We start from the raw sequence: 57,671 nt of genomic DNA, 5'->3' as shown, positions 1-57,671 counted from the left end.
GCGGCGGATCGCGGTGATGCGGCTGTACCGGGAGGACGCGGCCGGCCGGGCGGGCACCGTCCAGCGCGTCCAGGTCCGCTCGCGCACCACCAATGTGCCGCCGCCCGCATGGAGCGACGAGAAGGTCTCCGGCACGCCGGTCCACCGGGTGCTGCCGTGGTGGACGGTCACCGCCGACGAGGCCGCGGGAGGCGTGCGGTGAACCGTCTCGCCCTGTCGGTCTCGCGCGGTATCGCCCGCGTCACGGAATCCCCGCTCGGCCCCTATCAGTCCGCCGTCATCCGCATCGGCTTCTCCGCGACCTGGCTGCTGTTCCTGCTGCGCGAGTTCCCGCACCGCCAGGAGCTGTACGGGCCCGACGGCCCCTGGAGCTGGGATCTCGCCCAGCAGCTGACCTCGGTCAACGAGGCGTTCACGGCGCTGCTGTGGTCGGACGGGCGGATCTGGTTCGAGGTCTGCTACCTGCTCGCCGTCCTCTCCTGCGTCCTGCTGCTGCTGGGCTGGCGCTCGCGCACGTCGTCGGTGCTGTTCATGGTCGGCGTGCTCTCGCTGCAGAACCGCAGCGTCTTCATGGGCGACGGCGGCGACAACGTGCTGCACCTGATGTCGATATACCTGGTGTTCACGCGCTGCGGCCGGGTGTGGTCCCTGGACGCGCGGCGGGCGGCGCGCGGTGAGGCGGCACGCGCGCGTGGGGAGCGGGTCCACGACCGTACGGGGCCGGTCCTGTGGGCGGGGTTCGGCCTGGTGCTCGGCGCGGTGACCCTGGCCGGCCGGCTCGGCAGCGGCTGGCTGGTGCCCGCCCTCCTGTGGACGGTGTGGGCGGCGCTGGCACTGTGGTGGCTGGTCGGGCGGTTCGCGGCGGGCGGCGAGCCGCGGATCCTGCTGGACGTGATCGCCAACGTCGTGCACAACGGCGCGCTCTTCGTGATCATGGCGGAGGCGTGTCTGATCTACGCCACGGCCGGCTGGTACAAGATCCAGGGCTCGCGCTGGCAGGACGGCACCGCCGTCTACTACCCGCTGCACCTCGACTCCTTCTCGCCCTGGCCCGCGCTCGCCGACCTGCTGTCCGCCAACGGCACCGTGGTGATGCTGGTGACGTACGGGACGGTCATCGTGCAGGTCGCCTTCCCGTTCACGCTGTTCAACCGGCGGGTCAAGAACGTCCTGCTGGCCGCGATGATGACGGAGCACGCGGTGATCGCGGTGGTGCTGGGGCTGCCGTTCTTCTCGCTGGCGATGATCGCGACGGACGCCGTCTTCCTGCCCACGTCGTTCCTGCGCCGGCTCGGCGGCCGGGTGGCACGTGTGCGGCCGGTCCGGCTCCGGGACGGTGGCGCTGCCGCCGCGCGGGCGACCGGAACGGAACGGGAACCCGAGCCGGAGCCGGCCGCCGGGGCGCCGCAGCCCTGAGCCCTCGGCGGCATTGCGCAGCCGCAAGCCCGGCGGTCCCGCGCGTGGGAGGTCGTCTCGTGGCGGTCCCAGGTGCGGGGCCTGCCCTCCGCGGGCCCGTGCGCCCACCGAAGGGCTTCCGCCGGCGTTCCGCGCCGCGGCAGGCGTCGCACCGTGCCACGTAGGCTTCCGGCATGACCGACCCCGTGACCCTGTGGCGCGCGCACGCCGGCTCCGCCGTGCTGCTCGACGGCTTCCACGCCCTCAAGCACGCCCTCCGCTTCGGGGCCGAGGTCCCGGTGGCCGTCACCACCGACCGAGCGGCGGCGCTGGGTCTGGCGCAGGAGCTGGCCCCGGACGTGCGGGACGCCCTGGACGCGCTGCTGGCCGAGGTGCCGGAGCCGGCGTACGCGTCCCTGGTGGCCCGGCCGCATCCGACCGCGGTCGCTGCCCTGGCCGTACGGCCGTCCCGGCAGGCCGGTCTGCGGGCGCTCGCCCGCACGCCACGGCGGGCTCCCGTCGTGGTGCTCGACAACCCGCGCAACCTGGGCAACGCGGGGGCCGTGATCCGGCTCGCCGCCGGTTTCGGGGCCACCGGGGTCGTCACCACCGGCACGCTCGACCCCTGGCATCCCACGGTCGTGCGCGGCGGGGCGGGCCTGCACTTCGCGACCGTGGTGGAGCGGCTGGCCGTCGAGGAGCTGCCACTGGGACCGCTGTTCGCCCTCGACCCCGAGGGCGAGGACATCCGGGGCACGAAGCTGCCGGACGACGCCGTACTGGCCTTCGGGTCGGAGCGCAGCGGGCTGTCCGCCGCGGTGCGCGCGCGTGCCGACCATCTGCTGGCCCTGCCGATGCGCTCCCAGGTCTCCAGCTACAACCTCGCCACCAGTGTGGCGATGACGCTGTACCACTGGAGCGCCACCGGGGGCGCGCCCCGCTCCGCCTAGCGGTCCCGGGCCTCCCGGCGCACCTCCACCATCCGGAAGCGGTTCGCGACGAACGCGCCGTCGCACAGGGCGGCGTTGGCCGCCGGGTTGCCGCCCGAGCCGTGGAAGTCGGAGAAGGCGGCGGTCTGGTTGACGTACACCCCGCCGGTGAGGTTGAAGGACAGCTGGGCCGCCTCCTCCAGACAGACCTCCTGGACGGCCTCCTCGACCTGCGGGTCGGTCGTGTACGCGCCGACGGTCATCGCGCCCTTCTCGCGGATCGTGCGGCGCAGCAGTTCGACCGCGCCGGCCGGCGAGTCGACGGCGACGGCGAAGGAGACCGGCCCGAAGCACTCGCTCATGTAGGCGGCCTCGTCGTCCGGCTTGGCGCCGTCCAGTTTGACGATCACCGGTGTGCGTACGACCGCGTTCGGAAAGTCCGGGTTGGTGATCTCGCGTGCGGCCAGGGCCACCTCGCCGAGGCCGGCGGCGGCCTCCAGACGGGCCTTGACGTCCGGGTTGACGATGGCGCCGAGCAGGCCGTTCGCGCGCGCGTCGTCCCCGAGCAGGCCGTCGACCGCGCGGGCGAGGTCGGCGACCACCTCGTCGAAGGTCTTGGGGCCCTCGTCGGTGCGGATGCCGTCCCGGGGGATGAGCAGGTTCTGCGGGGTGGTGCACATCTGGCCGCTGTACAGGGACAGCGAGAAGGCCAGGTTGGACAGCATCCCCTTGTAGGCGTCGGTCGACTCCACGATGACCGTGTTGACGCCCGCCTTCTCCGTGTAGACCTGCGCCTGGCGGGCGTTGGCCTCCAGCCAGTCGCCGAAGGAGGTGGAGCCCGTGTAGTCGATGATCCTGATCTCCGGGCGGGTGGCCAGGGTCTTCGCGATGCCCTCGCCGGGCCGCTCGGCGGCCAGTGCCACCAGGTTCGGGTCGAAGCCCGCCTCCGCCAGCGCGTCACGGGCGATCCGCACGGTGAGCGCGAGCGGCAGCACCGCGCGCGGGTGCGGCTTCACCAGGACCGCGTTGCCGGTGGCGAGGGAGGCGAACAGACCCGGGTAGCCGTTCCAGGTGGGGAAGGTGTTGCAGCCGATGACCAGTGCGATGCCGCGCGGGACCGCGGTGAACCGCTTGGTCAGCTCCAGCGGGTCGCGCTTGCCCTGGGGCTTGGTCCACTGTGCCGTGCCGGGCGTGCGGACCTGTTCCGCGTACGCGTACGCCACCGCCTCCAGGCCGCGGTCCTGGGCGTGCGGGCCGCCCGCCTGGAACGCCATCATGAACGCCTGGCCGCTGGTGTGCATCACCGCGTGCGCGAACTCGTGTGTCCGGTCGCTGATGCGCTGAAGGATCTCCAGGCAGACCGCGGCCCGCGTCTCGGGGCCCGCGTCCCGCCAGGCGCGCTGGCCGGCCTTCATCGCGGGCAGCAGCGTGTCGAGGTCGGGGTGCGGGTAGGTCACGCCCAACTCGATGCCGTACGGGGAGACTTCGCCGCCGACCCAGTCGTCGGTGCCGGGCTGGCCGAGGTCGAGGCGGGTGCCGCGGACGGCGTCGAAGGCGGCCTTGCCCGCGGCGGCGTCGAGGCTGCCGCCTTCCCCGTACGCCTTGGGGTGCTCGGGGTGCGGGGACCAGTACGCGCGCGTGCGGATCGCCTCCAGCGCCTGGTCGAGGGTGGGCCGGTGCTTGGCGATCAGTGCGTGCTCGGTGGGTGGGGCGGCCATGCGGGACCAACTCCTCGTCTCAAGAACTCGTCGTCGAGCTCATGACCTGTGCGGAAACGTGGGCAGGGACGCTCGGTCAGAGTTAGAGTAACCGAACGATCGGTCGGGACAAGGGGGTCCGCCGCATCTGTGGAAAACGTCGTGCGGGAGGATCGCGCACATGACAGCACTCGACCTCAGCAGCCCCGTGGCCGTCGTCGGCACCGGCACCATGGGCCAGGGCATCGCCCAGGTCGCGCTGGTCGCGGGCCACCCCGTGCGGCTGTACGACGCCGTACCCGGGCGGGCCGCGGAAGCCGCCGCGGCGATCGGCGCCCGCCTCGACCGGCTCGTGGCGAAGGACCGGCTGACCGGGGCCGACCGGGACGCGGCCCGCGCCCGCCTCCTGCCCGCCGACGACCTCGCCGCACTCGCCGACTGCGCGCTGGTCGTGGAGGCCGTGCTGGAGCGGCTGGACGTCAAGCAGGACCTGTTCCGCGAACTGGAGGGCATCGTCGCCGACGACTGCCTGCTCGCCACCAACACCTCGTCCCTGTCGGTGACGGCCGTCGCCGGCGCCCTGCGCAGCCCGGGGCGCCTCGTCGGTCTGCACTTCTTCAACCCGGCGCCGCTGCTGCCGCTGGTCGAGGTCGTCTCCGGGTTCGCCACCGACGTCACCTCGGCCACGCGCGCGTACGAGACCGCCCGCGCCTGGGGCAAGACGCCGGTGGCCTGCGCGGACACCCCGGGTTTCATCGTGAACCGGATAGCCAGGCCCTTCTACGCCGAGGCCTTCGCGGTCCACGAGGCACAGGCCGCCGACCCCGCCACCATCGACGCCGTCCTGCGCGAGTGCGGCGGCTTCCGGATGGGTGCCTTCGAACTGACCGACCTCATCGGACAGGACGTCAACGAGTCGGTCACGCACTCCGTGTGGCAGTCGTTCTTCCAGGACGTGCGCTTCACGCCCTCGCTGGCCCAGCGCCGGCTCGTGGAGTCCGGCCGGCTCGGCCGCAAGTCGGGGCAGGGCTGGTACGACTACGCCGAGGACGCCGAGCGTCCCGAGCCGCACACCGCCGAGCCGCGGCAGGCGCCCGCGTACGTCGTCGCCGAGGGCGACCTGGGACCGGCGGCCGACCTGCTCGCCCTGATCCGCGAGGCGGGCATCCAGGTCAGCCAGGAGGAAGAGGACCACGGCAGCCGCCTGGTGCTGCCCGGCGGTGGTCAGCTGGTCCTCGCCGACGGGCAGACCTCGGTGGAGTTCCGGGACGTCGTCTACTTCGACTTCGCGCTCGACTACCGCAGGGCCACCCGCGTCGCGCTGTCCGCCTCCCAGGACACCTCCCCGCAGACCCTCGCCGAGGCCATCGGCCTCTTCCAGGCGCTCGGCAAGGACGTCAGCGTCATCGGTGACGTACCGGGCATGATCGTCGCCCGCGCCGTGGCGCGCATCATCGACCTGGCGCACGACGCCGTGGCCAAGGGAGTCGCCACCGAGGAGGACATCGACACCGCGATGCGCCTGGGCGTCAACTACCCCCTCGGACCCTTCGAATGGAGCCGCAGGCTCGGCCGCAGCTGGGCCTACGACCTGCTGGACGACCTGCACCTGCGCGACCCCTCCGGCCGCTACGCGCCCTCTCTCGCGCTCTACCGCCATGCGTACGCCACCGACAAGCGGGAGGGCAGCACCTCATGACCACCGCAAGACGCGACACGTACACCCCCGAGACGCTGCTCTCGGTGGCCGTCCAGGTGTTCAACGAGCGCGGCTACGACGGCACGTCGATGGAGCACCTGTCCAAGGCGGCCGGCATCTCCAAGTCGTCCATCTACCACCATGTCGCCGGCAAGGAGGAGCTGCTGCGCCGCGCGGTCAGCCGGGCGCTGGACGGGCTCTTCGGCATCCTGGACGAGGAGCACGCGCGCGTGGGGCGGGCCGCGGACCGCCTGGAGTACGTCGTGCGGCGCATGGTCGAGGTCCTCATATCCGAGCTGCCCTATGTGACGCTGCTGCTGCGGGTGCGCGGCAACACCGCCACCGAGCGCTGGGCCCTGGAGCGGCGCCGCGACTTCGACCACCGGGTGGCCGAACTGCTGAAGGCCGCCGCCGCCGACGGGGACGTGCGCGAGGACGTGGAGGTGCGGCTCGCGACCCGGCTGGTCTTCGGGATGATCAACTCGATCGCCGAGTGGTACCGGCCCGACGGGCGCGGCACCACGGAGCGTGATGTGGCCGACGCGGTGGTGCGCCTGGTGTTCTCCGGGCTGCGCCGGGGCTGACGTCAGCCGATCGGCTCCAGGTCCTCCTCCTCGAACACCAGCAGCGTGCGCGTGCTGAGCACTTCCGGGATCGCCTGGAGCCGGGTGAGCACCAGCTCGCGCAGGGCCCTGTTGTCCGGCGTGTGCACCAGGAGCAGCACATCGAAGTCGCCGCCCACCAGCGCGATGTGGGAGGCGCCGGGCAGCTCCCGCAACTGCTCGCGCACGGTGCGCCACGAGTTCTGCACGATCTTCAGGGTGATGTAGGCCGATGTGCCCTGGCCGGCGCGTTCGTGGTCGACGCGGGCCCCGAAGCCGCGGATGACGCCGTCCTCGACGAGACGGTTGATGCGGGCGTAGGCGTTGGCGCGTGAGACGTGGACGCGCTCGGCGACGGACCGTATGGACGCGCGGCCGTCCGACTGGAGGATCTGGAGGATGTCCTGATCAATGGCGTCCAGCGGGCGCGGGGGCGGCAGTACGGCACCGGCCTCGGGGCCCTCGGCCATTTGTTCAGGTGCCATGTCCTCCTGCCTTCCCAGCATGGACGTAGTGCGTTCATTTGAAGCTGTGGAGAACCGTTTGTCCACAGCCTGGAGGTGCCTGTAGCCAAAATGTGCCGACGACCGAACAATCGGTAGGTGAGGCGGGTCACAGCCGACACGCCTCCCGTAGCCGCTTCCCACCAGGAGGTGCCGTCATGACGGTCATGGAGCAGCGGGGCGCGTACCGGCCATCGCCGCCGCCCGCCTGGCAGCCCCGTACGGACCCCGCGCCGCTGCTGCCCGACGCCGAGCCCTACCGCGTCCTCGGCACCGACGCGGCCACGCAGGCCGACCCCGAACTGCTCCTGCGGCTGTACGCCCAGCTGGTGCGCGGCCGTCGCTACAACATCCAGGCCACCGCCCTCACCAAGCAGGGCCGGCTCGCGGTCTACCCCTCCAGCACCGGCCAGGAGGCCTGCGAGGTCGCCGCCGCGCTGGTCCTGAAGGACCGTGACTGGCTCTTCCCCAGCTACCGCGACACCCTCGCCGTCGTCGCCCGCGGTGTCGACCCCGTCGAAGCACTCACCCTGCTGCGCGGCGACTGGCACACCGGCTACGACCCCTACGAGCACCGCGTGGCCCCGCTGAGCACCCCGCTCGCCACCCAGCTCCCGCACGCCGTCGGCCTCGCCCACGCCGCCCGCCTCAAGGGCGACGACGTCGTCGCGCTCGCCATGGTCGGCGACGGCGGCACCAGCGAGGGCGACTTCCACGAGGCCCTGAACTTCGCCGCCGTCTGGCAGGCACCGGTCGTCTTCCTGGTGCAGAACAACGGCTTCGCCATCTCCGTACCGCTCGCCAAGCAGACCGCCGCGCCCTCCCTGGCCCACAAGGCCGTCGGCTACGGCATGCCGGGCCGGCTGGTCGACGGCAACGACGCCGCCGCCCTGCACGAGGTCCTTGCCGACGCCGTACGGCACGCGCGCGAGGGCGGCGGTCCGACGCTCGTCGAGGCGGTCACCTACCGCATGGACGCCCACACCAACGCCGACGACGCGACCCGCTACCGCACCGACGCCGATGTCGCGGCCTGGCGCGACCACGACCCCGTGCTGCTGCTGGAACGGGAGCTGACCGCCCGCGGACTGCTCGGTGAGGACGGGGTCGCGGCCGCCCGCGAGGACGCCGAGGCGATGGCGGCGCACCTGCGCGACCGCATGAACCAGGACGCCGCACTCGACCCCATGGACCTGTTCGCCCACGTCTACGCCGAACCCACCCCGCAACTGCGGGAGCAGCAGGCCATGTTGGCGGCGGAGCTGGCGGCCGGGCAGGAAGGCGGTGACCGATGACCACCGTCGCCGTCAAGCCCGCCACCATGGCGCAGGCACTCACGCGCGCGTTGCGCGACGCGCTGGCCGCCGACCCGTCGGTGCACGTCATGGGCGAGGACGTCGGCACGCTCGGCGGCGTCTTCCGGGTCACGGACGGGCTCGCCCGGGAGTTCGGCGAGGACCGCTGCACCGACACCCCGCTGGCCGAGGCCGGCATCCTCGGCACGGCCGTCGGCATGGCGATGTACGGGCTGCGCCCGGTCGTGGAGATGCAGTTCGACGCGTTCGCCTACCCGGCGTTCGAGCAACTGGTCAGCCATGTGGCCCGGATGCGCAACCGCACCCGCGGTGCGATGCCCCTGCCGATCACCGTCCGCATCCCCTACGGCGGCGGCATCGGCGGAGTCGAGCACCACAGCGACTCCTCCGAGGCGTACTACATGGCGACTCCGGGGCTTCATGTCGTCACGCCCGCGACCGTCGCCGACGCCTACGGTCTGCTGCGCGCCGCCATCGCCTGCGACGATCCGGTCGTCTTCCTCGAACCCAAGCGGCTGTACTGGGCCAAGGACACCTGGGACCCCGAGCACCCGGCGGCCGTCGAACCGATCGGCCGCGCGGTGGTGCGCCGCCCGGGCCGGAGCGCCACGCTCATCACCTACGGGCCGTCCGTGCCGGTCTGCCTGGAGGCCGCCGAGGCGGCACGGGCGGAGGGCTGGGACCTCGAAGTCGTCGACCTGCGCTCCCTGGTGCCGTTCGACGACGAGACGGTCAGTGCGTCGGTCCGGCGGACCGGGCGCGCGGTGGTGGTGCACGAGTCGGGCGGGTACGGCGGACCGGGCGGGGAGATCGCGGCGCGCGTCACGGAGCGGTGCTTCCACCATCTGGAGGCGCCGGTGCTGCGCGTGGCCGGGTTCGACATCCCCTATCCGCCGCCGATGCTGGAGCGGCACCATCTGCCCGGTGTCGACCGGATCCTGGACGCGGTGGCGCGGCTGCAGTGGGAGGCCGAGGGCTGATGGCTCAGGTGCTGGAGTTCAAGCTCCCCGACCTCGGGGAGGGGCTGACCGAGGCGGAGATCGTCCGCTGGCTGGTCGAGGTGGGCGACGTGGTCGTCGTCGACCAGCCGGTCGTGGAGGTGGAGACGGCCAAGGCGATGGTCGAGGTGCCGTGCCCCTACGGCGGTGTGGTCACGGCCCGCTTCGGCGAGGAGGGCAGCGAACTGCCCGTAGGGGCGCCGCTGTTGACGGTCGCGGTGGGCCCCGACTCCTCGGACGGCGAGCCCGAGGGCTCGGGCAACGTGCTGGTCGGCTACGGCACGGGGGCGCCCGCGGCGCGCCGGCGCCGGGTGCGGCCGACGCCCGGCGGGGCCACGGCGGGCGGCGCGGTGGCGCGCGACGAGGCGGCGCGCGGTTCGGCGGGCGCCCGGACGGGCCTCCCCGCGGCGAACGGCTCTCCCGCGCAGGGGCAGGCGCAAGGACCGGCCCAGGTGCAGGCTCCGGCCCCGGTCGCGGCCCCGGCGCAGGGTCCGGCGCCGGCCGCGCCTGGATCTCAAGGCCAGGCCCGGCCTCAGGACTCGGCACGCGCACAGGACCCGGCCAGGGATCAGGATGCGGCCCGGGAGCGGAGTGGGGTCACGGGAGTCGGTCCGGTGGCGCCCGGTGCCGATTCCGGGGGCGGCGGTCCGGCCGAGGCTCGGCTGCGCGGAACCGCGCGGGCCGCCGAGGGTCCGGTGCCCGTGATCTCCCCTCTGGTCCGCCGGCTCGCCCGGGAGGGCGGCGTGGATCTGCGGCAGCTGACCGGCTCCGGACCCGACGGGCTGATCCTGCGCGCGGACGTCGAGCGGGCGCTCCGGGCCGCCGCGACGGCCGGCGGACGCACCACAGCCGTGCCCACCGCCGGACCCGCCGCACCTGCAGCGCCCACCGGACCCGCCGCGCCTGCAGCGCCCACCGGACCCGCCGCGCCTGCAGCGCCCACCGGACCCGCCGCGCCTGCAGCGCCCGCCGGGGCGCCCGTCGCGTCGGCCACCCCGTTCGCCCCGGTGGCCGAACCGACTCGCGCATCGGCCGGCACGGCCGTCCGCATCCCGCTCAAGGGGGTCCGCGGCGCCGTCGCCGACAAGCTCTCCCGCAGCCGCCGGGAGATCCCGGACGCCACTTGCTGGGTGGACGCCGACGCGACCGAACTCCTGACCGCGCGGGCGGCGATCAACGCGGCGGGCGGCCCGAAGGTCTCCCTGCTCGCGCTCCTCGCCCGGATCTGCACCGCTGCCCTGGCCCGGTTCCCCGAGCTGAACTCCACCGTCGACACCGAGGCCCGGGAGATCGTCCGCCTCGACCGCGTCCACCTCGGGTTCGCCGCACAGACCGAGCGCGGACTGGTCGTACCCGTCGTACGCGACGCACATGAACGCGACGCCGAGGGGCTGACCGCGGAGTTCGCCCGGCTGACCGAGGCCGCCCGGTCCGGCACGCTGACCCCCGGGGAACTCACCGGCGGCACCTTCACGTTGAACAACTACGGAGTGTTCGGCGTCGACGGCTCCACACCGATCATCAACCACCCCGAGGCGGCCATGCTCGGCGTCGGCCGCATCGCCGCCAAGCCCTGGGTGCACCAGGGCGAGCTGGCGGTGCGGCAGGTCGTCCAGCTCTCGCTCACCTTCGACCACCGGGTCTGCGACGGCGGCACCGCGGGCGGCTTCCTGCGCCAGGTGGCGGACTGCGTCGAGCAGCCGGTGGTGCTGCTGCGGACGCTGTGACCGGGCGGGCGGCCACCGGGGCCCACGCGGCCCACGCGGGCGCCCCCCGGAGATCACGAGCGCTCTCCCCGGAGACGACGACCACCCCCGTCGGTTCCCTGTGATCAGCTCGGCACGCATACTCGGGGGGTGACCGAGAACGCCCCCGCCGCCGGGACGACCGAGCCGTACGACGCCGTCGTCCTGGCCGGCGGCGCAGCCCGGCGGCTCGGCGGGGCCGACAAACCCGGCCTGCGGATCGGCGGGCGGCCCCTGCTCGACCGGGTGCTCGCCGCCTGCGCCACGGCCCGTACGACCGTCGTCGTCGCCGACCCCCGCCCCACCGGGCGCCCGGTGCGCTGGGCGCGCGAGGAGCCCGCCGGAGCCGGACCGGTCGCCGCGCTCGACGCCGGGCTGCGGCACACCGACACGGAATGCGCGGTCGTCCTCTCCGCCGACCTGCCGTTCCTGGAAGCCACCACGGTGAGCGGGCTGTTGACGGCTCTGCGCACCACCGGCGCCGAGGGCGCGCTGCTCACCGACGCGGACGGCCGCGACCAGCCGCTCGTGGCCGCGTACCGCACGGCCGCGCTGCGCCGCGAACTGACGACGCTCGGCGCTGCCCACGGGGGTCTCGCCGGGCTGCCGCTGCGCCGGCTCACCGGCGCGCTCGACCTCACCCGCGTCCCGGACCCGCTCGCGTCCTTCGACTGCGACACCTGGGACGACATCGCCACGGCCAGGGCACGGATCAGGGAGCATGGGCACGTGTTGGATGAATGGATCTCCGCAGTCAAGGACGAGCTGGGCATCGACCTGGACGTCGACACCGGCGTCCTGCTCGATCTCGCCCGCGACGCCGCCCACGGGGTGGCACGCCCCGCCGCACCGCTGACCACCTTCCTCGTCGGCTATGCCGCCGCGCAGGGCAAGGGCGGACCCGAGGCGGTCGCCGAAGCCGCCCGCAAGGCCGCCGCGCTGGCGCTGCGCTGGGAGGAAGAGAACGACGCCGCCCGGACCGGGGACGCGGGCCCCGGCGACCGGCCCGATCCGGGCCCCGACGCCTGATGACCGCCCATGGCATCCGGGCCGGCAGACCCGCAGCGGACACCGACGACCTCGACGTCGAGGAGGCGCTTGCCCTCGTGAGGGAGCACAGGCCACTCGGAGAGCCCGGCGGCGACCGCGGCTCCACCCCCGCGGGCCGGACGCCCGCGCCCGCACCCACGGACGGGCACCGGGCCACCCCCTGGCCCCGCGCCCGGGAGATCGCCGCCCGCGCCGCCCGGTCCGGTGCCCGCGGCGCCCCGGTCTCCGTGCCGCTCGCCGACGCCCTCGGCCTGGTCCTCGCCGCCCCTCTCGACGCGCTCACCGACCTGCCCTCCTTCGACACCTCCGCGATGGACGGCTGGGCGGTCGCCGGTCCCGGCCCCTGGTCGGTCCGGGACGAGGGCGTCCTGGCGGGCCAGGCACAGCCCGAGCCGTTGACGGACGGCGAGGCCGTGCGCATCGCGACCGGCGCCCGTATCCCGGCCGACACCACCGCGGTCCTGCGCTCCGAGCACGGTCGCACGGACCCCAAGGGGCGGCTGCACGCCGCACGCGAGGTCGGCCACGGCCAGGACATCCGGCCGCGCGGCCAGGAGTGCCGCACCGGCGACCAGTTGCTGCCTGTCGGCACCCTGGTCACCCCCGCGGTCCTGGGCCTGGCGGCCGCCGCCGGATACGACGCGGTCACCGTCGTCCCCCGCCCCCGCGCCGAAGTGTTCGTCCTCGGTGACGAGTTGCTGACCAAGGGACTGCCGCACGAGGGCCTGATCCGTGACGCGCTCGGCCCGATGCTGCCGCCCTGGCTGCGCGCGCTCGGCGCCGAGGTCATCGCCCTGCGGCGGCTCGGGGACGACGCCGACGCCCTGCGCAAGGCCCTCACCCTGTCCGACGCGGACCTCGTCGTCACCACCGGCGGCACCGCGGCCGGCCCGGTCGACCATCTCCACCCCACCCTGGACCGGATCGGCGCCGAACTCCTCGTCGACGGGGTCCAGGTGCGCCCCGGCCATCCCATGCTGCTGGCCCGCACCAAGGAGAACCAGCACGTCGTCGGTCTCCCCGGAAACCCGCTCGCGGCCGTCTCCGGGCTGCTCACGCTGGCCGAGCCCCTGGTGCGCACCCTGGCCGTCCACCCCGCCCCCGAGCCCTATGCGATGCCCCTGTGGGAGGCGGTGCAGGGGCATCCGCACGACACCCGGCTGGTTCCCGTCGCGGTGCGCGGTGACCGTGCCATGCCGCTGCACTACAACGGTCCGGCGATGCTGCGCGGTGTCGCCGCCGCCGACGCGCTGGCGGTCGTGCCGCCGGGCGGGGCGCAGCAGGGCCAGGAGACGGAGCTGCTAGACCTGCCGTGGGCGTCCGCCGGGATCGGGGCGTGTTTCACGTGAAACTTCCCGGCCACGACGCCATAGCCCGCCAGGCGGACGAGCACCTGGTCACCCATCGGGTGAAACTCCCGAGGAAGGTGGTCGAGCGCCCGATCCGCCAGGTCGTCAAGCGGCTGGTCATGGCCCTGGTGGTCCTGGTCGTGACCGCGTTGATCGTCTATGCCGACCGTGACGGCTACACCGACAACTCGGACGGTTCCGTCGACCTCCTCGACGCCTTCTACTACGCCACGGTCACCCTCTCCACCACCGGTTACGGTGACATCACCCCGGTCAGCGACGGCGCCCGGCTGACCAATATCTTCCTCATCACACCGTTGCGCGTCCTGTTCCTGATCATCCTGGTGGGCACCACGCTGGAGGTCCTGACCGAACGCACACGGGAAGAATGGCGTCTGAACCGCTGGAGGGCCACCTTGCGTGACCACACCGTCGTCATCGGCTTCGGTACGAAGGGGCGGTCGGCGATCCAGACCGTCTGTGCGACCGGCCTGAAGAAGGAACAGGTCGTCGTGGTCGACCCCAGTTCCAAGGTGGTCGACGCGGCAACCGCCGAGGGGTACGCGGGGATCGTCGGCGACGCCACACGCAGCGATGTGCTCAAGCGGGCCGAGGTGCACAAGGCCCGGCAGATCATCATCGCCCCGCAGCGCGACGACACGTCCGTCCTCGTCACACTGACGGCCCGGCAGCTCAACCGCGGGGCGAAGATCGTGGCCGCGGTGCGTGAGGAGGAGAACGCGCCGCTGCTCAAGCAGTCCGGCGCCGACGCCGTCATCACCAGCGCCAGCGCGGCCGGCCGGCTGCTCGGTCTGTCCGTGCTCAGCCCGGCCGCGGGCATGGTCATGGAGGACCTGATCCAGCAGGGCAGCGGGCTGGACCTCATCGAGCGCCCGGTGGTCAAGGCCGAGGTCGGCAAGACCCCACGGCAGACGGACGACCTGGTGGTGAGCGTCGTACGCGGGCACCGGGTGCTCGGCTACGACGATCCGTCCGTCGGCACGCTCCAGTTGACCGACCGTCTGATCACGATCGTGCGGGCGACGCCGGCGCCGCAGATCGCTCCCGACATCCGCCCGATGCCCCGCGCCTGAGCCCGCGGCCGGGCGGCCGGTCTCTAACGCCGGTTGTACAGCCGCATTGTGATCGGGCCGAAGACCAGCAGGAACAGGCCCGACCAGCCCAGCGTCCAGGCGATCTCGGCGGCCGGCCAGTCACCGGCCATCAACTCCCGCACCCCGGAGGACAGATGGGTGACCGGGCTGTTGTTGACGAACGCCTGCAGCCAGCCCGGCATGGTCTTCGGGTCGACGAAGACGTTGGACAGGAAGGTGAGCGGGAAGATCACCATCATGCTGACGCCCATCACCGACTTCTCGGTGCGCAGCATCAGCCCGAACATCGTCCAGATCCACGAGAACGCGAACGAGAAGACCAGCAGCAGTGCGATCCCGGCGATCACGCCCGGTGCGCCGCCGTCCGGGCGGTAACCGAGGATCAGACCGACCGTGAGCATCACCAGCGAGGCGATCGTGTAGCGCAGGGCGTCGCCGAGCAGATAGCCGACCATGGTCGCCGGCCGCCACACGGGCAGGGTGCGGAACCGGTCGAACACGCCCTTCTCGATGTCCGTGTTCACCGAGACACCGGTGTACATCGTGATCATCACGACCGACATCACCATGATGCCCGGCAGCAGGAACTGCACGTACTCCCGCGTCGAACCGGCCAGCGCACCGCCGAAGAGGTAGGTGAACATCAGCAGGTTCATGATCGGGAAGGCGGTCACGTCGAAAAGCTGCTCCGGCACATGCTTGATCTTGAGGATCGCGCGCCAGCCGAAGGTCATCGACGCCGACAGCGCGCTGGGCCGGGGCGGGCGGCGCTCGGCGACCAGCAGCGAGGCCAGCGACTCCGCGCTGACCGGGGCGAGTTCCTTGCTGTCGGTGGTCGTCGCGGTGCTCATGCCGTCACCTCGTCCTTCGTCGGCCGGTGGCCCTTGCTCGGCTCGTGCGTGTCGTGCCCGGTCAGGGCGAGGAACACCTCGTCCAGGCTGGGCTGCCCCAGCGCGAAGGTGTCGACGGTGACGCCGGTGCGGGCGAGTTCGCCCAGGGCCCGGGCGGCCTGCTCGGCCGCCGTACCGCTCGTCTCCGTGTTCAGCCGGGCGGTCAGCGCCACCGGGTCGGGCTCCGGCTGCACCTGGGCGTCCAGGGTGCGCCGCAGCACCTCCGCGGCCGTGGACCGCTGTCCCGGATCGCGCAGCCGCACATGGACGGAGCCGGCCCCGACGGACGCCTTCAGCTCGCCCTTCGTGCCCTCGGCGATCACCCGGCCCCGGTCGATGACGGCGATACGGGACGCCAACTGGTCGGCCTCGTCCAGATACTGCGTGGTCAGCAGCACCGTCGTGCCCTGCGCGACCACGGCCCGCACGATCTCCCACACCTGATTGCGGCTGCGCGGGTCGAGACCCGTCGTGGGCTCGTCGAGGAAGAGCAGATCGGGGGTGCTGAGGATGGACGCGGCGATGTCGATGCGGCGCCGCATGCCGCCCGAGTAGTGCTTGACCTGCTTGCCGGCCGCGTCCGTCAGGCCGAAGGCCGCCAGCAGCCGCTCGGCGCGCTGCCGCGCGGCCTTCTTGCCGTGCCCGAGGAGGCGGCCGAGCAGCACCAGGTTCTCGGTGCCGGTGAGGTCTTCGTCCACGGAGGCGTACTGCCCGGTCAGGCTCACCCGGGCCCGCACCTCGTCGGCCTCGCGCACCACGTCACGGCCGAAGACGTGCGCCTCGCCGGCGTCGGGGCGCAGCAGCGTGGCGAGCATCTTCACGGTGGTCGTCTTGCCCGCGCCGTTCGGGCCGAGGACGCCGTAGACCGTGCCGGCCGGCACGGCGAGGTCGACTCCGTCGACGGCCCGCGTCTCGCCGAACCTCTTCACCAGGCCGGCCGTCTCGATCGCGAGCCCGGACGTCTGCGTGCTCATACGTCGGTCCTTCCGCTTCTGCGGTCTTGGGATACGTATGGGAAGACCTTTACCTTCGCGAGAACTCATCGCCCGGCGCACCGAATTCTTCCCGGACCCCCGCACCCCGCGTCCGGGACCGCGGCCGAGGAGTAGCGTCCGGGGCATGCATGCGATCACGATTCCCGAACCTGGTGGGCCCGAGGCGCTGGTGTGGCACGAGGTGCCGGATCCGGCGCCGCCCGGCGAGGGCGAGGTGCTGGTCGAGGTGGTGGCCAGCGCCGTCAACCGCGCCGACGTCCTGCAACGGCAGGGTTTCTACAACCCGCCGCCTGGCGCCTCCCCCTACCCCGGCCTGGAGTGCTCCGGCAGGATCGCCGCGCTCGGACCCGGGGTCTCCGGCTGGGCCGTCGGCGACGAGGTGTGCGCGCTGCTGGCGGGCGGCGGCTATGCGCAGCGGGTCGTCGTCCCCGCGGGACAGCTGCTGCCGGTCCCCGAGGGCATCGACCTCAAGCGGGCCGCCGCGCTGCCCGAGGTGGTGTGCACGGTCTGGTCCAACGTCTTCATGATCGCCCACCTGCGCCCGGGCGAGACGCTGCTCGTGCACGGCGGGTCCAGCGGCATCGGCACGATGGCGATCCAGCTGGCCAAGGCGGCCGGCGTGAAGGTCGCGGTCACCGCGGGCAGCAAGGAGAAGCTGGACCGCTGCGCCGAGCTGGGCGCGGACATCCTCATCAACTACCGCGAGCAGGACTTCGTCGCCGAACTCGACCAGGCCACGGGCGGCGCGGGCGCGGACGTCATCCTTGACAACATGGGCGCCAAGTACCTGGACCGCAACGTCCGGGCGCTCGCCGTCAACGGGCGGCTCGCGGTGATCGGCCTGCAGGGCGGCGCCAAGGGTGAACTGAACCTCGGCGCGCTGCTGAACAAGCGGGCCGCGATCACCGCGACCTCGCTGCGCGCCCGGCCGCTCGCCGAGAAGGCGGCCGTCGTGGCGGCCGTACGCGAGCACGTGTGGCCGCTGGTCGCCTCCGGCCGGGTACGCCCGGTCGTCGACCGCGAACTGCCGATGCCGGAGGCAGCCGAGGCCCACCGCCTGCTGGAAACGAGCACCCACATCGGAAAACTCCTCCTGACCACCCCCTAACAACCGCCCACCCCGCCGCTGCCTGTTTGGGGGCGCGGGGAACTGCGCGATCAGCCACGACGCTGCCGCGCTGGGAGGACGGTCCAAGCCCCCCGCAGGGGCTCGCGGGGAACTGCGCGATCAGCCACGACGCTGCTGCACTGGGAGGACGGGCCAAGCCCCCCGCAGGGGCTCAGCCTCGTCGGAGGCGTAGGCCCACGAAGGCGAGGGCGAGGCCCAGGCCGATGAGGACGAGCCCGCTGCCCAGCGGTAGCAGCCGCAGCGCGGGCTCGGAGGCGTTCGCCCGGCCGTGGGCGGCGTCCGCGGAGGGGGCGAGGCCGGCCTGCTGGGTGGATTCGGACGCGGTGGGAGTCGCGCCGCCGTAGGCGTCGTCGTCGCCGTCGCGGTCGTCGTGGCCGTCATGGCCGCCGTGGTGGTGCCACCGCCGGCCGGAGTCCGGCGAGGTACCGCCGTCGTCACCCTCGCCCTCCGCGTCGTCCCCTTGGTCCCTGTCTTCCCTGTCGTCCACCCCTTCGGTGTGCGCAGCGGGATCGTCCTGCCGCCCCGGCCGGTTGCCGCCCCGGGACGGTTCGACGGAGGCCGACGGGCCCGGGGTGTCCGGGGGCGTGGCCTCGGGGGCGTACGCGCCGGCCGTGCCGCACGGCACGAGGACCGCCGCCAGCACGAGGAGCAGCCGTACGAGACGGAATGTGGAACGCAGCCATGGAGTCACGTCGGTGACCTCCCGGAGCCCGGTCGCCAAGATCGACGCAACCCAGCCTCACATGTGTGGATACGTCCGGCATTCCGGACTGCGCCATCGGGTCTAAACCCCGGATCGGACGCACCGGGGGGCGCACCGTGGTGAGGCGCGGGTGTGCGCGACAATGGCGGCATGGAGATGCCGAGGAACGAAAGGTCGCCGGAGAACCCCCAGATCCTGGTCGTGGGCCAGGACGGGATGGCGCTCGGCGGCGGAGGAGACGACGACTCCCGCGAGATCCCGGTGACGGAGCAGGTGGAGCAGCCCGCCAAGGTCATGCGGATCGGAAGCATGATCAAGCAGCTTCTGGAGGAGGTGCGCGCCGCTCCGCTGGACGAGGCGAGCCGCGCCCGGCTCAAGGAGATCCACCGCAGCTCGGTGAAGGAGCTGGAGGACGGTCTCGCCCCGGAGCTGGTCGAGGAGCTGGAGCGGCTCTCCCTGCCCTTCACCGACGGCGCCACGCCCAGCGACGCGGAGTTGCGCATCGCGCAGGCCCAGCTGGTGGGCTGGCTGGAGGGTCTCTTCCACGGGATCCAGACGACGCTGTTCGCCCAGCAGATGGCCGCCCGTGCCCAGCTGGAGCAGATGCGCCGTGCGCTGCCGCCGGGCGTGGGTCACGAGGGCGACGAAAAGCACCCGGGTGGCCGCGCGGGCGGGCCGTACCTGTAGATCACCCGACCACGAAGGGCCCGGCGGTGTGCTTGAGCACACCGCCGGGCCCTCGATGTCATGTGGCGTGGCTCAGCCGGTGGCCGGGTTGCCCGTGGAGACCTTGAGCTGGATCGTGGGCATGTCCTTCGGGTCGACGTCCGTGTCGGCGGCGGGGAACTGCTCCATGATCGTGCCGTCGCCGTAGGTGTTCTCGTCGACGTCGATCACCTTCATCTCCCAGCCCGCGGCCTGGAAGCATGCCTTGACCGACTTGATGTACTTGAACCTGAAGCTGGGCACGCGGATCTTGTCCGGGTCGTCGTACGACTCCTTCGGCTCCGTGCACTCGGACGTCTCGATCGTCTTCGAGGGGTCCGGGCCGCGGTAGCCCTCCGCGTGGGACGCCGAGACCGAGGCGCCGGCGCTGCCGCCGCCCTTGGCGTCGTCGTCGCTGGTGCCGCCGTTGTTCAGGGTGAGCGCCACGACCAGCGCGACGACCGCGACGAGGGACACCGCGATCGAGCCGATGATCACCGGCCTGTTCCCCTTGCCGCGGCCCGGGCCCGGCGACTGCGTGGAGGACGGGGGCGTCAGGTTGTACGGCGGCGGGGTCGACGGGGTCTGCTGGGCGTACCCGGCCGGGGCCGGCGTCTGGTAGCCGCCCTGCTGCGGGTAGCCGTACGCAGGGGCGGGCGTCGGTGTGCCGTACGGGTTCGGGCCCGTGGCCGGCTGGTACGGCGTCTGCACCGGGCCGGTGGGCGCCGGGGTGGCCCGGTCGACCGGCGGGAACACCGCGGAGCCGACGCCCGCGCCGCTCTGCGCCGGGGCGCCGGGGACGATGCTCGGCGGTGCCGCCTGGAAGGACCCGGCGACACGCAGGCACTCGTCGCGCATCGACTCGGCGGTCGGAAAACGCTCGTTCGGGTTCTTCTTCAGCGCGCGGGAGACCAGCGCGTCCACCGCGGGCGGCAGCGCCCGGTTGGTCGCGGAGGGTATCGGCGGCTCCTCCTGCACATGCGCGTACGCGATCGCCAGCGGCGAGTCCGCGTCGAACGGCAGTCGCCCGGTGACCAGTTGGAACAGCATGATGCCGACGGAGTACAGGTCCGAGCGGGCGTCCACGCCCCGGCCCAGCGCCTGCTCGGGCGAGAGGTACTGCGGGGTGCCGACCACCATGCCGGTCTGCGTCATGGAGGTGACGCCGGACTGCATGGCGCGGGCGATGCCGAAGTCCATCACCTTGACGACGCCGCGCTTGGTCATCATCACGTTGCCCGGCTTGATGTCGCGGTGGACCAGCCCCATCTCGTGGCTGATCTCCAGGGCCGCCAGCACGTCCGCGGTGATCTTCAGCGCCTTGTCGGCGGGCATCGCGCCCTGCTGCCGGATGTCCTCCTCCAGCACCGAGCCCAGCGGGCGCCCTTCGATGTACTCCATGACGATGTACGGCGTGGTCATGCCGTCCAGCTCGTCCTCGCCGGTGTCGAAGACCGAGACGATGTTGGTGTGCGTGAGCTTCGCCACGGCCTGCGCCTCGCGGCGGAAACGCTCGCGGAACGCCTGTTCCCGGCCCAGCTCGGTGTGCAGTGTCTTGATCGCGACCTGGCGGTCCAGCACGGCGTCGTACGCCAGGTGCACCGAGGCCATGCCGCCCTCGCCGAGCAAGTCGCGCAGCTGGTAGCGGCCGCCCGCGAGAGCCCTCCCCGCGTACCGGCCCTGTGCGCCGTCCTGGCTCATGTTTCCGCGTCCCCCAGTAGGCCTTCAGGCGCCCCGTTGATCGAATGTGTCATTCCCGGCCAAGTCTGCCCGAGGGCACTGACACGTCAAGCTCGGTGCCCGTTCCGTGACCGTACGCGAAAGAAGCGTCGCGGAAGCGTTACAGCCGCTGTACGACCGGTGCACAGAATTTGCACGACGGCGCGGGTAGCGGGTTTCATGGCCGGTCCGTCTCGGACCGGCCACGGTACCGGTACCGGACAAGGGGCTTGCGCGGAGGCTGTAGCGTGGCCGACGGAGACCGTGACAACACCGCGCGCACCGCGGGCAGAAACGACGGCGAGGACCGATGGCACAGACGCACAGCGCCCAGGGCCCGTCCGACCCCGAGGCGACTGGCGGTGGCATGTCAGACACGCCGGAGATGTGGGGCAACGGAGGGCTCGTCGGCGATGGCCGGTACCGGCTGACCCACAGACTCGGCCGGGGCGGCATGGCCGAGGTCTTCGCCGCCGAGGACGTGCGTCTCGGGCGCACCGTCGCGGTCAAGCTGCTCCGTTCCGACCTGGCCGAGGACCCGGTCTCCAAGGCCCGCTTCACGCGTGAGGCCCAGTCGGTGGCCGGCCTCAACCACCACGCCATCGTCGCCGTGTACGACTCCGGCGAGGACGTCGTGGGCGGCCAGTCCGTGCCGTACATCGTCATGGAGCTGGTCGAGGGCCGCACCATCCGCGACCTGCTGATCAACGCCGAGGCGCCCGGCCCCGAGCAGGCCCTGATCATCGTCTCCGGGGTCCTGGAGGCGCTGGCCTACTCGCACCAGCACGGCATCGTGCACCGCGACATCAAGCCGGCCAACGTCATCATCACCCACAACGGCGCCGTCAAGGTCATGGACTTCGGCATCGCCCGCGCGCTGCACGGCGCGTCGACGACGATGACCCAGACCGGCATGGTCATGGGCACCCCGCAGTACCTGTCCCCGGAACAGGCGCTCGGCAAGGCGGTCGACCACCGCTCCGACCTGTACGCGACCGGCTGCCTGCTGTACGAACTCCTCGCGCTGCGGCCCCCCTTCGTCGGCGAGACCCCGCTCTCCGTGGTCTACCAACATGTCCAGGACATCCCGACGCCCCCGTCCGAGGTGTCCGACGCCTCGCCGCCGGAGCTGGACGGCCTCGTGATGCGTTCGCTGGCCAAGGAGCCGGACGACCGCTTCCAGACGGCCGAGGAGATGCGCGGCCTGGTGCAGTACGGCCTGCAGATGCTGTACGAGCAGGGCAGCCACACGGGCACCTGGAACACCGGCCCGGTGGAGCCGCACGAGGGCCGGCACACCCCGGCGGGCGGCTTCGCGGGCACGACGGCGATGCAGCACCCCGGCGAGTACGGCGCCGGCACCGCGCAGATCCCGCAGCCCATCCTGCCCTCCGGGTACGGAGGCGGCGACGACGGCGGCTTCGAGGGGCACGGCAACAAGGGCAGCGGCCGGGGCAAGCTGTGGATCCTGGCCGTGCTCGCGGTGATCGCGATCGCCGCCGGCGTGGCGCTGGCGCTGAACAACTCCGGCAGCGGCGGCGGAGGCGGTCCGGGCGTCAGCGAGTCGCCGACCACCTCGCAGACCACCAAGGACGAGACGGCCAGCGAGAGCCCGACCGACGAGGCGACCGGCACGACGACCGACACGGCCACGGGCGACTCCTCGGACTCCGGCGACAACTCCGACTACGTGCCGCCGCCGCAGCCCTCGTTCACCCCGTCCGCGACCGAGAGCAGCGAGCAGAGCCAGCAGCCCTCGAACCCGCAGACCAGCGAGCAGCCGTCGAACCCGGGGACCTCGTCGCAGCCGGAGCCGTCGGAAACGCAGCCCGACCCGGGCGGCACGGACCAGGGCACCACGGGCGGCGACACGGGCGAGGGCCTTTGAAGGACGGCGTCCGAAGCGGCCTCCCCGCGCGCGTGAGACGACAACGACGCCCCACGCGCGCGTGACGGTCCCACTGGTCGTGAAGCCCATGCCGGTCCCGCCGGTCCCGCCGGTCATGCGGGTCCCGGTGGTCATGCCGGTCATTCCATGAAGGCGTCGCACACCGCGTCGTACTCCCGTGTCCACCACACCGCGAGCGCCGAGGCGGCCGGGAACTGGGGGTCCGCACGGGTGTCGCCGCGCTCGTAGTGCCAGCGCAGCATCCAGAAGTCGTTCAGCCGCTCCCACCACACGCGGTGCACCGCGGCGGCGAACTGCGCGGGCGTGGCCCTGGCCGCGCGCCGGTACGCGCGCGCGTAGGCCCGCACCTTCGGCAGGTCGAGGGCGCCCGCAGGCCGGACGAAGAAGATCGCCGCGGCGCGGACCGCCTCCTCGGCGCGGGGCTGCACGCCGAGCCGGTCCCAGTCGACGATCGCGGCGGGCAAATCTCCCTTGTAGAGCAGGTTGAACGGGTGGAAGTCGCCGTGCACCCAGCCCACCGAGCCGCCGCGCGGTGGACGCCGGCCTGCGTGCTGTTCGAGGAGCGCGCGCCGCTCCAGGAGGCGGTGCCTGGCCAGTGCGTCGAAGGCGTCGTTCGGGCGGTGCCGGCGCACATGGGCGAGCATGTCGTCGATGAGGGCGAAGGTGTCGGCGGGGTCGGCGCTCTCCACCGGGTGGGGGCTCGTGGCGGGGCGGGTGCCCGCCTTCGGCGGCATCACCCGCTCCAGGCAGGCGTGCACGGCCCCGAGCAGCGTCCCGAGCCGGCCGCACTGACCCCGCGTGAGCTGGCCGCCGTGCCGGTGTCTGCCGTCGATCCAGGGGTGCAGGGCGTAGGCGTGGCCGCCGACGACGGCGACCGTGCGGCCGTCACGGTGGGCCAGCGGCGGGGCCACCGGCACACCGAGGTCGGCCAGGCGCTGGGTGGCCCGGTGCCGGCGTTCGATCGCGGCCGGGTCGGCGGTGTCGGGGTCGAAGTGGTGCTTGAGGAAGTAGCGGCCCCGGGTGGTGCGCAGGCGGTAGCCGCGGTTGAGCAGGCCCTGGTCGACGGGCTCGCAGGCGACGGCGGAACCGGCGGCGTACAGGCGCAGCAGGGCGCCCAGCGGGGGCACGCGGGGCATGAGAGGTGGTGCAAGAGGTGGTACACAAGAGGGCGGCACGCGCCAGATGCTAGGGCACGAGAAAGGCCGGTGAGCTGGGCCTTGTCACAGACAGTCGCTTTCGATCACGGTAAGTTATCGAAGTGACGGGGTGCGGCCGGGGAACGGTTTCCCGTCGCTTGGCGAGGCGCCCACCATGAGCGCGCCGAACCGCACGCCGTGCCCGGCCGTGGGCTCGGTGCGGCGCTTTCCGCGGGCCCGACGGAGTCTTCCCGTGGCCTGGTCGGCCGGGATAACGTGCCGTTGCTCCGGCCTCCTGCAAGGCTGTGACCAGCGACCTTCCAGTCCGCGCCGATTTACTTGGAAATCCAAGCAAAAACGCAGGTCAGGGGGGGTTTCACAGAAATGTGGTGCACTGGGTAACGTGACCTTGCAGGGCGCTCGCCGGGGCACCTGTCACGCCAGTTCCCGGCCGAGCGGCACCCACCCCGTGCCCGGTGGTCTGGAATCGGTGAGCCGCACTGGTTACCCGGCAACCCCGGGGGCCGGACCGACGGAGGAGCACACGTGACCGTGGACAGCAGTGCCGCGCGCAAGCCGCGACGCAGCGCCGCAGGCAAGGCCGGCACCACCGGCACCGCAAGCAACACCAGCACCGGCGCGACGAAGGGCACCGAACCCGAGCTGGTTCAGTTGCTCACCCCGGAGGGCAAGCGCGTCAGGATCGCGAAGAACGCGAAGAACGCGCAACTCTCCGAGTACGCCCAGTACGTCGCCGACATCACCCCCGAAGAGCTGCGCGGGCTGTACCGCGACATGGTGCTCACCCGCCGCTTCGACGCCGAGGCCACCGCCCTGCAGCGCCAGGGCGAACTGGGCCTGTGGGCCTCGCTGCTGGGCCAGGAGGCCGCCCAGATCGGCTCCGGCCGGGCCACCAGGCCGGACGACTACGTCTTCCCGACCTACCGCGAGCACGGCGTCGCCTGGTGCCGCGGCGTCGACCCGACGAACCTGCTCGGCATGTTCCGCGGCGTCAACCACGGCGGCTGGGACCCCAACAGCAACAACTTCCACCTCTACACGATCGTCATCGGCTCCCAGACCCTGCACGCCACCGGCTACGCGATGGGCGTCGCCAAGGACGGCGCGGACAGCGCGGTGATCGCCTACTTCGGCGACGGCGCCTCCAGCCAGGGCGACGTGGCCGAGTCGTTCACCTTCTCCGCGGTCTACAACGCCCCGGTCGTGTTCTTCTGCCAGAACAACCAGTGGGCGATCTCCGAGCCGACCGAGAAGCAGACCCGCGTCCCGCTCTACCAGCGCGCGCAGGGCTACGGCTTCCCCGGCGTCCGGGTGGACGGCAACGACGTGCTGGCCTGCCTCGCCGTCACCCGCTGGGCGCTGGAACGCGCCCGCAACGGCGAGGGCCCGACGCTGGTCGAGGCGTACACCTACCGGATGGGCGCCCACACCACCTCCGACGACCCCACCCGCTACCGGCACGACGACGAACGCGCCGCCTGGGAGGCGAAGGACCCGATCCTGCGCCTTCGCCGCTATCTGGAGGCCGCAAACCACGCGGACGAGGGATTCTTCGCGGAACTTGAGACGGAGAGCGAAGCGTTGGGCAAACGAGTGCGCGAAGTGGTCCGCGCCATGCCGGACCCGGACACCTTCGCCATCTTCGAGAACGTGTACGCGGACGGGCATGCGCTCGTCGACGAGGAGCGAGCCCAGTTCGCCGCCTACCAGGCGTCGTTCGCGGACGCAGAGGGGGTCTGATCATGGCAGCGGAGACCATGGCCACCAAGAACATGCCTCTGGCCAAGGCGATCAACGAGTCGCTGCGCCGCGCCCTGGAGGCGGACCCCAAGGTCCTCGTCATGGGCGAGGACGTCGGCAAGCTCGGCGGTGTCTTCCGGGTCACCGACGGCCTGCAGAAGGACTTCGGCGAGAGCCGCGTCATCGACACCCCGCTCGCCGAGTCGGGCATCGTCGGCACGGCGATCGGCCTGGCCCTGCGCGGCTACCGCCCGGTGGTGGAGATCCAGTTCGACGGCTTCGTCTTTCCGGCGTACGACCAGATCGTCACCCAGCTCGCGAAGATGCACGCGCGCTCGCTGGGCAAGGTCAAGCTGCCCGTCGTCGTCCGCATCCCCTACGGCGGCGGCATCGGCGCGGTCGAGCACCACTCCGAATCCCCCGAGGCCCTGTTCGCGCACGTGGCGGGGCTGAAGATCGTCTCCCCGTCCAACGCCTCGGACGCCTACTGGATGATGCAGCAGGCCATCCAGAGCGACGACCCGGTGATCTACTTCGAGCCCAAGCGGCGCTACTGGGACAAGGCCGAGGTCAACACCGAGGCGATCCCGGACCCGCTGCACAAGGCGCGCGTGGTGCGCGCGGGCACCGATCTGACCCTCGCCGCGTACGGCCCGATGGTGAAGCTCTGTCAGGAAGTCGCCGCCGCCGCGGCCGAGGAGGGCAGGTCCCTGGAAGTCCTCGACCTGCGCTCGGTTTCCCCGCTGGACTTCGACGCGATCCAGGCGTCGGTCGAGAGGACCCGCCGGCTGGTCGTGGTCCACGAGGCGCCGGTGTTCTTCGGCTCGGGCGCCGAGATCGCCGCCCGGATCACGGAGCGCTGCTTCTACCACCTGGAGGCACCGGTCCTGCGGGTGGGCGGCTACCACGCCCCGTATCCGCCGGCGCGCCTGGAGGAGGAGTACCTGCCGGACCTGGACCGGGTGCTCGACGCCGTCGACCGTGCCCTGGCGTACTGAGGAGAGGGGTCGTGACGACGATGACGGACGCGTCCGTACGCGAGTTCAAGATGCCCGACGTGGGCGAGGGGCTCACCGAGGCCGAGATCCTCAAGTGGCACGTCCAGCCGGGCGACACGGTGACCGACGGCCAGGTGGTGTGCGAGGTCGAGACCGCCAAGGCGGCCGTGGAACTCCCCATCCCCTACGACGGCGTGGTCCGTGAGCTGCGCTTCCCCGAGGGCACCACGGTCGACGTGGGCACCGCGATCATCGCCGTGGACGTGGCCGGCGGCGCCGCCGTGCCCGCTCCCGCCGCGCCCCAGGAGCCCGAGCGGCCCAAGGCGCCCGAGCCGGAGCCCGAGGCACCGGCACGCCAGCCGGTGCTCGTCGGGTACGGGGTCGCGACGTCCGCGACCAGGCGCCGCCCGCGCAAGGCCGCCGAGGCCGCCGCCCCCGAGGCCGCCCGGGCCGCCCAGGCGGTCCAGACCGAACTGAACGGCCGCGCCGGCGCGCCCGCGGCGCCGCGGCCGCTCGCCAAGCCGCCGGTGCGCAAGCTCGCGAAGGACCTCGGTGTCGACCTGGCGACGGTGATCCCGTCGGGCCCGGACGGCGTCATCACCCGCGAGGACGTGCACGCGGCGGTGACCGCCACGGCACCCGCGGCCCAGGCCGCGGCCCCGGTCCCGGCCCCCGCCGCCCCGGCTCCGGTGGTCGCCTACGACGGCGCGCGCGAGACCCGCGTCCCGGTCAAGGGCGTGCGCAAGGCGACCGCGCAGGCCATGGTCGGCTCGGCGTTCACGGCACCGCATGTCACGGAGTTCGTGACGGTCGACGTGACACGCACGATGAAGCTGGTGGAGGAGCTGAAGCAGGACAAGGAGATGCAGGGGCTGCGGGTCTCCCCGCTGCTGCTGATCGCCAAGGCCCTGCTGGTCGCCGTCAAGCGCCACCCGGACATCAACGCCTCCTGGGACGAGGCGGCCCAGGAGATCGTCCTCAAGCACTATGTGAACCTGGGCATCGCGGCGGCGACCCCACGCGGCCTGATCGTCCCGAACATCAAGGACGCGCACCTCAAGACGCTTCCGCAACTTGCGCAGGAGCTGGGCGAGTTGGTGTCGACGGCGCGCGAGGGACGGACCAGCCCGGCGGCGATGCAGGGCGGGACGGTGACGATCACCAACGTCGGTGTCTTCGGCGTCGACACCGGCACGCCGATCCTCAACCCCGGTGAGTCCGCGATCCTCGCGGTCGGCGCGATCAAGCTCCAGCCGTGGGTCCACAAGGGCAAGGTGAAGCCGCGGCAGGTCACCACCCTGGCGCTGAGCTTCGACCACCGCCTGGTGGACGGCGAGTTGGGCTCCAAGGTGCTCGCCGACGTGGCGGCCGTCCTGGAACAGCCGAAGCGCCTGATCACCTGGGCGTGACCGGGCAGCGCCCGACCGGTTCCGCACAAAAAGGGACCCGCCGCTGGGTGCGGCGGGTCCCTCGCGTCGGACGGTGCGGTGTCAGCCCAGCTTGGCGAAGCCGTAGTTGAGGAGCTTGGTGGCGTCCTTGGCGCGCTGGGTGGCGTCCGTGGAGGCGAGGACGGTGCCGATGACCGTCTTGCCGTTCCGGGTGGCCGCGAAGACCAGGCAGTACTTGGCCTCCGGGCCCGATCCGGTCTTCACACCGATCGCGCCGCTGTAGCTGCTGAGCAGCGTGTTCGTGTTGGTCCACGGCTGCATCGTGCGGGTGCTGCCCGTCTTGGTGATCGTCTTCGCCGTGTACTTCTTGGTCTTGACGATCGAACGGAACGTGGAACTCTTCATCGCGCTGCTGGTGAGCTTCGTCAGATCGCGCGGTGTCGAGTAGTTGGAGCCGTTGCCGATGCCGTCGAACGAATCGAAGTGCGTGTTCGTCAGGCCGAGGTTCTTCGCGGTCGAGTTCATCTTGCCGATGAATGACTTCACGCGCGCGGCCCGCGTCGAGCCCGTGCCGAACTTGTCGGCGAGCGCGTACGCGGCATCGCAGCCCGACGGCAGCATGAGGCCGTACAGCAGCTGGCGCACGGTGACCTTGTCGCCGACGATCAGGCGGGCCGACGAGGCGTTCTTCGACACGATGTAGTCGCTGTACGCCTTCTGGATCGTGACCTTGGCGTCCAGGTTCAGGTTCGACTGGGCGAGCACGACCTTGGCGGTCATGATCTTCGTGGTGGAACCCGTCGAACGCCGGGTGTCGGCCGCCTTGGTGTACAGCGACTTGGCGTTCGCGTTGTTCATGACATAGCCGCCCTTGGCCGCGATCGACGGCGTGGTCACGGCCTGAGCGGGCGCCGCGGTGAGGGCTCCGGTGGCGAGCATGGCGCCGGACGTGACGGCGACGGCGACAGCTCTGCGCATGCGGATGCCCTTGGTGCCGTTTATCAAGTTAGGTACCCCGATTGTGTGAATGCGCCTGGTGTGCGGCCGGGTTGAGGTGGCACGGAATAGGGCCGCACGTGTGTGACACGTGAGTAGCACAGATGGTTGTGCTCTCCCGTCCGGGACATCCGGATGTCCCTGTGGTGTGTCTGTCCGGGTGGTCGAGGGCGCACCGGCCCGCCGTGAGCGGTCCGCATCGTGGACGGCTCATGTGCATGAGTACGTGATGTATCTATGATGTGCGCATGCCTTCAGCGCCACCCGCACCGTCCGCTCCCGTGAAGCAGCCACCCGCCGCCGACCGCGTCTACGCCCATGTCAAGCAGGGCGTACTGGACCGCTGCTACGAGGGCGGCACCCTTTTGACCGAGGGCGAACTGGCCGAGGCCGTCGGCGTCTCCCGCACACCGGTGCGCGAGGCGCTGCTGCGGCTCGAAGTGGAAGGGCTGATCAGGCTCTACCCGAAGAAGGGCGCCCTGGTGCTGCCCGTCTCCGCGCAGGAGATCGCCGATGTCGTGGAGACCCGGCTGCTGGTCGAGGAGCACGCGGCGCGCAAGGCCGTGCCCGCGCCGCCCGGCCTTGTCGAGCGGCTGACGGAACTCCTCGCACGGCAGAAGGAGCAGGCGGCCGCCGGCGACCTGGCCGCCGCCGCGGTCACCGACCGCTGCTTCCACGCCGAGATCGTGCGCAGCGGCGGCAACGAGATCCTGTCCCGCCTCTACGACCAGCTCCGCGACCGCCAGTTGCGGATGGGCGTCGCCGTCCTGCACTCCCACCCGGACCGGATCGCCAAGACCCTCGCCGAGCACGGAGAGATCCTTGACGCGCTGCGCTCGGGTGACGCGGAGGCGGCCGTAGGCATCGTGCACCGGCACGTGAGCTGGTTCTCCCACCTGGCACGGGGTGAGGTGCGGTGAGCAACGCCACCCTCCCCGGCGACCCGCCGGGCGGCCGGCGCGCGATCGCCATCTGGTGCATAGGCGTCGCGGTCTACTTCGTCGCCGTGATCTTCCGTACGTCCCTGGGCGTCGCCGGACTGGACGCGGTCGACCGCTTCCATGTGAACGCCTCCGCCCTGTCGACGTTCTCCATCGTCCAACTCCTCGTCTACGCGGGCATGCAGATACCCGTCGGCCTGCTCGTCGACCGGCTCGGCACCAAGAAGGTGCTGGGCCTGGGCGCGGCGCTGTTCACGGTGGGTCAACTGGGCTTCGCCTTCTCCCCGTCGTACGGCACGGCACTCGCCTCGCGCGCCCTGCTCGGCTGCGGCGACGCGATGACGTTCATCAGCGTGCTGCGGCTGGGCACCCGCTGGTTCCCGGCGCGCCGCGGCCCGCTGGTCGCCCAACTCGCCGGCCTGGTCGGGATGGCCGGCAACCTGGTCTCCACGCTGGTCCTCGCCCGGCTGCTGCACGGCATCGGCTGGACCCCGGCGTTCGCCGGCAGCGCCCTGGCCGGCGTGGTGGTCCTCGTGCTCCTGCTGCTCTTCCTGAAGGACCACCCGGAGGGCCATGAACCGGAGCCGTTCCCGCATCGGGGCTCCGCCTATGTGCGCAGGCAGATCGCCGCGGCCTGGCGGGAGCCGGGGACCCGGCTCGGCCTGTGGGTGCACTTCACCACCCAGTTCCCGGCGATGGTGTTCCTGCTGCTGTGGGGGCTGCCCTTCCTGGTCGAGGCCCAGGGCCTCAGCCGCGCCACGGCCGGCGAACTGCTGACCCTCGTCGTGCTGTCCAACATGGTGATCGGCCTGGTCTACGGCCAGGTCGTCGCCCGGCACCACGCGGCCCGGCTGCCGCTGGCCCTCGGCACCGTCGGCGCGACCGCCCTCGTCTGGGCGGCGACCCTCCTCTACCCGGCCGAGCGGGCGCCGATGTGGCTGCTGCTGGTGCTGTGCACGGTGCTGGGGGCGTGCGGGCCCGCCTCGATGCTCGGCTTCGACTTCGCCCGCCCCGCCAATCCGCCGGAGCGGCAGGGCACGGCGTCCGGGATCACCAACATGGGCGGGTTCATCGCCTCGATGACGACGCTGTTCGCCATCGGGGTGCTGCTGGACGCCACCGACGACGACTACACCGTCGCGTTCTCGGTGGTGTTCGTCCTCCAGGCGCTTGGGCTCAGCCAGATACTGCGGCTGCGCAGGCGGGCGGCTCGGCGGGAGCGGGAGCGGTTGGTTGCCAGCCGGGTGGAGACGGTGCACGTCCCGGCCTGAGCCGGCAGGCCCCGGGGTGGGGTGGGTCGGTGGTCGGGTGCGGGGCCGTTGTGGCTGGTCGCGCAGTTCCCCGCGCCTCCCTCCGGGGGCATCGGCCGTGGCTCGGCTGACGCGCCGTCGTGGCTGGGCGCGCAGTTCCCCGCGCCCCTTTGGGGGTGGCTGTCGGTGGTCCGGTGCGGCGGTGTTGTGGCTGGGCGCGCAGTTCCCCGCGCCCCCTTCGGGGGCTAGTGGGTGGGGATCAGGGTTAGGTAGGCGAGGCCCAGGAGGTTGCGGTAGGTCAGCCAGTGGGTGCGGTGGCGGTCCAGGGTGGCGCGGGTTTCGGGTGCCAGGGGATGGTCGGGGTGGTGGGCCAGCCATACCTCGGTGTCCGCCTGGTAGGCCGACTCGAACTCCTCCCACTCGTCGGTGTTCGCGGTCTCGGTCCACTCAGGGCGGAACCCGGCCGCCACCGCGAGGTCGAGGAGCCCCGCCAGGCTGTGGTACTCGTCGGCGGAGGCGCCCGGCCAGATCCCGTACAGCTCCGCGGGTGTCGGGGTCCGCTCCCAGAAGCCCTCACCGAGCAGCACCCGGCCGTCGTCCGTGACCAGCCGCCGCAGCTCGCGCAGCGCCTCCGCCGTGTGCGCGGGCGCATCGGCCGCGCTCAGCGCCTGACTGGCGCCCAGACACAGCACCAGGTCGGCGGGTCCGCGCCGGGTGCCCACGCCCGACTCCTGGACGAACTCCACCCGGTCCGCGAGCCCCCGTGCCTCGGCGTTGCGCCGCCCGCGGGCCAGGTCCTCGCCGTTCAGATCGATCCCGGTGCCGCGGGCCCCCGGTACGGCGGCCAGGAAACGGAGCAGCAACTCGCCCCAGCCGCAGCCGATGTCGAGCACGGTGGCGGGTTCGGTACCGGCGAGCCGCGCCACCATCATGGCGGCGCGCGCCTCGGAGAGCGGGCCGTGGAAGGTGAGCCGGGTCAGCCGGGGCGGACGCCCGTCGGTCTCGGCGGGACCGTCGGAGTGCTGGATGGTGTCAGTCATGCCGCGCACGGTAGTTGGCCGAGGCGCCGCCGCACACCGATTATCGGGGCGCCATCAGCCATCAGCCATCAGCCATCAGCCGGCGGCCGATGCCGCCCGTGGCCCGACGGCTACGGCGTCACCGTGAAGTGACGCAGGATCGCCGTCGTCAGCTCGGGGTCCCCCTCCGTCTTGACCCGGTCCGCGACCGCCTCCGGGGCGACCCGGCCGCAGGCCAGGCGTACGTAGGTCTCCCAGTCCAGGGTGAGGGTGGCCGCGGGACCGAGGGCGGGGGCGGTCTCCAGGGTGCCGCGGCCCTGGATGTCGACGCGGATGGTGCGCAGGAACTCCACGGGCCCGTGCACGTCGAAGACGATCGCCGAGCTGCGCGGCGCGCCCGCGTCCTTGGCCACGATCTTCGGCAGGGCGGCGAGCAGTACGTCCCGGGCGACATGGGCACCCGGCGAGTCCAGGTTGCCGGGTTGGCCCAGGGCGGCGCGCAGATCCTGCTCGTGCACCCACACGTCGAACGCCCGGTTCCGCATGGCCGCTTCGAGCGTGATCTCCGCGCCGAGCGGGCCGCGCACCTTGGTGCCCGGCTCACGGGACTCGTTGCGCAGCTGGCGGTTGCGGCGGATGATCGTGTACTCCAGCTCGGCGGTCATCTCCGGTGCCGTGTGGTGCCGGCGCACGTCGACCTGCATCTCCATGTAGCGCTGGTGTTCGTTGGTGACGTGGAACAGGTCGCGGGGGAGGGTGTGGATGGGCCGTGGATCGCCCAGCATCTCGCAGTCCAGGCCGATCACATGCGACACGACGTCACGGACGGACCAGCCGGGGCAGGGGGTCCGCCGGTTCCACTCGCCCTCCGCAAGCGGCTGCACCAGCTCGGATATCGCTTCGATGGAGTGGGTCCAGGCGTCGGCGTAGGGCTGGAGGGTGGGATGCAGACTCACGGAACGGGACCCCTCGGCGGTCGGTACACGGGCGGTTGGTGGCGGCGTTGCCAGTGGGAGGTGGCTGTCGGCGGGTGTCTCGGAACTCCCCCAAACTATCGGCTTCGCTCGAACAGGGGGGACCCCCAAGTTACGCTGCTGTGAGGCACCCCGGCAGTGCTTTCGTGTGACGATCGTAGGCCCGTATGGACGGCTCGAATGCCAGGGCGGTGGTAGTGTGCGCGCTTCGCTGATTCAGATCGCCGTAGACGAGGACGAATCGGTCCAATCCCGTAGGCGGCGGGTGGCCGCGGCGGTACGGCAGCAGGCAGGGGCCGATCTCGTCGTGCTCCCCGAGCTGTGGACGACCGGCGCCTTCGCGTACGAGGATTTCGGGACCGAGGCCGAACCGCTCGACGGACCGACGTACGAGGCGATGGCGAAGGCCGCGAGCGACGCGGGCGTCTGGCTGCACGCGGGCTCCATCCCGGAACGGGACCCCGAAGGCCCCCTGTACAACACCTCCCTCGTCTTCTCCCCCTCCGGCGACCTGGCCGCCGCCTACCGCAAGATCCACCGCTTCGGCTTCGACCAGGGCGAGGCCGTGCTGATGGGCGCCGGGCGGGAACCGGTGACGGTACGGCTTCCGCAGACCGTCCTCGGCGTGGCCACCTGCTACGACCTGCGCTTCCCCGAACTCTTCCGCGCCCTCGTCGACGCCGGTGCCGAGACGCTGGTGATCCCGGCCGGCTGGCCCGAGCGCCGCCGCGCGCACTGGACGCTGCTGGCCCGGGCGCGGGCGGTCGAGAACCAGGCGTTCGTGCTCGCGTGTGGAACGGCCGGGACGCATGCGGGAGTTCCCCAGGCGGGTCACTCGATCGTGGTGGATCCCTGGGGCGAGGTGCTGGCCGAGGCGGGGCCCGGCGAGCAGGTCCTCACCGTGGACTTCGACCCGGCGGAGGTCGCCGCGACCCGGGACCGGTTCCCGGCGCTTAAGGACCGCGTCCTGGGCCTCGACCCGCCAAGGCACCCCTGACCGTCCCGCACCCAGCGCACCCCGGGAACCCAGTGCACCCCCGGAACCCAATGCACCCCGGGAACCCGACGCGCCCCCTGAACCCATCGCACCCCAGGAACCCGACGCGCCCCCTGAACCCAGCGCACCCCTTGGCATGCCGTCGGCCCTAGCCGTCCGTGCGTTCCTTCTCCGCCAGGTGGATCACGCACACCGTCACCGCGATCAGCAGCGCCGCGTCCGCGTCCTCGCGCACCACGTCGACGCCGTACGTCTCGCGCAGATGCAGCCACCGCCGGGAGATCACCGCGAGCAGTTCGCCGTCGTACTCGACGGCGAACTCCCGGTCCAGGATCTTTCCGCTGACGTCCAGTTCGCTGCCGTCCGTGAGGGACACCCGGTAGTGGTTGCGCAGCAGGGACAGCCGCTTGCGCCGGACGGTCGCCAGGGGCTCGCCGTCCCGCTCGATGACCATGGTGTCCCTGAGCGCGAACATCTTCTGGTGGATGTCGACGAGCACGCGCCCGTGCGTGTCCTTCAGCTCGAAGGTGTCCCGCAGGCGCATCGCCTTGCCGTCGACGAGGAACACCTTGCAGCCGTGCTCGTCCTCGATCCAGTAGTCGTCACCGATGCCCAGCAGCCGGTCGCGTACGAGGAATCTCATGTTCTTAGCGCTTCCCCGGCGGTGCGTGCGACACGCCGCCCGTCAGCCGACGGACGGCGTGTCGCAGGCGATGCGCGGTGCCGGCCGGCACCGACGCGGGTCAGACGCCGTAGCCGTCGGTGTAGCCGTCACCGTGGTGACGGTGGTGGTGCCGCTCTTCTTCCACGACGGTGGCCGAGGGCGGCACCACCACGCGGCGGCGACGGGCGATGCTGGTGAACGTGACGGTGCCGATCAGCCCGACGATCATCAGGATGAAGCCCACCAGAGGGACGTTGACCCCTGCCAGGTGCCAGTCGGTCGCGAACGCGAGGATCGCTCCGACGGCGATGAGGACGATGCAACCACCGAGGCCCATGAGGTGCCTCCCCTTCCGGTCCGGTCTCCTGGTCGTTCCGGTCGCGGTCGGGTACCCGGGGTCGCCCCGCCCATGCCGCCGCCCGCCCGGTGGCAGCGGGAGCAGGTCACGACGACCGACGCTCCCGGGGAGCAGACCTCCGGGAGCCGGCGTCGGGTCGGCGGGTCACTGCTCCAGGAACGCGACCAGGGCGTTGGCCAGGAGGTGGGGGTCGTCGGCGCCGCACAGTTCGCGGGCGCTGTGCATCGACAGGATCGCCACGCCGATGTCCACCGTCCTGATGCCGTGCCGGGCGGCGGTGATCGGGCCGATCGTGGTGCCGCAGGGCATCGAGTTGTTGGAGACGAAGGACTGGAAGGGGACGCCGGCCTTCTCGCAGGCGGCGGCGAACACCGCACGGCCCGAACCGTCCGTGGCGTACCGGTTGTTGACGTTGACCTTGAGGATCGGCCCGCCGTTGACGTGCGGGTGGTGCGTCGGGTCGTGGCGCTCCGGGTAGTTGGGGTGGACGGCGTGGCCGGTGTCGGAGGAGAGGCAGACGGTGCCCGCGAAGGACCGGGCGCGGTCCTCGTAGCCGCCGCCGCGCGCGAACACCGAGCGTTCCAGCACGGAGCCGAGCAGCGGCCCGTCCGCGCCGGTGTCCGACTGCGAGCCGTTCTCCTCGTGGTCGAAGGCGGCCAGGACCGGGATGTGGGCGAGGTCCCGCCCGGAGCCGGCGGCGGCCGTCAGCGCGGCGATGCCCGCGTGCACGGACAGCAGGTTGTCCATGCGCGGGCCCGCGACCAGCTCACGGTCCCGGCCCAGGTAGGCGGGCGGTTCCACGGAGTGCGTCATCAGGTCCCAGCCGGTGACCGCGCCGGCGGGCAGCCCGCACTCGTGCTCCAGGAAGGAGATGAGGTCGCCGCCGCGCACGTCGTCGCTCAGCCCCCACACCGGCTGGAGGTGGCGCTGCTTGTCGAGCTTGAGCCCTTCCGCGCTCACCGAGCGGTCGAGGTGGATGGCGAGCTGCGGCACCCGCAGCAGCGGCCGGTCGACGTTGACGAGGCGCGTCGAGCCGTCCCGCAGCGTCAGCCGGCCCGCGATGCCGAGGTCGCGGTCGAGCCAGGAGTTGAGCAGCGGCCCGCCGTAGATCTCCACCGCCACCTGGCGCCAGCCGTGCGCGCCGCTGTCCGGCAGCGGCTTGACCCGCAGGTTCGGCGAGTCGGTGTGGGCGCCGACGATCCGGTACGGCGTGTGCGGGGCGGCGCCCTCCGGGACGTACCACGCCACGATCGCCCCGCCGCGCAGCACGTACTTGCCACCGGCCGTCCCGTCCCAGCCGTCCGTCTCCGCGACCTGCCTGAAGCCGGCCTTCTCCAGCCGCTCGGCGGCGTTGGCCACGGCGTGGTACGGCGAAGGGCTCGCGGTGAGGAAGGACATCAGGTCGTCGGTGTGGCCGCGGTCGAAGCGGGATGGTTCGCTCATGGGTTCACCTTAACGACGTGCGTGGGCCCGCTCTCCCGGACGGGAGGGCGGGCCCAGACGGGCGAAGCCGCGGGTGGGGCCGGGTATGAGGCCCGGGACAAGGCCGCGGCTGCGACCGGTGGCTAGAAGGCGGCCTCGTCCAGCTCCATCAGGTCGAGGTCGACGTTCTCGGAGAGCTTGCGGGCCAGGGTGATACCGGGCAGGACGGTGGCCGCGAAGAACTTCGCCGCCGCGATCTTGCCCTGGTAGAACGCCTTGTCCTTGGCGGCGGCGGTCTCCAGCTTCTCGGCGGCGACCGCGGCGCCGCGCAGCAGCAGGTAGCCGACGACGACGTCGCCGGAGGCGAGCAGCAGGCGGGTGGTGTTCAGACCGACCTTGTAGATGTTCTTGACGTCCTGCTCGGTGGCGGCGAGGTCGGTGAGCATCAGGCCGACGATCGCCTCCAGCTCCACGGCCGCCTTGGCAAGGTGCTCACGGGCGCCGGCCAGCTCCTCGCCGCCGGTGGCGAGGGCCAGGAACTTCTTGATGTCCTCGGCGAGCGAGTTCAGCGCGGCGCCCTGGTTGCGGACGATCTTCCGGAAGAAGAAGTCCTGGCCCTGGATCGCGGTGGTGCCCTCGTACAGGGTGTCGATCTTGGCGTCGCGGATGTACTGCTCGATCGGGTACTCCTGGAGGAAGCCGGAGCCGCCGAAGGTCTGCAGCGACTGGGCGAGCTGCTCGTAGCCCTTCTCCGAGCCGTAGCCCTTGACGATCGGCAGGAGCAGGTCGTTCAGGGCGTGCTCGGCGGAGGCGTCCTCGCCGTCCGCCTCCTTGACGGCGATCGCGTCCTGGACCGCGGCGGTGTGCAGCACGAGGGCGCGCATGCCCTCCGCGTACGCCTTCTGCGTCATCAGCGAGCGGCGTACGTCGGGGTGGTGGGTGATGGTGACCTTGGGCGCGGTCTTGTCCATGAAGTTCGCCAGGTCGGGGCCCTGGACGCGCTCCTTGGCGTACTCCAGCGCGTTGAGGTAGCCGGTGGAGAGCGTGGAGATCGCCTTCGTGCCGACCATCATGCGGGCGAACTCGATGATGCGGAACATCTGGCGGATGCCGTCGTGCTTGTCGCCGATCAGCCAGCCCTTGGCCGGGTGCCGGTCGCCGAAGGTCATCTCGCAGGTGTTGGACGCCTTGAGGCCCATCTTGTGCTCGACGTTCGTGGCGTAGACGCCGTTGCGCTCGCCCAGCTCGCCGGTCTCGACGTCGAAGAGGTACTTCGGGACGAGGAAGAGGGACAGGCCCTTGGTGCCGGGGCCGGCGCCCTCGGGGCGGGCCAGGACGTAGTGGAGGATGTTCTCCTCCATGTCGTGCTCGCCGGAGGTGATGAAGCGCTTCACGCCCTCGATGTGCCAGAAGCCGTCCTCCTGCTGGACCGCCTTGGTACGGCCGGCGCCGACGTCGGAGCCCGCGTCGGGCTCGGTGAGGACCATGGTGGAACCCCAGGTCTTCTCGACCGCGAGCCGGGCGATCTTCTTCTGCTCCTCGGTGCCCTCCTCGAAGAGGATGCGGGCGAACGCCGGGCCGGAGGAGTACATCCAGACCGCCGGGTTGGCGCCGAGGATCAGTTCGGCGTACGCCCAGATCAGCGACGGGGGAGCCGCGGTGCCGCCGATCTCCTCGGGCAGGCCGAGGCGCCAGTACTCGGAGTCCATGAACGCCCGGTAGCTCTTCTTGAAGGAGGCCGGGACGGGCGCGGTGTTGGTCTCGGGGTCGAAGACGGGCGGGTTGCGGTCGGCGTCCGCGAACGACTCCGCGAGTTCGTTCTCGGCGAGCCGGGTCAGCTCTTCGAGGATGCTCCTGGCCGTGTCCGCGTCCATCTCGGTGAACGGGCCGGTTCCGTACAGTTTGTCCCGGCCGAGTACTTCGAACAGGTTGAATTCGATGTCGCGGAGGTTCGACTTGTAGTGCCCCATGGTGACGGCTCCGTATCGGACTCGGCGAGGCACTGGCTCCTCGCATCTGGTTCACATACCAACAAGTAGCTCCGATGATGCTACCCGTCGGTAATAACAAGCAACCCCTACTGGCCCAAATGTGACCCAGGAGTCGCCGACGGTCCCTTCGGGGACATCGGCCGTGTCTCGGCTGCGGCGGCGTCGTGGTTGTTCGCGCAGTTCCCCGCGTCCCCCTTCGGGGATATCGGCCGTCTGTTGGCTGCGGCGGTGTTGTGGTTGGTTGCGCAGTTCCCCGCGCGCCCCTCCGGGGGTATGGGCCGTGTCTCGGCTGGCGCGCCGTCGTGGTTGTTCGCGCAGTTCCCCGCGCCCCCTTCGGGGGCATCGGTCGTCTGTCGGCTGCGGCGCCGTTGTGGTTGTTCGCGCAGTTCCCCGCGCCCCTTGGGGGGTGCTGGTCGTCTGTTGGCTGCCGCTGCGTCGTGGTTGGTTGCGCAGTTCCCCGCGCCCCCTTCGGGGGCGTCGGGTGTCTGTTGGCTGCGGCTGTGTTGTGGCTGGTTGGGCAGTTTCTCGTGGCCCTTTGGGGGTGTTGTTGGGTGGCTGAGGGGACTGCTGGGGGGTCGTGGCGGTCGGTACGCTTGCGGGCATGTACGGATACGGCCAGCCCATGGACGGGGGCGCCGCACAGCAGCAGTACGCCCCGCCGCAGCAGCCCGGCGGGTACGGGCAGCAGCCGCCGCTCTACCCGGAGCCGTCCCCGCCCTCGCTCGCGGACGCGGTGCGCGCGTTCACCACCGGTCAGATGGCCGCCGAGGACTTCCAGCAGGTGTTCGCCACGTCCAAGGTCTACTGCCCGCGCGGTGACAACCCCGGTTTCCTCGCCCTGCACAACACCCAGCAGCCGGTGATCCCGATGTTCACCTCGCTCAAGGAGCTGCGCCGGTACGCGGGCAAGGAGTCCAAGTACTTCGTCATCACCGGTGCCGAGGTGATCGACCTGCTGCCCACCGGCTACGGCTTCGTCCTGGACATGGAGGGCGAGCACCGGATGGTCTTCGACGCCAAGGCGGTCGAGCAGATGGTCGACTTCGCCATGCGCCGCATGTACGGCTGATCGGCCGATCAGCGCCGCACCCGTACGAGCCCGGAGGGAATTCTCTCCGGGCTTTCTCCGTTGGGGGTGGCAGAAAGTTCAACGCTCAACTAAAGTGAGCGCACAAGGAGGTACCGATATGCCTGCAGTGACCGTCGAGAACCCGCTGACGCTGCCCCGCGTGACCGCGCCCGCCGACGCGGTGGCCCGTCCCGTGCTCGCCGTCACGACCGCGCCGAGCGGTTTCGAGGGCGAGGGCTTTCCGGTGCGCCGGGCCTTCGCCGGGATCAACTACCGCCATCTGGACCCGTTCATCATGATGGACCAGATGGGCGAGGTGGAGTACGCGCCCGGCGAGCCCAAGGGCACGCCCTGGCACCCGCACCGCGGCTTCGAGACCGTCACGTACATCATCGACGGGATCTTCGACCACCAGGACTCCAACGGCGGTGGCGGCACCATCACCAACGGCGACACCCAGTGGATGACCGCGGGCTCGGGCCTCCTGCACATCGAGGCACCGCCCGAGGCGCTGGTCGTCTCCGGCGGCCTGTTCCACGGGCTCCAGCTGTGGGTGAACCTCCCCGCCAAGGACAAGATGATGGCCCCGCGCTACCAGGACATCCGCGCCGGCAGCGTCCAGTTGCTCACCAGTCCCGACGGCGGCGCGCTGCTGCGCGTGATCGCCGGTGAGCTGGACGGCCACGCCGGTCCCGGTATCACGCACACGCCGATCACCATGGTCCACGCGACGCTGGCGCCGGGCGCGGAGATCACCCTGCCGTGGCGGGAGGACTTCAACGGTCTCGCGTACGTCCTGGCGGGCCGCGGCACGGTCGGTGCCGAGGGCCGGCCGGTCCAGCTGGGCCAGACCGCCGTCTTCGGCGCGGGTGGTTCGCTGACCGTCCGCGCGGACGAGAAGCAGGACTCCCACACGCCGGACCTGGAGGTCGTGCTGCTCGGCGGGCAGCCGATCCGGGAGCCGATGGCCCACTACGGCCCGTTCGTCATGAACACCAAGGACGAGCTCATGCAGGCGTTCGAGGACTTCCAGAAGGGGCGCCTCGGCACCGTACCGGCCGTCCACGGCATGACCGAGGCCGGCCCGCAGGACTGACCGGAGCCGGTCCGCAGGACCGACGGGAGCGCCGGCCGGGATCCGTTCCGGCCGGCGGGCCGGGGTGGGGACGGGTGCCCGCGCCCGTCCCCACCTCCGTGTCACTCCTGTTCGTGGAGTTCGAACCAGATGGTCTTGCTTTCGCCGCGCGGGGTGACGCCCCATGCGTCGGCGAGCAGTTCGATCATCAGCAGGCCGCGGCCCGAGGAGGCCAGTTCGCCGGGGCGGCGGCGGTGCGGGAGGTCGTCGCCGGCGTCGGTGACCTCCACCCGCAGCCGGCGCCTGCCCGGCTCGCCGCCGACCTCGGCGAGCAGCAGCGCGTCCGCGTCGGTGTGCACGAGCACATTGGTGACCATCTCGGAGACCAGGAGCACCGCGGAGTCGACCTGGTCGGCCGAGGCCCAGTCGTGCAGCAGTCCGCGCAGGTGTCGGCGGGCCTCGGCGATCCGTTCCGGTTCGGTCTGCGCCACGGCCAGCAGGCTGCGGCGGACCGCCGGCCGGCCGAGGGCGGCGCCGTCCGTGCCGTCCTCGGCCGCCCGGTGCACCAGCAGCAGGGCGATGTCGTCCTCGCGCCGGTCGGCCAGCGGCCCGGTGGTGTGGTGGGAGGACGGCCCGTGGACGCCCTGCACCAGGGCGTCGGCTAGCGATTCCAGGTCGCCGTCGTGCTCCTCCAGGATGGCGCGGATGCGCTGCCAGCCGCTGTCCATGTCATGGCCGCCGGTCTCGATCAGACCGTCGGTGCAGATCACCATGGTCTCGCCCGGCTCCAGCACCAGGCGGGTCGTCGGATAGTCGGCGTCCGGGTCGATGCCCAGCGGCAGCCCGCCCGCGGTCGGCCGTGTCATCACCGTCCTGTCCGCCATGCGGATCGCCGGGTCGGGATGCCCGGCGCGGGCGATCTCCAGGGCCCCTGACACCGGGTCCGCCTCCACATACAGACAGGTCGCGAAGCGCAGGTCGGCGGCGGCGTCGGTGCCGGTGGTGATGCCGTGCAGGAAGCGGGAGGCCCGGGAGAGTACCGCGTCCGGGCGGTGGCCCTCGGAGGCGTAGGCGCGCAGGGCGATCCGCAGCTGGCCCATGATCCCGGCCGCCCTCACGTCATGCCCCTGTACGTCCCCGACGACCAGCGCGTATCGGCCGCCTCCTGACGGGTCCCGGGAGCCGCCGCCGGGCAGCGGGATGATGTCGTACCAGTCGCCGCCGACCTGGAGCCCGCCGCCGGTGGGGATGTAGCGGGCGGCGACCGTCAGGCCGGGCACCTGAGGGACCGGGTCGGGCAGCATGGAGCGTTGCAGGCCGTCGGTCAGCTCCCGTTCCGAGTCGGCGGCCTCGGCCCTGGACAGCGCCTGGGCGAGCATGCGGGCCACCGTCGTCAGCACGGACCGTTCGTCGGGGGTGAAGGCGACCGGGTAGGTGAAGGCCGCCAGCCAGGCGCCCATCGTGCGGCCGCCGGCCGTCAGCGGCAGGAACGCCCAGGACCGGCGGCCGAACGGCTCGGCGAGCGGCCAGGTGACCGGGTAGCGGGTGCGGTACTGCTCCGGTGAGGACAGATAGACGGCCCGGCCGGTGCGCACCACCTCGGTGGCCGGGTAGTCGGTGTCCAGCGGCATGTTGAAGAAGGGTGCCTCGTCGCCCAGCTGCTGCCCGTGGTGGCCGATGATCGTCAGATGGTCGCCGATCCTGGCGAACACCGCGAGACCGTCCGGTGAGAAGCCCGGCATCGACAGTCCGGCCGCGACCCGCAGCACCTCAGCGGTGGACCGTGCCTCGGCGAGCGCCCGGCCCGCGTCCAGCAGGAAGGCCTCCCGGGAGCGCCGCCAGTCGCCGTGCACGGCGCGCCGGCCGGCCGGGGTGCCGGGGGTCGGTTCGGTGACCTCCTGGAGGGTGCCGATCAGGTCGAAGGTCTGCCGCTCGGCGTCGAAGGACGGCTTGGACCGGCTGCGTACGGTGCGTATGACCCGGCCCCGCTCGTCCATGATGCGGATCCGTACCTCGGCGAGGGTGTCCTCGGCGACGGCGAGCCGGACGACGCCGGTGATCTCGTTCCAGTCGACCGGGTGCAGCCGTGCCCGGGTCTGGGCCTGGGTGAGGGTGGCCCGCTCGGCGGGCAGTCCCAGCAGCCGGGCGGACTCCGCGTCCACGGTGACCAGCCCTGTGGCGGTGTCCCAGTGCCACAGCCCGGTCGCGAGGGTGGTGAGCGCGTGCTCCACCGCGGGCATGGGGTCACCGGTACGCATTGCCCCACTCTAAGAAGAAGTGATCGAAAAGTGCCAGCCGCCGGGCTCCCCCGGGGTCGGGCCCCGGCCGGCACCGCCGCCAGGGCGTGGTTCGACCGGTCACCGGCTCCGAAACGATGGGGAGTCGATCTTGGCTCGCCCGGTAGGCTTGGGGAGAGTTTCACGTGAAACGAGCCCCCGATCCGCGAAGACTGGATGAACGACGATGCATCGGTACAGGTCCCACACCTGCGGCGAGCTCCGCGCCTCTGACGTCGGCACCGACGTCCGGCTGAGTGGCTGGCTGCACAATCGGCGCGACCTGGGCGGCATCCTCTTCATCGATCTGCGCGACCACTACGGCATCACCCAGCTCGTCGCCCGCCCCGGGACCGAGTCGTACGAGGCGCTGGACAAGCTCTCCAAGGAGACGGTCGTCCGGGTCGACGGCCGGGTCGTCTCGCGCGGTGCCGAGAACGTGAACCCGGACCTGCCGACCGGTGAGGTCGAGATCGAGGTCGGCGCGGTCGAGGTGCTGGGTGCGGCGGCCCCCCTCCCCTTCACCATCAACACGGAGGACGGGGTCAACGAGGAGCGGCGCCTGGAGTACCGCTTCCTGGACCTGCGCCGCGAGCGCATGCACCGCAACATCATGCTGCGCACGTCGGTCATCTCCGCGATCCGCCACAAGATGGTGGCGATGGGCTTCAACGAGATGGCGACGCCGATCCTGTCGGCCACCTCGCCCGAGGGCGCGCGTGACTTCGTCGTGCCGTCCCGGCTGCACCCGGGGAAGTTCTACGCCCTGCCCCAGGCGCCCCAGCAGTTCAAGCAGCTGCTGATGATCTCCGGCTTCGACCGCTACTTCCAGATCGCGCCCTGCTTCCGCGACGAGGACGCCCGCGCGGACCGCTCGCCGGGCGAGTTCTACCAGCTCGACGTCGAGATGAGCTTCGTCGAGCAGGAGGACGTCTTCCAGCCGATCGAGAAGCTGATGACGGAGCTGTTCGAGGAGTTCGGCGGCGGCCGTCATGTCACCTCCCCCTTCCCGCGCATCCCGTTCCGCGAGGCGATGCTCAAGTACGGCTCCGACAAGCCGGACCTGCGCGCCAAGCTGGAACTGGCCGACATCACCGATGTCTTCGAGGGCTCGGAGTTCAAGGCGTTCGCGGGCAAGCACGTGCGTGCCCTGGCGGTGCCGGACGTGGCCGCGCAGCCCCGCAAGTTCTTCGACCAGCTCGGTGACTTCGCCGTCGCGCAGGGCGCCAAGGGCCTGGCGTGGGTGCGGGTCGCCGAGGACGGGTCGCTGTCCGGCCCGATCGCGAAGTTCCTCACCGAGGAGAACGTCGCCGAGCTGACCAAGCGGCTGTCGCTGGCGGCCGGTCACGCCGTGTTCTTCGGCGCGGGCGAGTTCGACGAGGTCTCGAAGATCATGGGTGCCGTGCGGGTCGAGGCGGCCAAGCGTGCCGGGCAGTTCGAGGAGAACGTCTTCCGCTTCTGCTGGATCGTCGACTTCCCGATGTACGAGAAGGACGAGGAGACCGGCGCGATCGACTTCTCGCACAACCCCTTCTCCATGCCGCAGGGCGGCCTTGAGGCACTGGAGAACCAGGACCCGCTGGACATCCTCGGCTGGCAGTACGACATCGTCTGCAACGGCGTCGAGCTGTCCTCCGGTGCCATCCGGAACCACGAGCCGGACATCATGCTCAAGGCCTTCGAGATCGCGGGCTACGACCGCGAGACGGTGGAGGAGAAGTTCGCGGGCATGCTCCGCGCCTTCCGCTTCGGCGCCCCGCCGCACGGCGGCATCGCCCCGGGCGTCGACCGCATCGTCATGCTCCTCGCGGACGAGCCGAACATCCGCGAGACGATCTCCTTCCCGCTCAACGGCAACGCCCAGGACCTGATGATGGGCGCGCCGACCGAACTGGAGGAGACCCGACTGAAGGAACTGCACCTGTCGGTGCGCAAGCCGCAGCCGAAGTAGGGCGCGTAGGAACGAAGGAACACAGCACGGCACGCACAAGGGCTCGGAACCGGTGAAGGTTCCGAGCCCTTGTGCGTGCCGTGCTCGGCGGCCCGGCCGCGTGTCCTCGGTCAGGACATGGTCAGGACAGGGACTTGTACGCCCCCCAGCCGCTCGCGATCTTCACCCGGGCGCCGAACGACCCCTTGCCGTCGCCGCTGTTGCGGTACAGGTTCCCGGCGCTGTCGCGGGAGACCAGGTCGGCCTTGCCGTCGTCCGTGATGTCGCCGACGCCGACGACCGCGTTGTACGAGCCGCCCCAGGAGGAGAACAGCTTGGTGCGAGGCTTGAAGGTGCCCTTGCCGGTGCCGTAGAAGCGGTACAGGTTGTTCGCCTTGTCCTGGGCGAGCAGATCGCCGATGCCGTCGCCGTTGAGGTCACCGACGCCGACGACCTTCTTGTAGCCCTTCCAGTTGTCGTACAGCTTCACCCGGGCCGACAGCTTGCCGGTGCTGGTGGCCTTGTAGAGGTAGACCGCGCCGGTGGCGGCGTTGCGGGCGATCAGGTCGGCACGGCCGTCGCCGCTGATGTCGCCCGGCGAGGTCAGCACGTCGTACTGGGTCCAGCCGCTGCTCGCCAGGGTCGTGTACTTCGTCGACGGCTTGAGCGCCGCGTTGCAGCCCGGCTTGTACAGGCGCAGGGCGCCGCTGCTCAGCCGGACCAGGACGTCGTTGCAGCGGTCGCCGCTCAGGTCACCGATCGGCACGAAGCGGGCGCTGGTCGGCCAGCCGGTCCCGGTCGTCCTGCTGCCGAACTTCCCCGTGCCGGTGCCCTGCTGGTAGGTCAGGCCGCCGGAGGCGTTGAGGGTGAGCAGGTCGCCCAGGCCGTCCGGACCGTCGGCACTCGCGAAGTCGTGCCGCACCGGGGAGCCCTCCAGCAGGAAGCCACTGCCGGACGCCATCGTGGCCGGCGCGGAGGTGCCCAGACCGGTCGCCTTCAGGGCCCAGGTGAATCCCCCGTTGGGGAAACGCTCGCCGCTCGCGGTCTTGCCGCTCCAGGTCGCGTGCAGCACCGCAGGGACGGCCCCGCCGGTGAACGTGCGGGTGGCCCGGCCCCTCGTGCCGCTCTGCACCGAGGTGAAGGTCAGGGCCCAGGAGGTGACCGGGCGGGACAGCAGCCACTCGCCGCTCCACGGTTCCCCGCTGCCCGGGAACACGTCCTGACCGGCGTCCGTGCGGAATGCCGTCGCCGCGGTCGGGGCGATGCCGGTGGTGGCGATGTGCGTCTGCTCGTAGGCGTCGAACCAGGCGACCAGGCCCGTGTACTCGTCGACCGTCCACCGGTGGCGGCGGTCCACGGCGGGGCCCGTCTCGGGCAGCTGGGAGGCGATCACCCGGGTGGCGCCGGTGGCCGCCTCGGTGAGCATCAGCCGGCCGGTGCCGTGGTCGTGGCGGACCGTGAAGCCGTCGCCGAGCAGCACGTCACCGGGGGTCACGGCGCGGGAGCGGGCGGCCTTGGTGTCGTACACCCCGGCCGAGCGTGTGCCGCAGGCCCAGTACACCCAGCGGCCCGCCGCCTGGAGTTCGGTCGGGACGCAGCCGAGCGAGGGCACCGTCACCGTGGCGAGGGTCTTCTTCTGGGTCAGGCTGTACGAGGTCAGCTTGCCCGCGGTGGAGGTGGCGCTCCACAGGACGGGGCCGTTCAGGGCCGCGGCCCGCACGGAACGCTTGAGCTGCCGGCCGTACCCGAACTCGCCGACGTACTGCATCGGCGCCTGGCCGCCCGAGTTGTAGACGGCGTAGCCGTCGGAGACGTCGACGATCTCGCCGCCCTCGGTGCCGAACTCAAGCGTGGTGGAGGACCACTCGTCGCCGATGGCGACCAGCCGGTCGGCGTTCTCCAGACCGCTGCCGCTCTCGTCGAAGAAGGTGTCGAGGAAGACGTCCGCCGGGTCGGTGCCGCTGTTGCCCCACAGCGGCGAGCAGGCGATGTCCGGGTCCGGGCACTCCGGGCCGACCGAGTCGCCGGCCTTGGGTGCGGAGGCGGTCAGCGTGGTGGAGCCGTTCGTGGTGAGCGTGCGCACGGACGTGGGGTACGTGCCGCTTCTCCTGTCCTGGGCCACGCGCAGACTGCCCCGGCTGAGCGCCAGGCCCGTCTTGGGGTACTCCAGCGGTGCCACCTTGGACAGCTTCGTGAGCAGCGGGGCGCCGTCGGGACCCACGGTGACGCGCTGCACCCACCAGTCGGTCGTGCCGGTGCCGCCGGTGACCAGGGCGGTCCCGGCGGGGGCGGCCAGGGGGGTGCCGTACGACCGGGTTAGCAGGGTCCGTACGGTGCCGTCGGTCAGGGAGACCGCCCGTACGCCGCCGCCGGACGTGGCGAGCACCATCCAGTCCCCGACCAGGACGGGAGCGCCGGTGCCGGCCGTGCTGCCGGCCGGCACCGGGGTCGTCTCCCCGGCCGTGAGGTCGGTGCGGGACTTGAGGTGCAGCCCTGACGCCGGCGTGTACCAGCCGACGCGGTCCTCGGTGAGGACCAGCTGGGGCCGGAAGGCCGCGCCCGTGAACGCCACCGTGAACCGCGCCGTCGCGAAGTCGAGGTAGCCGACCGTGTACGAGACCACGGTGCCGGCCGCCCGGACCGGGTAGGCGAGCAGCGCGCCCTTCCCGTCGCCGGTCCGGACGAACATGCTCTCCGACCAGTCGGCCTCCGCGGAGGGGTAGCCCGTCACAGAGCGATCCCGCTCCACGCCGTCGACCTCGTCGAGGAGCAGCAGCGAGGTGCCCTGGGCGGTCTTGTCGCCGATGGCGTTGTACCCGGCGACGATGACTGTGTCGCCGTACGTGCCCACGTAGGCGTGGGAAGGCACGCGGAGGGTGCGTGACGCCCCGCCGTCGGGGGTCCACAGCGTCATGTCGCGGCCGTACCGGTCGGGCAGGGCCACGGTGTCGGTGCCCTGCCCGTAGTGGCCGGAGGGGCACGGGTCGTCGATGGACTCGCAGGCGCGGCCGTCCGGCTGGTAGACGCTGCCGGAGGCGGTTTTCACGGTGACCGTGGTGCCGTCGGTGTAGTCGGTCCACAGCAGCCCGGCGATGTCCTCACGGCGGTGCAGGAAACCGGTCTCGCCCGCGGCGAGCAGGCGCTCGGCGCGCGGGGTGTCGCCGCGCGGATCGTTCAGGACGATCTCAGTGGTGCCGGCGTTCGTGGCCGCGGCGGTGGCGGCCCGTGCCGTGCCGGTCTGTGCCGAGACGGAGAACAGTGTGATCGAGCCGGCCGCCAGCACGGCCGAGAGTACGGAGCCGAGAACGGCCCGGCCGCCCCGCCCCAGGGCGTGTCTGCCCACGTGAGGTTCCCTCCCCCGCGGGGGCTCCCCACCCCCGCACAAGTGAGCGGACTGTACCAGTGCCCGGCGTGCGGGGAAGGGGCGGCGCCGGGCGTCGGCGGGGCCGACGCCCGCGGGGTCAGGCGGCCTCGCCGCCGAAGCGGTCCTTGTAGGTTTCCAGGTCGTCGTCCGTGAGCTTGGCGAACAGGACCGGTGGGACGGTGAAGGGGGTGCCTGCGGGGACCGCGACGAGCGCGCGGGCCTCGTCCGCGGAGACCCAGGCCGCCGTGTCGTCGGGCAGGGAGAAGGCCGCGCGCATGGCGGCCGACGCCGACGGGATGAGCGGTTCCGAGACCACCGCGTACAGGTGGATCAGGTTCATCGCCGTGCGCAGCGTGAGGGCCGCGCCGTCCTTGTCGGTCTTGATCTCCAGCCAGGGGGCCTTCTCCTCCAGGTAGGAGTTGCCCGCCGACCACAGGGCGCGCAGCGCCGCCGCGGCCTTGCGGAACTGGAGCGCCTCCATGTGCTCCTCGTACTCGGCCAGCAGGCGGGCGATCTCCGCGCCGAGCTTCGTCTCCGCCTCGCCGGGCTCGCCGCCCGCCGGGACCTGCTCGCCGAAGCGCTTCTTCGAGAACGACAGCACACGGTTGACGAAGTTGCCGAGGGTGTCGGCCAGGTCCTTGTTCACCGTGGCCGTGAAGTGCTCCCAGGTGAAGGACGCGTCGTCCGACTCGGGGGCGTTGGCGATCAGGAAGTAGCGCCAGTAGTCGGCCGGAAGGATCTCCAGGGCCTGGTCCGTGAAGACGCCCCGCTTCTGCGAGGTGGAGAACTTTCCGCCGTAGTACGTCAGCCAGTTGAACGCCTTGACGTAGTCGACCTTCTTCCACGGCTCGCGGACGCCGAGTTCGGTGGCCGGGAACATCACCGTGTGGAACGGGACGTTGTCCTTCGCCATGAACTCGGTGTAGCGGACGTCCGTGTCGACGTCGTACCACCACGACTTCCAGTCACGGTTCTCCGGGTCCCGGTCCGACCACTCCTTCGTCGCGCCGATGTACTCGATCGGGGCGTCGAACCAGACGTAGAAGACCTTGCCCTCCGCGGCAAGCTCCGGCCAGGTGTCGGCCGGGACCGGCACGCCCCAGTCCAGGTCGCGGGTGATCGCGCGGTCGTGCAGGCCCTCGGTCAGCCACTTGTGGGCGATGGAGGACGCCAGGTGCGGCCAGTCCTTGTCATGGCGGGCCACCCACTCGCGGACCTCGCTCTCCAGCTTCGACTGGAGCAGGAAGAGATGCTTGGTCTCGCGGACCTCCAGGTCCGTGGAGCCGGAGATCGCCGAGCGCGGGTTGATCAGATCGGTCGGGTCCAGCACCCGGGTGCAGTTCTCGCACTGGTCGCCGCGGGCCTTGTCGTAGCCGCAGTGGGGGCAGGTGCCCTCGACATAGCGGTCCGGCAGGAAGCGGCCGTCGGCGGGGCTGTACACCTGGCGGATCGCGCGTTCTTCGATGAAGCCGTTCTCGTTGAGCCTGCGGGCGAAGTGCTGAGTGATTTCCACGTTCTGCGCGCTGGAGCTGCGGCCGAAGTAGTCGAAGGCCAGCCCGAAGCCGTCGTAGACCGCCTTCTGGGCGTCGTGCGCCTGGGCGCAGAACTCGGCGACCGGCAGGCCCTGTTCCTTGGCGGCCAGCTCCGCGGGGGTGCCGTGCTCGTCGGTCGCGCAGATGTACAGGACGTCGTGGCCGCGCCGGCGCAGATACCGGGAGTACACGTCCGCCGGGAGCATGGACCCCACCATGTTGCCCAGGTGCTTGATCCCGTTGATGTACGGAAGGGCGCTGGTGATGAGGTGTCGAGCCATCGCGGGCTGCTCCCAAGTCGCTACGTGGGGTGACGGTCGGCCGTTTTGCGGGTCGCTTTCGTCCGTCTACGAACCTTGAAATCGTAGCCGACACGGGTGCGCCGCCCGCCTCCCGTATTACGGGGTGGAAGCGGGCGGCGCGAGGCGAGGTGGACGCGGGCGGGGTGAAGCGGGCCGGGTTACGGGCGCCAGCCGGCCAGTACGCCCTCGTAGAGTTCCGCGTCCGTCAGCTCGCGGGGGGTGGGGCCCGCGTGGAAGAAGGACGCGTTGCCGGTCTTCAGCTTGCGGAGGTAGTCGAACGCCTTGTTGTCGTGCTCACCGAAGGCGACGAAGGAGAAGAAGACGGACGGGTGCTTCTTCGCGGCGTCCGCGAGGGCCTGGGTGGCGGGGGTCTTGGCGTCCGGGGCGCCGTCCGTCTGGAACACGACGAGGGTGGGAGTGGTGGCCGCGGCCTTGGACTTCGCGCGGTGGGCGAGTACGGCTTCCACGGCGGCGTGGTAGCTGGTGCGGCCCATGCGGCCGAGGGTCGCGTGCACCTCGTCGATCTTGTTCTCGTGGTCGGTGAGGGTGAGGTCGGTGGTGCCGTCCACCTCCGTGGAGAAGAAGACGACGTGGACCGTGGCCTCGGGGTCGAGCTCGGCGGCGAGGGCGAGGGTCTGCTCGGCGAGGGCCTGGGCGGAGCCGTCCTTGTAGTACGGGCGCATGGAGGCGGAGCGGTCGAGCACGAGGTACAGCTTGGCTCGGGTGCCGGTGAGGTCGGCCTTGGCGAGCGCTGCCGCTGCCGCGGGGGGTGCCGGTTCCTCCGGGGTTGCGGCGGCTTTCGTCTCGGCTTCGCCTTCGACGGTCTCGTTCCCACCCGCACCACCCGTGCGGGTTTCGTTGTCGGGTGCGGGTGGCCCCGCGGGGGTGTTCTCGCCGTCGGCGGCTGCCTGCGGGGGTGTGGCGGGTTCCGTCTCGGCTTCGCCTTCGACGGTCTCGTTCCCACCCGCACCACCCGTGCGGGTCTCGTTGTCGGGTGCGGGTGGCCCCGCGGGGGTGTCCTCGCCGTCGGCGGCTGCCGGTTCCTCCGGGGTGGTGGCGGGTTCCGTCTGGGGCTCGGGAGCCACCGCGACCGGCTCAGGTTCGGCCGTCGCCGTCGGCTCCTCCTCGTTCTTGCCGGTCGGCGTCTGCTCTTCCTCGGCCTCTTCGACGGGCGCCGGCGCCGGCGCCGGCGCCGGCTCGGGCTCGGCGGCAGGCGTCGGCTCCGGCTCCGGGGTCACCTCGGGGTCGGGCTGCTGCGTGGTCTCGGTGGGTGAAGCAACCTCCGACGCCACCTCAGCGCCGGCCTCTGCCGTCGTAGCCGTGTCCGGCGATCCGGCCGTGGTCGTCGGTTCAGTTGTCTCGGTGGGGGGTGTGATGTTGTCGAAGGCCGCTGTCACCAGGTCGTGCTCCGAGGAGGTGGCGTGGCGGGGTTCCGGGACCTGGGTGGGGGCCGGCTTGAGGTCGGCCTCCTGTGCCGCAGGCTCCGGCTTCGGGTCGGCTTGCTGTGCCGCAGGCTCCGGCTCCGGCGCCGCAGGCTGTTGCTGCGCGGGGAGCTGGTCCGCACCCTCTGCCGCGGCCGTGTGCCCCTTGCGTGATCGGCCGAATGCGTTCCGCAGGAGAGTGAGAATGCCCATGTGCGCAACCCTTCGCGTGAGTTGATGCCCGTCGATCCCTGGCCAGGACGGACACGTAAGGTTAGCGGCCCCAGATGGTGATCTTGGGCAGGGGCGAGAGTCCACGCCCCTGCACGGCAGCGCGCCGGCGGCTCGCCTCCCAACGCCTTTGAGGCCGGGCGCGGTTCACTTTTCGTTCATCTGGAGGCTGTCCGCTCGCACACGCCTGCCCATACCGTCACGCCCACACCAAGGGTTCGCAAGGGGAGAGCAAAGTGCGCAATCTGCTGCCGATCATCGGCTCGCATTCGGGCGGACGTTCCGCCATGACCTGTCGTTTCCGGTGTGGTGACGCCTGCTTCCATGAGGTGCCCAACACCAGCGCCAACGAGTACGTCGGCGATGTCATCGCCGGCGCCCTGAGCCGCCGTGGCGCGCTGCGCGCCGCCGCCGCGGTCACGGTGGCCGCCGCCGCGGGCTCCGCCGTGGTCGCCGGTGCCCCGCAGGCCGCCGCCGTGGACGCGAAGCATGGCAAGCCGGGCAAGCCGGTCAAACCCGGCCAGGCCGCGCGCGGTCTGCGGTTCGAACCGGTCGCGCCGAACACCGCCGACCAGGTCACCGTGCCCGGCGGCTACCGGCAGAACGTCGTCATCCGGTGGGGCGAGCCCATCCTGCGCGGCGCCCCCGCCTTCGACCCGGAGCGTCAGACGGCCGCCGCGCAGGCCGGTCAGTTCGGCTACAACAACGACTTCCTCGCCCTGCTGCCGGTGCCCGGCGAGCACCACCGTCAGCTGCTCGTGGCCAACCACGAGTACACGGACGAGGTCCTGATGTTCCGCGGGTACGACGCCGCCAACCCCACCCGTGAGCAGGTCGAGGTCGCCTGGGCCGCGCACGGTCTGTCGGCCGTCGTCGTGGAGGAGGACCGCAGCAGCGGCAGGCTGACCGTCGTCAACCGGCACCACCTCAACCGGCGGATCACCGCCACCAGCGAGTTCCGGCTGACCGGGCCCGCCGCCGGTTCGCGCCTGCTGAAGACCTCCGCCGACCCGACGGGCCGTAAGGTGCTCGGCACCCTCAACAACTGCTCCGGCGGCACCACCCCGTGGGGCACCACGCTGCACGGCGAGGAGAACTTCAACCAGTACTTCGCCAACGCCGACCGGGACACCGACAAGCGCTACGGCATCGGCACCGGCGCGACGGAGCGCAAGTGGGAGCGGTTCGACAAGCGCTTCGACATCGCTCAGGAGCCCAACGAGGTGCACCGGTTCGGGTACGTCGTCGAGTTCGACCCGTACGACCCGACGTCGACCCCGCGCAAGCGGACCGCGCTCGGCCGGTTCAAGCACGAGGCGGCGACCGTGCGGATGACGTCGGACGGGCGTCCCGTCGTCTACACCGGCGACGACGAGCGGTTCGACTACTTCTACAAGTTCGTCGGCAGCAAGCGGATGCGGCACGGCAACAGCCGTTCCGCGCGCGAGCACAACCTGACGCTGCTGGACGAGGGCACCCTGTACGTCGCCAAGCTCACCGGTGACTCCCCGGCGAGCGAGATCGACGGCAGCGGCACGCTCCCCGCCGACGGCGAGTTCGACGGCAGCGGCACCTGGATCCCGCTGGCCACCGCCACCGCGCACGGCGCCGTCTCGCATGTCGAGGGCATGAGCGCGGAGGAGGTCTTCGTCTTCACGCGGCTCGCCGGTGACAAGGTGGGCGCCACGAAGATGGACCGCCCGGAGGACATCGAGCCGTCGCCGCAGTCCGGCAAGGTGTACGTCGCGCTCACCAACAACACCAACCGCGGCAAGACCGGTTCCCCCGTCGCCGACGAGGCCAACCCGCGCACCAACAACAAGCACGGGCACATCCTCGAACTCACCGAGCGGGGCAACCGGGCCGACGCCACCTCCTTCGGCTGGTCGGTGTTCCTGGTCGCCGGTGACCCCGCCGACCCGGCCACCTACTTCGCGGGCTTCCCGAAGGACCGGGTCAGCCCGATCTCCTGCCCGGACAACGTGGCCTTCGACGCGCACGGCAACCTGTGGATCTCCACCGACGGCAACGCGCTCGGCACGCACGACGGCCTGTTCGGCGTCGCCACCAAGGGTGACCGGCGCGGTGAGCTGAAGCAGTTCCTGACCATGCCGAACGGCGCCGAGACCTGCGGTCCGATCATCCAGGAGCGCCGCGTCCTGGTCGCCGTGCAGCACCCGGGCGAGGTGGACGGCGCGTCCGTGGAGAAGCCGGCGAGCGCCTGGCCGGACGGCGCCGGAAAGATCGTGCGCCCGGCCGTGGTCGCGGTATGGCGTGCAGACGGCCGCAACATCGGCGTCTGACGACCGCGACAGGGTCGTGCAACGGCCGCGGGCGCGACAACCACGCCGCCCCCGCGGCCACCCACGAAGACTCGCCCAACCAGTCCCGCGGGGCCCGTCGCCCGCCCAGGCGCGCGGGGACCGGCGCAAATCCCACGACGGACCCGCGCCCGACAACGAACGGCCGGCTGATCAGGGGCGCGGGGACCGGCGCAAATCCCACGACGGACCCGCGCCCGACGACGAACGGCCGGCTGATCAGGGGCGCGGGGAACTGCGCAAAACCCACAACGCACCCGCAGTCGACGACGAACGGCCGGCTGATCAGGGGCGCGGGGAACTGCGCAAAACCCACAACGCACCCGCAGTCGACAACGAACGGCCGCCCGATCAACGCTGAGGCGGCGCAGCCGTCAGTGGGGCGACGCGATCGCCCGAGCCGCGGCCACCTCCTGCCGCAACGGCTCAAGGACACCATCCGCCGGCCCAGTGAGATCCGTACGGACCGCGATCAGCGTCGACGCCCGCCGCACACCGTCCGCCAGCTCCCCGAGCTGGCGTACCACCTGGTCGACCTCCGCGGCGGACGGCGGCGGGGCGCCGTGCCGTACCCGCACCCGGGCCGCCGTCGTGGCGTCGACGATCCGTTCCACGGCGACCACCAGCGGCCACCACGCGGCGGCGCGGCGGCCGGTGGGCGGGGGTTCGGTCAGGGCGCGCTGGAACTCGGTGCGGATGACCGAGAGGTCCCGGTAGAGGCGGCGGCGCATGCGGACACCCGCGGCCGGGTCGGCGTCGGGCCGGAACGCCGACCCGACGTAGCGGGCCGTGTCCGCGACCGCGTCGGCGAGCCGGTCGCCGACCCGGGTGTGCCAGCTCTCCGGCCACAGCAGATAGCCGGCGATCAGGGCGATGGCGCAGCCCAGCAGCGAGTCGAGCAGCCGCGGCAGCAGCAGGGCCGTCCCCTGGTGGTTCAGGATGTCGGAGAGCAGCAGGATCACCGGGGTGATCGCCGCGGTCTGGTAGCCGTAGCCGCGGGGCGTGAACGCGGGGATCAGCGGCGCCAGTACCACCATCACCGGCACGTCCCACCAGCCCCGCGGCACCTCGGCGAGGACGGCCGCCGCGACCAGCAGGCCCGCCACCGTGCCCAGCGCGCGCAGCAGCGCACGGGAGAAGACCGAGCCGAAGTCGGGTTTGAGGACGAAGGTGATGGTGAGGGCGACCCAGTAGGAGCGGGGCACCGGCAGGATCGACACCAGCACCTGGGCCAGTCCGATGCACAGGGCAAGCCGCAGGCCGTAGCGCCAGGAGTTGGCGGACAGGGTGACGTTGCGGGCGGCCCGTGCGGTGCGGACCCGCAGCGCGGCGGGGCCGCCGGGACGGTCGTCGATGCCGCGGGGGTCCATGTCGGGGGCGGCCACGACGGCGGCGGCGTGCCGCAGGGCGTGGTCGACGGCGCGCGCGGTCTCGCCGGCCGGTTCCGGCAGGGCCGGGCCCGCCGGTGCGGGGGCCGCGCCGGCCACGGCGTCGGCGAGGCGGCGGACCGCCGCGGGGATCTGCGGCGGCAGCGGTCCGCCGGCCAGGTGGGCGGCGGGTGCCGCCTCGACGACCGGGGTGATCGCGTTCAACTGGGCGAGCAGCCGGGTCAGTTCGCGGCTGCGGCCGTGGTGCCGGGCGCGCCGGGCGAGGATCAGGTCGTACGACTGGTTCAGGGACTGGGTGACCGCGCGGCGGGCGTCGTCGTACTCCTCGGTGCGGTCGGTGCCGGACACGGCGAGCAGCGCGGCGACCGCACGGTACGACTGCGCGACGGCCGTCCGCTCGGGCACGCCGGAGCGCAGCGGCCAGGAGAGCAGGGCGAGCAGCAGGACGAGCAGCCCGCCGCCGGTCATCAGGACCGGGGCCAGCCACCAGGGCGGGGGCAGCGGGAGTCCGGCGCCGACCACGGCGTTCAGGAGCAGGAGCAGTCCCGATACGGAGGCCACCGCGCCGATCGTCGAGATCATCCCGGAGACCAGCGCGACGACGGTGAGGACGCCGACGGCGAGCCAGCCCTGGTCGTGCACGGCCGAGCCGAGGGTGACGCCGACAGCGCCGAACAGCTGCGGCACGGCGATGTTGAGGATCCGCAGGTGGTAGGCGTCGGCGGTGTCGCCGATGACGCCGGACAGGGCGCCCATGGATGCCAGCGCGCCGTAGGCAGGGTGGCCGGTGGTGAGTCCCAGGGCCAGCGGCAGGGCCATGGCGACGGCCGCGCGGACCATGGCGGGCCGGTTGACGGGCGCCCGCTGCGGTCGCAGGTTCCGTACCAGCCAGTCGGGAGGGGTGAGGCTGATGGGGAACTCGCGGGACATGCGCCCATTATGTCCGGGGCATGCCGGGTCATCCCGGCCGGCCCCTGACCCGCCCTCGGCACCGGCGGGCTCGACTTCCGGCACCGGATGCCTGTCTGGCCTGCGGCGGGCAGCGGCCGGTCAGGCTCCGGGGGTGGCGGTGGGGCCTCCTGGTGGCCAGCCTGCTCCGATGCCGGCTTCGGGCTGGACGGGCTCGTCGTCGAATTCGGGGGGCCGCTGCGACGGGGCGGTGTCCCGGTGGGCGGGCAGGGCACGGGCCCGAGGGGACAGCGCGCGTACGTTCCGGGTCAGCCAGGTGACCACGGCCACCGTGAGGCCGAGGCCGAGCAGCAGCCAGGAGACCGTGCGCAGGGTGGCCGTGAGGGCGTCGTAGACGGCGCCGGCGGCCGGCTGGGGGACGTCGGTGGGCAGGTCGGCGAGGGTGAGGCGGCGGCCGATGGTGAGGGCGACGCCGAGCAGGGCGCCGCCGAGGGCCGTACCGAGCGCGGTCGCGGTGATCGCGCGCCGGCGGTGGACGGCGAGGGCGATGCCCGCGACGGCGAAGACGACGGCCGCCACGGGGAGCCAGAAGCCGGCGACTTCGAGCACGTGGTACCCCTTCCGGAGCGGAGCCAGTTCGTGGGCGGGCAGGACGGCGAACGCGGTGTGCTCGACCGGGATCCGGTCGGCGAGCGGCATGTGGTCCTCGGCGAGTTGCCGTTTGACCTGGGCGGTGACGGCCGCGAGGTCGACGGTGACCGGCTGTTCGAGCAGGTCGTCCTCGGCGTCCTCGTCGCGCAGCGCACGCAGAACGGCGTCGTGGGTGGCGCGGTTGCCCTCGTCCCAGGCGAGCCGGAAGGCGCGGGTCTGGGTGAAGGAGTGCACCGCGTCGTGCACGAACGGCCCGACGGCGCCCCGCACCGGGCTGACGTCGAACTTCTGGTCGACCTCGCGCATGATTCCGGCTCCGACGGTGTCCGCGACCGCGTCACGTACGTCCGGGTCGGCGGCGAGTGGCGCCATCGTCGTGACGTACCGGCCGGTGTCGGTGAGACCGTACGCCGCCCAGGCCGCCAGCGCACCGAACGGCACGAGGAGGCAGGCCAGACCGATCAGCGCCGCCGACAGGGCGCTCCTGAGACGTGGGGACACCCTCCCAGCCAACGGCCTCCGGCCCCGAACGGCGACCGCTATGGGTGCAATCGGGTGGAATGCGGACCGTATTCAACCCGCCACCACCGGACGCCCACCACCAACGGTCCCCGCGCGGGGCGCCGACAGCGGCACCGCCCCGCGTGCGATGACGATCCCGATCGGGTCGGCGGTCCCGGCCGCGCCGTGCCGCCGCGGCTCCGGCAGCGCTTGCCGGCCCCCGGCCCGCCCCCGGTGGAGCCACCGGCCCGGCGGCAGCACGGACCCGCGCTCGGCGGTGCCCCCGGCACACGACGCGCCCGGCCGCGGCCCCGCCCGGTGGTGGCCCCGCCCGGTGGTGGCCTTGTCCGGTGGTGGC

General features: G+C 71.9%; 45 protein-coding genes (1 of these 45 cut by a window edge). 24 read left to right on the top strand and 21 right to left on the bottom strand.

Features of this window, described 5'->3' with window-relative positions; all coding sequences use genetic code 11:
* The 3 genes from ACIRFL_RS08195 to ACIRFL_RS08185 form a co-directional block, all read left to right on the top strand.
* Positions 1-202: the end of a DUF5819 family protein gene (locus tag ACIRFL_RS08195; protein ID WP_404025279.1), read on the top strand. 791 nt of this gene lie to the left of the window's left edge; the window shows 202 of its 993 coding nt (coding positions 792-993); its start codon lies beyond the left edge, outside the window; it ends in the stop codon at positions 200-202.
* Positions 199-1,416, top strand: a complete 1,218-nt coding sequence (locus ACIRFL_RS08190; RefSeq protein ID WP_404025276.1) for an HTTM domain-containing protein — start codon at positions 199-201, stop codon at positions 1,414-1,416. The genes ACIRFL_RS08195 and ACIRFL_RS08190 overlap by 4 nt, the downstream gene beginning before the upstream one ends.
* Positions 1,417-1,589: 173 nt before the next feature.
* Positions 1,590-2,345: a TrmH family RNA methyltransferase gene (locus ACIRFL_RS08185; protein ID WP_404025274.1), complete on the top strand. Its 756-nt coding sequence runs from the start codon at positions 1,590-1,592 to the stop codon at positions 2,343-2,345.
* Here ACIRFL_RS08185 and paaN read toward each other — a convergent pair.
* Positions 2,342-4,042, bottom strand: coding sequence for a phenylacetic acid degradation protein PaaN (gene paaN / locus ACIRFL_RS08180; protein WP_404025273.1), 1,701 nt, complete (start codon positions 4,040-4,042; stop codon positions 2,342-2,344). The two genes, ACIRFL_RS08185 and paaN, sit on opposite strands and share 4 nt — an antisense overlap.
* A gap of 160 nt (positions 4,043-4,202) precedes the next feature.
* Here paaN and ACIRFL_RS08175 point away from each other — a divergent pair, with 160 nt between their 5' ends.
* Positions 4,203-5,720 (top strand): 3-hydroxyacyl-CoA dehydrogenase, encoded by a 1,518-nt coding sequence (locus tag ACIRFL_RS08175; RefSeq protein ID WP_404025271.1) that lies wholly within the window; start codon positions 4,203-4,205, stop codon positions 5,718-5,720.
* Positions 5,717-6,304, top strand: coding sequence for a TetR/AcrR family transcriptional regulator (locus ACIRFL_RS08170; protein WP_404025268.1), 588 nt, complete (start codon positions 5,717-5,719; stop codon positions 6,302-6,304). Before ACIRFL_RS08175 ends, ACIRFL_RS08170 begins: the two co-directional genes overlap by 4 nt.
* Positions 6,305-6,306: 2 nt before the next feature.
* Here ACIRFL_RS08170 and ACIRFL_RS08165 read toward each other — a convergent pair whose 3' ends face one another.
* The gene (locus ACIRFL_RS08165; RefSeq protein WP_404025265.1) at positions 6,307-6,807 is read right to left on the bottom strand and encodes an Lrp/AsnC family transcriptional regulator; all 501 of its coding nucleotides are present in this window, start codon (positions 6,805-6,807) and stop codon (positions 6,307-6,309) included.
* 176 nt (positions 6,808-6,983) lie between these two features.
* Between ACIRFL_RS08165 and pdhA (ACIRFL_RS08160) the strand changes: the two genes are divergently transcribed.
* From pdhA (ACIRFL_RS08160) to ACIRFL_RS08135, 6 genes are all read left to right on the top strand, one after another.
* A complete protein-coding gene (gene pdhA / locus ACIRFL_RS08160) occupies positions 6,984-8,120 on the top strand; it encodes a pyruvate dehydrogenase (acetyl-transferring) E1 component subunit alpha (RefSeq protein WP_404025263.1) in 1,137 nt (378 codons plus the stop codon).
* Positions 8,117-9,121 (top strand): alpha-ketoacid dehydrogenase subunit beta, encoded by a 1,005-nt coding sequence (locus tag ACIRFL_RS08155; protein WP_404025261.1) that lies wholly within the window; start codon positions 8,117-8,119, stop codon positions 9,119-9,121. The genes pdhA (ACIRFL_RS08160) and ACIRFL_RS08155 overlap by 4 nt, the downstream gene beginning before the upstream one ends.
* Positions 9,121-10,866 carry a dihydrolipoamide acetyltransferase family protein gene (locus tag ACIRFL_RS08150; protein ID WP_404025259.1) on the top strand — a complete coding sequence of 582 codons (1,746 nt, stop codon included), beginning with the start codon at positions 9,121-9,123 and terminating at the stop codon, positions 10,864-10,866. The genes ACIRFL_RS08155 and ACIRFL_RS08150 overlap by 1 nt, the downstream gene beginning before the upstream one ends.
* Before the next feature lie 129 nt (positions 10,867-10,995).
* Positions 10,996-11,913: an NTP transferase domain-containing protein gene (locus ACIRFL_RS08145; protein ID WP_404025256.1), complete on the top strand. Its 918-nt coding sequence runs from the start codon at positions 10,996-10,998 to the stop codon at positions 11,911-11,913.
* Complete coding sequence (locus tag ACIRFL_RS08140) at positions 11,913-13,283, top strand: molybdopterin molybdotransferase MoeA (RefSeq protein WP_404025253.1); 1,371 nt, start codon at positions 11,913-11,915, stop codon at positions 13,281-13,283. Before ACIRFL_RS08145 ends, ACIRFL_RS08140 begins: the two co-directional genes overlap by 1 nt.
* On the top strand, positions 13,271-14,377 hold the full coding sequence (locus ACIRFL_RS08135; protein WP_404025250.1) for a potassium channel family protein: 1,107 nt from the start codon (positions 13,271-13,273) through the stop codon (positions 14,375-14,377). Before ACIRFL_RS08140 ends, ACIRFL_RS08135 begins: the two co-directional genes overlap by 13 nt.
* A gap of 23 nt (positions 14,378-14,400) precedes the next feature.
* Here ACIRFL_RS08135 and ACIRFL_RS08130 read toward each other — a convergent pair whose 3' ends face one another.
* Both ACIRFL_RS08130 and ACIRFL_RS08125 read right to left on the bottom strand, forming a co-directional pair.
* Positions 14,401-15,249: an ABC transporter permease gene (locus tag ACIRFL_RS08130; protein ID WP_404025249.1), complete on the bottom strand. Its 849-nt coding sequence runs from the start codon at positions 15,247-15,249 to the stop codon at positions 14,401-14,403.
* Positions 15,246-16,262 (bottom strand): ATP-binding cassette domain-containing protein, encoded by a 1,017-nt coding sequence (locus ACIRFL_RS08125; protein WP_404025247.1) that lies wholly within the window; start codon positions 16,260-16,262, stop codon positions 15,246-15,248. The genes ACIRFL_RS08130 and ACIRFL_RS08125 overlap by 4 nt, the downstream gene beginning before the upstream one ends.
* Before the next feature lie 145 nt (positions 16,263-16,407).
* Here ACIRFL_RS08125 and ACIRFL_RS08120 point away from each other — a divergent pair, with 145 nt between their 5' ends.
* Positions 16,408-17,391 carry an NAD(P)H-quinone oxidoreductase gene (locus ACIRFL_RS08120; protein ID WP_404025245.1) on the top strand — a complete coding sequence of 328 codons (984 nt, stop codon included), beginning with the start codon at positions 16,408-16,410 and terminating at the stop codon, positions 17,389-17,391.
* Positions 17,392-17,563: 172 nt separating this feature from the next.
* Here the strand turns inward: ACIRFL_RS08120 and ACIRFL_RS08115 are convergent, their stop codons facing one another.
* Complete coding sequence (locus ACIRFL_RS08115; protein ID WP_404025244.1) at positions 17,564-18,103, bottom strand: hypothetical protein; 540 nt, start codon at positions 18,101-18,103, stop codon at positions 17,564-17,566.
* Between the two features lie 162 nt (positions 18,104-18,265).
* On the opposite strand from ACIRFL_RS08115, the gene ACIRFL_RS08110 reads away from it, so the two are divergent.
* Positions 18,266-18,802: a bacterial proteasome activator family protein gene (locus ACIRFL_RS08110; protein ID WP_351731263.1), complete on the top strand. Its 537-nt coding sequence runs from the start codon at positions 18,266-18,268 to the stop codon at positions 18,800-18,802.
* Between the two features lie 72 nt (positions 18,803-18,874).
* Here ACIRFL_RS08110 and ACIRFL_RS08105 read toward each other — a convergent pair whose 3' ends face one another.
* Positions 18,875-20,521, bottom strand: a complete 1,647-nt coding sequence (locus ACIRFL_RS08105; protein ID WP_404025239.1) for a protein kinase — start codon at positions 20,519-20,521, stop codon at positions 18,875-18,877.
* Positions 20,522-20,849: 328 nt separating this feature from the next.
* On the opposite strand from ACIRFL_RS08105, the gene ACIRFL_RS08100 reads away from it, so the two are divergent.
* Positions 20,850-22,427 (top strand): protein kinase, encoded by a 1,578-nt coding sequence (locus ACIRFL_RS08100; RefSeq protein WP_404025234.1) that lies wholly within the window; start codon positions 20,850-20,852, stop codon positions 22,425-22,427.
* 140 nt (positions 22,428-22,567) lie between these two features.
* On the opposite strand, the gene ACIRFL_RS08095 is transcribed toward ACIRFL_RS08100, so the two are convergent.
* Positions 22,568-23,584: a phosphotransferase gene (locus tag ACIRFL_RS08095; protein ID WP_404025231.1), complete on the bottom strand. Its 1,017-nt coding sequence runs from the start codon at positions 23,582-23,584 to the stop codon at positions 22,568-22,570.
* A gap of 546 nt (positions 23,585-24,130) precedes the next feature.
* Here ACIRFL_RS08095 and pdhA (ACIRFL_RS08090) point away from each other — a divergent pair.
* Genes pdhA (ACIRFL_RS08090) through ACIRFL_RS08080 form a run of 3 tightly spaced genes read left to right on the top strand, consistent with a single transcriptional unit; the run spans position 24,131 to position 27,752 of the window.
* A complete protein-coding gene (gene pdhA / locus ACIRFL_RS08090) occupies positions 24,131-25,345 on the top strand; it encodes a pyruvate dehydrogenase (acetyl-transferring) E1 component subunit alpha (RefSeq protein WP_404025229.1) in 1,215 nt (404 codons plus the stop codon).
* Positions 25,346-25,362: 17 nt separating this feature from the next.
* Complete coding sequence (locus ACIRFL_RS08085) at positions 25,363-26,343, top strand: alpha-ketoacid dehydrogenase subunit beta (protein ID WP_404025310.1); 981 nt, start codon at positions 25,363-25,365, stop codon at positions 26,341-26,343.
* 11 nt (positions 26,344-26,354) lie between these two features.
* Positions 26,355-27,752, top strand: a complete 1,398-nt coding sequence (locus ACIRFL_RS08080) for a dihydrolipoamide acetyltransferase family protein (protein ID WP_404025228.1) — start codon at positions 26,355-26,357, stop codon at positions 27,750-27,752.
* Positions 27,753-27,833: 81 nt separating this feature from the next.
* Here ACIRFL_RS08080 and ACIRFL_RS08075 read toward each other — a convergent pair whose 3' ends face one another.
* A complete protein-coding gene (locus tag ACIRFL_RS08075; RefSeq protein ID WP_404025225.1) occupies positions 27,834-28,736 on the bottom strand; it encodes a D-alanyl-D-alanine carboxypeptidase family protein in 903 nt (300 codons plus the stop codon).
* Between the two features lie 239 nt (positions 28,737-28,975).
* Between ACIRFL_RS08075 and ACIRFL_RS08070 the strand changes: the two genes are divergently transcribed.
* The gene (locus ACIRFL_RS08070) at positions 28,976-29,647 is read left to right on the top strand and encodes a GntR family transcriptional regulator (protein WP_404025222.1); all 672 of its coding nucleotides are present in this window, start codon (positions 28,976-28,978) and stop codon (positions 29,645-29,647) included.
* Entirely contained in the window at positions 29,644-30,939 is a 1,296-nt protein-coding gene (locus ACIRFL_RS08065) for a nitrate/nitrite transporter (protein WP_404025220.1), read from the top strand. The genes ACIRFL_RS08070 and ACIRFL_RS08065 overlap by 4 nt, the downstream gene beginning before the upstream one ends.
* A 224-nt stretch (positions 30,940-31,163) precedes the next feature.
* Here ACIRFL_RS08065 and ACIRFL_RS08060 read toward each other — a convergent pair whose 3' ends face one another.
* The gene (locus ACIRFL_RS08060) at positions 31,164-31,958 is read right to left on the bottom strand and encodes an SAM-dependent methyltransferase (RefSeq protein ID WP_404025218.1); all 795 of its coding nucleotides are present in this window, start codon (positions 31,956-31,958) and stop codon (positions 31,164-31,166) included.
* A gap of 110 nt (positions 31,959-32,068) precedes the next feature.
* Positions 32,069-32,893: a maleylpyruvate isomerase family mycothiol-dependent enzyme gene (locus tag ACIRFL_RS08055; protein ID WP_404025215.1), complete on the bottom strand. Its 825-nt coding sequence runs from the start codon at positions 32,891-32,893 to the stop codon at positions 32,069-32,071.
* Between the two features lie 217 nt (positions 32,894-33,110).
* Between ACIRFL_RS08055 and ACIRFL_RS08050 the strand changes: the two genes are divergently transcribed.
* Positions 33,111-33,908, top strand: coding sequence for a carbon-nitrogen family hydrolase (locus tag ACIRFL_RS08050; protein WP_404025213.1), 798 nt, complete (start codon positions 33,111-33,113; stop codon positions 33,906-33,908).
* A 148-nt stretch (positions 33,909-34,056) separates the two neighbouring features.
* Here the strand turns inward: ACIRFL_RS08050 and ACIRFL_RS08045 are convergent, their stop codons facing one another.
* The 4 genes from ACIRFL_RS08045 to ACIRFL_RS08030 form a co-directional block, all read right to left on the bottom strand.
* Positions 34,057-34,551 carry an LURP-one-related/scramblase family protein gene (locus tag ACIRFL_RS08045; RefSeq protein WP_404025211.1) on the bottom strand — a complete coding sequence of 165 codons (495 nt, stop codon included), beginning with the start codon at positions 34,549-34,551 and terminating at the stop codon, positions 34,057-34,059.
* A 100-nt stretch (positions 34,552-34,651) separates the two neighbouring features.
* Complete coding sequence (locus ACIRFL_RS08040) at positions 34,652-34,909, bottom strand: DUF6458 family protein (RefSeq protein ID WP_404025209.1); 258 nt, start codon at positions 34,907-34,909, stop codon at positions 34,652-34,654.
* Positions 34,910-35,074: 165 nt separating this feature from the next.
* A complete protein-coding gene (locus tag ACIRFL_RS08035) occupies positions 35,075-36,373 on the bottom strand; it encodes a M18 family aminopeptidase (protein ID WP_404025207.1) in 1,299 nt (432 codons plus the stop codon).
* Between the two features lie 122 nt (positions 36,374-36,495).
* Complete coding sequence (locus ACIRFL_RS08030; RefSeq protein ID WP_404025205.1) at positions 36,496-38,322, bottom strand: acyl-CoA dehydrogenase; 1,827 nt, start codon at positions 38,320-38,322, stop codon at positions 36,496-36,498.
* A gap of 622 nt (positions 38,323-38,944) precedes the next feature.
* Here ACIRFL_RS08030 and ACIRFL_RS08025 point away from each other — a divergent pair.
* The gene (locus ACIRFL_RS08025) at positions 38,945-39,412 is read left to right on the top strand and encodes an SseB family protein (RefSeq protein ID WP_404025204.1); all 468 of its coding nucleotides are present in this window, start codon (positions 38,945-38,947) and stop codon (positions 39,410-39,412) included.
* A 118-nt stretch (positions 39,413-39,530) separates the two neighbouring features.
* Positions 39,531-40,508 carry a pirin family protein gene (locus ACIRFL_RS08020; protein ID WP_404025201.1) on the top strand — a complete coding sequence of 326 codons (978 nt, stop codon included), beginning with the start codon at positions 39,531-39,533 and terminating at the stop codon, positions 40,506-40,508.
* Positions 40,509-40,609: 101 nt separating this feature from the next.
* On the opposite strand, the gene ACIRFL_RS08015 is transcribed toward ACIRFL_RS08020, so the two are convergent.
* Entirely contained in the window at positions 40,610-42,745 is a 2,136-nt protein-coding gene (locus tag ACIRFL_RS08015) for a SpoIIE family protein phosphatase (RefSeq protein ID WP_404025199.1), read from the bottom strand.
* Between the two features lie 205 nt (positions 42,746-42,950).
* Between ACIRFL_RS08015 and aspS the strand changes: the two genes are divergently transcribed.
* On the top strand, positions 42,951-44,714 hold the full coding sequence (aspS, locus tag ACIRFL_RS08010; protein WP_404025197.1) for an aspartate--tRNA ligase: 1,764 nt from the start codon (positions 42,951-42,953) through the stop codon (positions 44,712-44,714).
* A 121-nt stretch (positions 44,715-44,835) separates the two neighbouring features.
* Here aspS and ACIRFL_RS08005 read toward each other — a convergent pair whose 3' ends face one another.
* The 3 genes from ACIRFL_RS08005 to ACIRFL_RS07995 form a co-directional block, all read right to left on the bottom strand.
* A complete protein-coding gene (locus tag ACIRFL_RS08005; protein ID WP_404025196.1) occupies positions 44,836-48,036 on the bottom strand; it encodes an FG-GAP repeat domain-containing protein in 3,201 nt (1,066 codons plus the stop codon).
* Positions 48,037-48,154: 118 nt separating this feature from the next.
* On the bottom strand, positions 48,155-49,870 hold the full coding sequence (gene metG / locus ACIRFL_RS08000) for a methionine--tRNA ligase (RefSeq protein WP_404025193.1): 1,716 nt from the start codon (positions 49,868-49,870) through the stop codon (positions 48,155-48,157).
* A 179-nt stretch (positions 49,871-50,049) separates the two neighbouring features.
* Positions 50,050-51,525, bottom strand: coding sequence for a VWA domain-containing protein (locus tag ACIRFL_RS07995; protein ID WP_404025192.1), 1,476 nt, complete (start codon positions 51,523-51,525; stop codon positions 50,050-50,052).
* A 254-nt stretch (positions 51,526-51,779) separates the two neighbouring features.
* Here ACIRFL_RS07995 and ACIRFL_RS07990 point away from each other — a divergent pair, with 254 nt between their 5' ends.
* Positions 51,780-53,846 (top strand): PhoX family protein, encoded by a 2,067-nt coding sequence (locus ACIRFL_RS07990; protein ID WP_404025189.1) that lies wholly within the window; start codon positions 51,780-51,782, stop codon positions 53,844-53,846.
* Between the two features lie 392 nt (positions 53,847-54,238).
* Here the strand turns inward: ACIRFL_RS07990 and ACIRFL_RS07985 are convergent, their stop codons facing one another.
* The 3 genes from ACIRFL_RS07985 to ACIRFL_RS07975 all read right to left on the bottom strand — a co-directional run.
* On the bottom strand, positions 54,239-56,182 hold the full coding sequence (locus ACIRFL_RS07985) for an FUSC family protein (protein WP_404025187.1): 1,944 nt from the start codon (positions 56,180-56,182) through the stop codon (positions 54,239-54,241).
* A gap of 120 nt (positions 56,183-56,302) precedes the next feature.
* Positions 56,303-57,313, bottom strand: coding sequence for a hypothetical protein (locus ACIRFL_RS07980; protein ID WP_404025184.1), 1,011 nt, complete (start codon positions 57,311-57,313; stop codon positions 56,303-56,305).
* A 72-nt stretch (positions 57,314-57,385) separates the two neighbouring features.
* Positions 57,386-57,671 (bottom strand): hypothetical protein (locus ACIRFL_RS07975; protein ID WP_404025181.1); only part of this gene is annotated, 286 nt, incomplete at its 5' end.

Source organism: Streptomyces sp. NPDC102462, from assembly GCF_044765425.1.
Classification (GTDB): Bacteria; Actinomycetota; Actinomycetes; order Streptomycetales; family Streptomycetaceae; genus Streptomyces.
Note: the sequence above shows the minus strand (reverse complement) of the source record. Positions and strands in the feature narration are given on the sequence as shown.

Bases quoted from the DNA above. Each gene is read 5' to 3' on its own strand.
- ACIRFL_RS08175 (WP_404025271.1), top strand. From the start codon at position 4,203: ATGACAGCACTCGACCTCAGCAGCCCCGTGGCCGTCGTCGGCACCGGC.
- ACIRFL_RS08150 (WP_404025259.1), top strand. From the start codon at position 9,121: ATGGCTCAGGTGCTGGAGTTCAAGCTCCCCGACCTCGGGGAGGGGCTG.
- ACIRFL_RS08085 (WP_404025310.1), top strand. From the start codon at position 25,363: ATGGCCACCAAGAACATGCCTCTGGCCAAGGCGATCAACGAGTCGCTG.
- ACIRFL_RS08120 (WP_404025245.1), top strand. From the start codon at position 16,408: ATGCATGCGATCACGATTCCCGAACCTGGTGGGCCCGAGGCGCTGGTG.
- ACIRFL_RS08030 (WP_404025205.1), bottom strand. From the start codon at position 38,322: ATGGGGCACTACAAGTCGAACCTCCGCGACATCGAATTCAACCTGTTC.
- ACIRFL_RS07995 (WP_404025192.1), bottom strand. From the start codon at position 51,525: ATGGGCATTCTCACTCTCCTGCGGAACGCATTCGGCCGATCACGCAAG.
- ACIRFL_RS08045 (WP_404025211.1), bottom strand. From the start codon at position 34,551: ATGAGATTCCTCGTACGCGACCGGCTGCTGGGCATCGGTGACGACTAC.
- ACIRFL_RS08170 (WP_404025268.1), top strand. From the start codon at position 5,717: ATGACCACCGCAAGACGCGACACGTACACCCCCGAGACGCTGCTCTCG.
- aspS (WP_404025197.1), top strand. From the start codon at position 42,951: ATGCATCGGTACAGGTCCCACACCTGCGGCGAGCTCCGCGCCTCTGAC.
- ACIRFL_RS08165 (WP_404025265.1), bottom strand. From the start codon at position 6,807: ATGGCACCTGAACAAATGGCCGAGGGCCCCGAGGCCGGTGCCGTACTG.
- ACIRFL_RS07985 (WP_404025187.1), bottom strand. From the start codon at position 56,182: ATGTCCCGCGAGTTCCCCATCAGCCTCACCCCTCCCGACTGGCTGGTA.
- ACIRFL_RS08185 (WP_404025274.1), top strand. From the start codon at position 1,590: ATGACCGACCCCGTGACCCTGTGGCGCGCGCACGCCGGCTCCGCCGTG.
- ACIRFL_RS08040 (WP_404025209.1), bottom strand. From the start codon at position 34,909: ATGGGCCTCGGTGGTTGCATCGTCCTCATCGCCGTCGGAGCGATCCTC.
- ACIRFL_RS08100 (WP_404025234.1), top strand. From the start codon at position 20,850: ATGGCACAGACGCACAGCGCCCAGGGCCCGTCCGACCCCGAGGCGACT.
- ACIRFL_RS08095 (WP_404025231.1), bottom strand. From the start codon at position 23,584: ATGCCCCGCGTGCCCCCGCTGGGCGCCCTGCTGCGCCTGTACGCCGCC.
- ACIRFL_RS08130 (WP_404025249.1), bottom strand. From the start codon at position 15,249: ATGAGCACCGCGACGACCACCGACAGCAAGGAACTCGCCCCGGTCAGC.
- ACIRFL_RS08025 (WP_404025204.1), top strand. From the start codon at position 38,945: ATGTACGGATACGGCCAGCCCATGGACGGGGGCGCCGCACAGCAGCAG.
- ACIRFL_RS08060 (WP_404025218.1), bottom strand. From the start codon at position 31,958: ATGACTGACACCATCCAGCACTCCGACGGTCCCGCCGAGACCGACGGG.
- ACIRFL_RS08155 (WP_404025261.1), top strand. From the start codon at position 8,117: ATGACCACCGTCGCCGTCAAGCCCGCCACCATGGCGCAGGCACTCACG.
- ACIRFL_RS08015 (WP_404025199.1), bottom strand. From the start codon at position 42,745: ATGCGTACCGGTGACCCCATGCCCGCGGTGGAGCACGCGCTCACCACC.
- paaN (WP_404025273.1), bottom strand. From the start codon at position 4,042: ATGGCCGCCCCACCCACCGAGCACGCACTGATCGCCAAGCACCGGCCC.
- ACIRFL_RS08125 (WP_404025247.1), bottom strand. From the start codon at position 16,262: ATGAGCACGCAGACGTCCGGGCTCGCGATCGAGACGGCCGGCCTGGTG.
- ACIRFL_RS08110 (WP_351731263.1), top strand. From the start codon at position 18,266: ATGGAGATGCCGAGGAACGAAAGGTCGCCGGAGAACCCCCAGATCCTG.
- ACIRFL_RS08070 (WP_404025222.1), top strand. From the start codon at position 28,976: ATGCCTTCAGCGCCACCCGCACCGTCCGCTCCCGTGAAGCAGCCACCC.
- ACIRFL_RS08140 (WP_404025253.1), top strand. From the start codon at position 11,913: ATGACCGCCCATGGCATCCGGGCCGGCAGACCCGCAGCGGACACCGAC.
- pdhA (WP_404025263.1), top strand. From the start codon at position 6,984: ATGACGGTCATGGAGCAGCGGGGCGCGTACCGGCCATCGCCGCCGCCC.
- ACIRFL_RS08035 (WP_404025207.1), bottom strand. From the start codon at position 36,373: ATGAGCGAACCATCCCGCTTCGACCGCGGCCACACCGACGACCTGATG.
- ACIRFL_RS08105 (WP_404025239.1), bottom strand. From the start codon at position 20,521: ATGAGCCAGGACGGCGCACAGGGCCGGTACGCGGGGAGGGCTCTCGCG.
- metG (WP_404025193.1), bottom strand. From the start codon at position 49,870: ATGGCTCGACACCTCATCACCAGCGCCCTTCCGTACATCAACGGGATC.
- ACIRFL_RS08020 (WP_404025201.1), top strand. From the start codon at position 39,531: ATGCCTGCAGTGACCGTCGAGAACCCGCTGACGCTGCCCCGCGTGACC.